Source organism: Streptomyces sp. NPDC051909 (assembly GCF_040681095.1).
Taxonomy (GTDB): Bacteria; Actinomycetota; Actinomycetes; order Streptomycetales; family Streptomycetaceae; genus Streptomyces.
The window spans coordinates 56,234-103,818 of sequence record NZ_JBFAYA010000022.1; the positions used below are offsets into that span (position 1 = coordinate 56,234).

Annotated in this window: 37 protein-coding genes and 1 pseudogene; 18 read left to right on the top strand and 20 right to left on the bottom strand. The window is 72.3% G+C overall.

From position 1 onward, the window contains the following. The first annotated feature begins 101 nt into the window (after positions 1-101). Positions 102-638, top strand: a complete 537-nt coding sequence (locus AB0M18_RS28815; protein ID WP_365763036.1) for a winged helix-turn-helix domain-containing protein — start codon at positions 102-104, stop codon at positions 636-638. Here the strand turns inward: AB0M18_RS28815 and AB0M18_RS28820 are convergent, their stop codons facing one another. Both AB0M18_RS28820 and AB0M18_RS28825 read right to left on the bottom strand, forming a co-directional pair. Further along, positions 639-2,138 (bottom strand): PepSY-associated TM helix domain-containing protein, encoded by a 1,500-nt coding sequence (locus tag AB0M18_RS28820; protein WP_365763038.1) that lies wholly within the window; start codon positions 2,136-2,138, stop codon positions 639-641. It lies immediately after the preceding gene. Positions 2,139-2,487: 349 nt separating this feature from the next. Continuing rightward, positions 2,488-3,189, bottom strand: a complete 702-nt coding sequence (locus tag AB0M18_RS28825; RefSeq protein WP_365763040.1) for a hypothetical protein — start codon at positions 3,187-3,189, stop codon at positions 2,488-2,490. 132 nt (positions 3,190-3,321) lie between these two features. Between AB0M18_RS28825 and AB0M18_RS28830 the strand changes: the two genes are divergently transcribed. The 4 genes from AB0M18_RS28830 to AB0M18_RS28845 all read left to right on the top strand — a co-directional run bounded on the left by AB0M18_RS28830 (position 3,322) and on the right by AB0M18_RS28845 (position 8,263). Beyond that, the gene (locus AB0M18_RS28830) at positions 3,322-4,122 is read left to right on the top strand and encodes a tyrosine-protein phosphatase (RefSeq protein WP_365763042.1); all 801 of its coding nucleotides are present in this window, start codon (positions 3,322-3,324) and stop codon (positions 4,120-4,122) included. A gap of 85 nt (positions 4,123-4,207) precedes the next feature. Next, a complete protein-coding gene (locus AB0M18_RS28835; protein WP_365763044.1) occupies positions 4,208-6,160 on the top strand; it encodes a hypothetical protein in 1,953 nt (650 codons plus the stop codon). 157 nt (positions 6,161-6,317) lie between these two features. After that, positions 6,318-7,205, top strand: coding sequence for a metal-dependent hydrolase (locus AB0M18_RS28840; RefSeq protein ID WP_365763046.1), 888 nt, complete (start codon positions 6,318-6,320; stop codon positions 7,203-7,205). After that, on the top strand, positions 7,205-8,263 hold the full coding sequence (locus AB0M18_RS28845; RefSeq protein WP_365763048.1) for a PDR/VanB family oxidoreductase: 1,059 nt from the start codon (positions 7,205-7,207) through the stop codon (positions 8,261-8,263). The genes AB0M18_RS28840 and AB0M18_RS28845 overlap by 1 nt, the downstream gene beginning before the upstream one ends. 4 nt (positions 8,264-8,267) lie before the next feature. Here AB0M18_RS28845 and AB0M18_RS28850 read toward each other — a convergent pair whose 3' ends face one another. Continuing rightward, positions 8,268-8,606, bottom strand: a complete 339-nt coding sequence (locus AB0M18_RS28850; RefSeq protein WP_365763050.1) for a hypothetical protein — start codon at positions 8,604-8,606, stop codon at positions 8,268-8,270. A gap of 38 nt (positions 8,607-8,644) precedes the next feature. On the opposite strand from AB0M18_RS28850, the gene AB0M18_RS28855 reads away from it, so the two are divergent. Then, a complete protein-coding gene (locus AB0M18_RS28855) occupies positions 8,645-9,355 on the top strand; it encodes a TetR/AcrR family transcriptional regulator (protein ID WP_365763052.1) in 711 nt (236 codons plus the stop codon). A 17-nt stretch (positions 9,356-9,372) separates the two neighbouring features. Here AB0M18_RS28855 and AB0M18_RS28860 read toward each other — a convergent pair whose 3' ends face one another. The 8 genes from AB0M18_RS28860 to AB0M18_RS28895 form a co-directional block, all read right to left on the bottom strand. Continuing rightward, positions 9,373-9,705, bottom strand: coding sequence for an isomerase (locus AB0M18_RS28860; protein ID WP_365763054.1), 333 nt, complete (start codon positions 9,703-9,705; stop codon positions 9,373-9,375). A gap of 127 nt (positions 9,706-9,832) precedes the next feature. Beyond that, on the bottom strand, positions 9,833-15,139 hold the full coding sequence (gene pulA / locus AB0M18_RS28865; protein ID WP_365763056.1) for a pullulanase-type alpha-1,6-glucosidase: 5,307 nt from the start codon (positions 15,137-15,139) through the stop codon (positions 9,833-9,835). A 91-nt stretch (positions 15,140-15,230) separates the two neighbouring features. Further along, positions 15,231-16,934 carry a carbohydrate-binding module family 20 domain-containing protein gene (locus AB0M18_RS28870; RefSeq protein ID WP_365763058.1) on the bottom strand — a complete coding sequence of 568 codons (1,704 nt, stop codon included), beginning with the start codon at positions 16,932-16,934 and terminating at the stop codon, positions 15,231-15,233. A 160-nt stretch (positions 16,935-17,094) separates the two neighbouring features. Then, the gene (locus tag AB0M18_RS28875; RefSeq protein ID WP_365763104.1) at positions 17,095-18,162 is read right to left on the bottom strand and encodes a LacI family DNA-binding transcriptional regulator; all 1,068 of its coding nucleotides are present in this window, start codon (positions 18,160-18,162) and stop codon (positions 17,095-17,097) included. Beyond that, a complete protein-coding gene (locus AB0M18_RS28880) occupies positions 18,147-19,829 on the bottom strand; it encodes an alpha-amylase family glycosyl hydrolase (RefSeq protein WP_365763060.1) in 1,683 nt (560 codons plus the stop codon). The genes AB0M18_RS28875 and AB0M18_RS28880 overlap by 16 nt, the downstream gene beginning before the upstream one ends. A 68-nt stretch (positions 19,830-19,897) precedes the next feature. Continuing rightward, positions 19,898-20,788 carry a carbohydrate ABC transporter permease gene (locus AB0M18_RS28885; protein ID WP_365763106.1) on the bottom strand — a complete coding sequence of 297 codons (891 nt, stop codon included), beginning with the start codon at positions 20,786-20,788 and terminating at the stop codon, positions 19,898-19,900. A 14-nt stretch (positions 20,789-20,802) separates the two neighbouring features. After that, the gene (locus tag AB0M18_RS28890; protein ID WP_365763062.1) at positions 20,803-21,828 is read right to left on the bottom strand and encodes a sugar ABC transporter permease; all 1,026 of its coding nucleotides are present in this window, start codon (positions 21,826-21,828) and stop codon (positions 20,803-20,805) included. 46 nt (positions 21,829-21,874) lie between these two features. After that, positions 21,875-23,152: an extracellular solute-binding protein gene (locus tag AB0M18_RS28895; RefSeq protein ID WP_365763064.1), complete on the bottom strand. Its 1,278-nt coding sequence runs from the start codon at positions 23,150-23,152 to the stop codon at positions 21,875-21,877. Positions 23,153-23,505: 353 nt separating this feature from the next. Here AB0M18_RS28895 and AB0M18_RS28900 point away from each other — a divergent pair, with 353 nt between their 5' ends. Further along, positions 23,506-24,549 carry a LacI family DNA-binding transcriptional regulator gene (locus tag AB0M18_RS28900; RefSeq protein WP_365763066.1) on the top strand — a complete coding sequence of 348 codons (1,044 nt, stop codon included), beginning with the start codon at positions 23,506-23,508 and terminating at the stop codon, positions 24,547-24,549. 75 nt (positions 24,550-24,624) lie between these two features. Further along, positions 24,625-25,587, top strand: coding sequence for a phosphatase PAP2 family protein (locus tag AB0M18_RS28905; RefSeq protein ID WP_365763068.1), 963 nt, complete (start codon positions 24,625-24,627; stop codon positions 25,585-25,587). A gap of 12 nt (positions 25,588-25,599) precedes the next feature. Here the strand turns inward: AB0M18_RS28905 and AB0M18_RS28910 are convergent, their stop codons facing one another. Continuing rightward, positions 25,600-28,587: a bifunctional [glutamine synthetase] adenylyltransferase/[glutamine synthetase]-adenylyl-L-tyrosine phosphorylase gene (locus AB0M18_RS28910; RefSeq protein WP_365763070.1), complete on the bottom strand. Its 2,988-nt coding sequence runs from the start codon at positions 28,585-28,587 to the stop codon at positions 25,600-25,602. 109 nt (positions 28,588-28,696) lie between these two features. On the opposite strand from AB0M18_RS28910, the gene AB0M18_RS28915 reads away from it, so the two are divergent. Continuing rightward, positions 28,697-29,128, top strand: coding sequence for a VOC family protein (locus AB0M18_RS28915; protein WP_365763072.1), 432 nt, complete (start codon positions 28,697-28,699; stop codon positions 29,126-29,128). Here the strand turns inward: AB0M18_RS28915 and AB0M18_RS28920 are convergent. From AB0M18_RS28920 to AB0M18_RS28935, 4 genes are all read right to left on the bottom strand, one after another. Next, complete coding sequence (locus AB0M18_RS28920; RefSeq protein WP_365763074.1) at positions 29,125-29,622, bottom strand: GNAT family N-acetyltransferase; 498 nt, start codon at positions 29,620-29,622, stop codon at positions 29,125-29,127. The two genes, AB0M18_RS28915 and AB0M18_RS28920, sit on opposite strands and share 4 nt — an antisense overlap. Positions 29,623-29,727: 105 nt before the next feature. Continuing rightward, on the bottom strand, positions 29,728-30,543 hold the full coding sequence (locus tag AB0M18_RS28925; protein WP_365763076.1) for a helix-turn-helix domain-containing protein: 816 nt from the start codon (positions 30,541-30,543) through the stop codon (positions 29,728-29,730). A gap of 60 nt (positions 30,544-30,603) precedes the next feature. Next, complete coding sequence (locus AB0M18_RS28930; protein WP_365763078.1) at positions 30,604-31,962, bottom strand: PQQ-binding-like beta-propeller repeat protein; 1,359 nt, start codon at positions 31,960-31,962, stop codon at positions 30,604-30,606. Between the two features lie 306 nt (positions 31,963-32,268). Beyond that, positions 32,269-33,630 carry a glutamine synthetase family protein gene (locus AB0M18_RS28935; RefSeq protein ID WP_362536156.1) on the bottom strand — a complete coding sequence of 454 codons (1,362 nt, stop codon included), beginning with the start codon at positions 33,628-33,630 and terminating at the stop codon, positions 32,269-32,271. 234 nt (positions 33,631-33,864) lie between these two features. Between AB0M18_RS28935 and AB0M18_RS28940 the strand changes: the two genes are divergently transcribed. From AB0M18_RS28940 to AB0M18_RS28965, 6 genes are all read left to right on the top strand, one after another. Further along, on the top strand, positions 33,865-34,272 hold the full coding sequence (locus AB0M18_RS28940) for a hypothetical protein (protein ID WP_365763080.1): 408 nt from the start codon (positions 33,865-33,867) through the stop codon (positions 34,270-34,272). Between the two features lie 105 nt (positions 34,273-34,377). Then, positions 34,378-35,058 carry a DUF3105 domain-containing protein gene (locus AB0M18_RS28945; protein ID WP_365763082.1) on the top strand — a complete coding sequence of 227 codons (681 nt, stop codon included), beginning with the start codon at positions 34,378-34,380 and terminating at the stop codon, positions 35,056-35,058. Further along, positions 35,055-35,687 (top strand): DUF305 domain-containing protein, encoded by a 633-nt coding sequence (locus tag AB0M18_RS28950; RefSeq protein WP_365763084.1) that lies wholly within the window; start codon positions 35,055-35,057, stop codon positions 35,685-35,687. The genes AB0M18_RS28945 and AB0M18_RS28950 overlap by 4 nt, the downstream gene beginning before the upstream one ends. A gap of 147 nt (positions 35,688-35,834) precedes the next feature. Next, on the top strand, positions 35,835-36,263 hold the full coding sequence (locus AB0M18_RS28955) for a CBS domain-containing protein (RefSeq protein WP_365763086.1): 429 nt from the start codon (positions 35,835-35,837) through the stop codon (positions 36,261-36,263). 302 nt (positions 36,264-36,565) lie between these two features. Next, on the top strand, positions 36,566-37,423 hold the full coding sequence (locus AB0M18_RS28960; RefSeq protein WP_365763088.1) for a DUF4190 domain-containing protein: 858 nt from the start codon (positions 36,566-36,568) through the stop codon (positions 37,421-37,423). A 98-nt stretch (positions 37,424-37,521) separates the two neighbouring features. Beyond that, entirely contained in the window at positions 37,522-39,285 is a 1,764-nt protein-coding gene (locus AB0M18_RS28965; protein ID WP_365763090.1) for an NAD+ synthase, read from the top strand. Positions 39,286-39,311: 26 nt separating this feature from the next. On the opposite strand, the gene AB0M18_RS28970 is transcribed toward AB0M18_RS28965, so the two are convergent. The 3 genes from AB0M18_RS28970 to AB0M18_RS28980 form a co-directional block, all read right to left on the bottom strand. Next, on the bottom strand, positions 39,312-40,361 hold the full coding sequence (locus AB0M18_RS28970) for an endonuclease/exonuclease/phosphatase family protein (protein WP_365763092.1): 1,050 nt from the start codon (positions 40,359-40,361) through the stop codon (positions 39,312-39,314). 193 nt (positions 40,362-40,554) lie between these two features. Next, entirely contained in the window at positions 40,555-41,193 is a 639-nt protein-coding gene (locus tag AB0M18_RS28975) for a TetR/AcrR family transcriptional regulator (protein WP_365763108.1), read from the bottom strand. 96 nt (positions 41,194-41,289) lie between these two features. Continuing rightward, a complete protein-coding gene (locus AB0M18_RS28980; protein WP_365763094.1) occupies positions 41,290-42,933 on the bottom strand; it encodes an MFS transporter in 1,644 nt (547 codons plus the stop codon). 240 nt (positions 42,934-43,173) lie between these two features. Here AB0M18_RS28980 and panB point away from each other — a divergent pair, with 240 nt between their 5' ends. The 3 genes from panB to AB0M18_RS28995 all read left to right on the top strand — a co-directional run bounded on the left by panB (position 43,174) and on the right by AB0M18_RS28995 (position 45,986). Next, the gene (gene panB / locus AB0M18_RS28985) at positions 43,174-44,037 is read left to right on the top strand and encodes a 3-methyl-2-oxobutanoate hydroxymethyltransferase (protein ID WP_365763096.1); all 864 of its coding nucleotides are present in this window, start codon (positions 43,174-43,176) and stop codon (positions 44,035-44,037) included. Between the two features lie 99 nt (positions 44,038-44,136). Beyond that, positions 44,137-45,138, top strand: a complete 1,002-nt coding sequence (locus AB0M18_RS28990) for an ATP-binding cassette domain-containing protein (protein WP_365763098.1) — start codon at positions 44,137-44,139, stop codon at positions 45,136-45,138. Continuing rightward, the gene (locus AB0M18_RS28995) at positions 45,135-45,986 is read left to right on the top strand and encodes an ABC transporter permease (RefSeq protein ID WP_365763100.1); all 852 of its coding nucleotides are present in this window, start codon (positions 45,135-45,137) and stop codon (positions 45,984-45,986) included. Before AB0M18_RS28990 ends, AB0M18_RS28995 begins: the two co-directional genes overlap by 4 nt. A gap of 34 nt (positions 45,987-46,020) precedes the next feature. Here the strand turns inward: AB0M18_RS28995 and AB0M18_RS29000 are convergent. Further along, a pseudogene (locus AB0M18_RS29000) lies at positions 46,021-47,585 on the bottom strand (AfsR family transcriptional regulator); the annotation flags it as partial.

Consider the following 47,585-nt stretch of genomic DNA (forward strand, 5'->3'; position numbering starts at 1 on the left):
CCGGTCCCCCGGCCTTCGGCCGCCGCGCATGACGTTCGACGTACGACGCCTTCCGTCCCGTCCCGTCCGTTCGTGACTCGCGCGAAAAGAGCTGAGCTCCCATGGCCCACACCCACACCGCTGCCACCGCCGCTCCCCTGGCCCCGTCGCGCCCCCGGCTGCGCGCCGTGGCGCCCGACGAGGTCGCCGGGCTCGCCCGGGTGGCCGGACTCCTGCCGCCGGGCGCCACGCTGCTGCCGGCGCCCCCGCACGCCCTGCCCACGCTGCCCGGCCGCCCGCCGATGGTCGGCTATCTGGTGCTGCTGCCCGCCGACCAGCAGACGGAGGCGGCGAATACGCCCGCGCCGACGCCGGTTCCAGGGCCGGTGACCATCGACGGCGTGCAGCGGATCGCCCGCGTCGACGGGCGGGCGCTCGACCTGACGTATCTGGAGTTCGAACTCCTCGCCCATCTCGTCGCCCACCCGCACCGGGTACACACCCGCGACCAGCTGGTCACCACGGTGTGGGGGTACGGGCACGTGGGCGACGGCCGGACCGTCGACGTGCACGTGGCCCGGCTGCGCCGCAAGCTGGGCGCCGAGCACCGCCACACGATCCAGACCGTGCGGCGGGTCGGCTACAAGTACACGCCCTGATCAGGCCGTTCGCCCGGTTCCCGGCCCCGTCTCCGGCCTCGTCTCCGACCCCGTCCTCGGCCTCGTCCGCGCGAGGAGCCCGAGGGCGAGGTCGACGGCCAGGAACGCCACCAGGCTGAGGCCGAGCAGCGGCACGAACCAGCCCACGAGCGCCGTCGCCGCGAGCAGCGGAAGCAGCGTCGTCGGAGGGACCTTGCGCCAGGTGCCGCGGGCGACCGGACGTCCCGGGCGGCGCAGCCACCACATGCGGTAGCCCCAGACGACCAGCAGGATCAGGGCGAGCGCGAGGGCGGCGAGCGCCAGCTGGTTGAACAGGCCGAGATACAGGCCCATATGGGCGTCGATTCCGATCCGGGTGAGCTTCGCGAGCAGCGGGTAGTCCGCGAAGCGGAGCTCGTCCAGGACGGCGCCGTCGGCGGGGTTCACGGCGACCGAGTCCAGCTCCGCCGGGAACTGCTTGTCGGTCTCCTTCACCACGTAGCCGGAGCCCTCCGCGGGCAGCACGACCGCGATCGAGGGGCTGTCGATCCCGGCGGCGCGGGCCGCCGCGACCGCCTTGTCGATGCCGATGTCCGCGCCCTTCTCGGCGGCGGGCATCGGCATCCCCGTGTGGTGGCCCGCGTGCTCCCCGGCACCGGCCGAACCGCCGGCCGTGATGCCCGCGGAGAGCTTCGGGGTCGCGCCGCCGATCCGGTCCTGCACGCCGCCGATGTTCTCGCCCGCGTACCGCGACCAGGTCAGTCCCGTCGCCGACAGCGCCACCAGGCCGGCCGCCGCCCACAGGCCGACCGCGCCGTGCCAGGAGAGGGTACGGCGGCGGGACCTGGCCCCGCCCTCGGGCAGGAACAGCGCGCGCCGGTTCCTGCGCCGCCGCCCCACCCAGAGCAGCACACCGCCGAGCGTGACCACCCACAGCCAACTGGCGGCCAGCTCACTGTAGTTGCGGCCGAGCTCACCGAGGTGCAGGTCCACGTGGAGGCCCGAGATCCAGGTGCGCAGCGGCAGCGCGCCGGAGCTTCCGTAGCTGGGCAGCTCCCCTCGTATCGCGGCGGTGTACGGGTCCACGAAGACGGCCATCGAGGTGCCCTCGGGCGCCTCCGGGTCGGCCATCAACACCCGTGTGGTGGCGCCGGGTTCGGCCCCGGGCCACACGGCGGTCACGGTGCCCTCGGGGCGGGCGGCGCGGGCCGCCGCGACCTGCCGTTCGAGTGGGAGCGCGGCGGCGCCGTCGGGCACCGGGACTTCGAGCTCGTGCGCGTACAGCACCTTCTCGGCCGGGACGGCGAGCGCGTACAGCAGTCCGCTGACGGCGGCCACGAGAAGGAACGGCGCGACGAGCACGCCCGCGAAGAAGTGCAGCCGCAGCACGAACGGCCGCAGCGCGGCCCATCCGCTCGGGCGGGTGGGGATCGGGGTCGGGGTCGGGGTCGGAGACGCACCCGGGGCCGGGTCGGTCGGTTCGGCCGGTTCCGGACGGCGTGCGAGGTCGTCGAGTGTCATGACGGTCCTAGAGGTCGTCGACCCGGCGTACGCGGGGTGCGGATGCCTGGATGCGCGGATGGCCGTGGGCCGTGGCGGCCCGACGGGCGCCGTGGCGGGCGGCCTGAGCGGCAGACCGTGAGCTTGACCGCTCACGCTCGGGCGGAAGCCGAAAGGCGTCGGCCTCGGGCATCCGCCGTCAGGCGTTCACCGCCGGGCTCTCGCCGCCGGGCTTCGCCGTCATCCGGCCGCCGCCAGGCGTCCGCCGTCGTACGGCATCGGCCGTACGTGCCGTCACGTGGCATCCAGCACCCTGCGTACGACACAGGTCGTGTGTCGACAAGGGAGAAGCGACCCCCGGGCGGTCGCGTCAGACGAGTGCGACGAGTGTGCCGAGGGTCGTGGCACGGGGTGCGGACGGTCGTGGGGGGCCGCGGCGCGAGACGGCGTGGGCGAGGACGACGCCCTGGAGGCGGTGGGTCCGGTGGGTGGGGCGCGCGGGGCGGTGGGGCGGTGGGGCCGGGATCCGGACCCGGATGCGTACGGCGGCGAGCAGCAGCCGCAGCGGAGTGCGGGCGCGGGAGCCGACCGTGCGGGCGAGGGTGAAGAGCGCCGCCTCGCCCCGGGCGAGCCACAGGCCGCAGGCCAGCGCGGCGAGCAGGTGCACGGCGAGCATCCCGGCGCCCGCGCCCGTATCCGGGGTCATGACGTGGCCGGACTGCACCATGTGGGCCATGTGCTCCGCGTGCCCGAGGGGCGCCTCGGCGGATGCTCCGTGCTCCCCGGACCCGAGCCCATAAGCCAGGCGCGGCCCACCCCGCTCCCCCGCGGCGAACATCAGGTGCAGCGCGCCCTGCACACCGGTCGACCCCGCCGCCACGGCGACCTGGCCGCGTCGGCGGCCCGCGGCCGCCCAGGCGAGGGCGCCCGTCACCGCGAAGGCGGTGAGGAGCGAGGCCGGCGGCACGGAGTGGGCAGACATGGACGAATGCCCCATCGCCGCCAATGTCACGCACACCACCGCGAAGAGCGCGGCGCGGAGGGCGCGCAGGGGCGACCGGGGGTGCGTCATGGTGACCCCATGCTGTCATCCCGCGCCCGCGCGCGGGAGACCGCCTCCCGGGGACGCCCCGGACCCCATCGGTTACGGTTCGTAGGAAACGTGCGAAATTCAGGCAAACCGCTTCGTACGAGGAGTCGACGCATGCCCGCCATCCCCGCCGCCACCGTCGCCAACCTCCGTGACCTCGGGACGCTTCCGCTCGGCGCGGGGCGCAGCGTGCGGGAGGGGCTGGTGTTCCGGTCCGGGCAGCTGGACCGGCTCGATCCGGCGGACTCGGTGGTGGGCGGGCTCGGGATCCGTACGGTGGTCGACTTCCGGACCGCCGCCGAGCGGGCCGACCGGCCGGACCGGTTGCCGCCGGGCGGGCGGGTGGTGGTGGCCGATGTGCTCGCCGACTTCCTGGCGACCAGCGGGCTGCCGCCGGCCGCCCGTCTGAAGACGCTGCTCGCCGATCCGGCGCTGGCCGAGGAGCACCTCGGCGGGGGCAGGGCGCAGGCCGCGTTCACGCGCACCTACCGGGCCTTCGTGAACACGGAGTCGGCCCGGGCCTCGTACGGCGCCTTCCTCACCGAGCTGGGCGATCCGGCCGCCGGTCCGCTGCTCTTCCACTGCACGGCGGGCAAGGACCGCACGGGGTGGGCGGCGACGATCGTGCTGTCGCTGCTCGGCGCGGACGAGCGGACGGTGATGGCGGAGTATCTGGCGGTCAACCCGGGGGTGCGGGAGGCGTTCGCGCCGCTCATCGAGGGGTTCACGGCGCAGGGCGGCGACCCGGAGCTGGCGCTCGCGCTCATCGGGGTGGTGCCGGCGTACCTGGAGGCGGCCCTGGACGAGGTGGCGGTACGGCACGGCTCGATGGAGAAGTACGTACGCGAGGGGCTGGGCGTCCCGGACGAGGTCGTCGGCCTCGTGCGCGAGCGTCTGACCGTCCACGCCGCCTGAACCCCGGAGCACACACGCGCAGGCTCGACCCGTTCGGGGACGCCGACCGGGGTGACCATCGCACCATTCGCTCGTTCTGCTGAACGTGAGCAGCCAGGAAACCGAGGAACTCGCCCCCACCCCCGACTCCCCCGGTCCCGCCGCCCCCGGTCCGGTCGAGGTCGAGCAGGCCGAGGCCGCGCTCGTCGAGCACTATCCGCGGCTCGTCCGGATCGCCTATCTGGTGCTTCCGCCCTCCCTCGGCCGCAACCGCCGGGTGCTGACCGCGCACGCGCTGGTGCAGCGTGCGCTGCCGCGCCGCCGGACCTCGGGGGCGGGCGGCGGGGCGGTGCCGGGGGCACGGCGGGCGGACGAGGACGCGGTCGACCCGGGGTACGCGTACGTACGGGGCGAGGTGCTGCGGCAGGCGCTGATCGCGGGGCTGCCGCTGCTCCGCCGGGCGCTGCCGCGGCGCGCGCAGTTCCCGCCGCTGCTGCCGCAGGTGTGGGGGCTGCGGGTGTTCCCGCGGGCCGGTGGCGCCGATGAACTCGCCTTGGACCAGCGGCTCTCCGCGCTGTCCGGGCCGGCCAGGGCGGCGTACGTGCTGCGCGGACTTGAGCGGCAGGGCGATCCGGAGGTGCTGCGGGTGCTCGGCGCGGCCGGGGTGGCGGACCCGAAGGGGGCGCTCGCGGAGGCGGACGGGGTCGAGGCGCAGTATGTGCTCCTGGAGTCGCCGGAGTTCGACCCGTGCTCGCTGCAGGCCCGGCCGACGGACCTGATGCGGCGGCGCCAGCACGGCCGGGCGGCGCTCGCGGCGGCCGCGGCGGTGGTGGTGTGCGGGGCGCTGCTCGGGCTGCCGGGCGACGGGTGGGGCAGAAACGGTGCTGCGGCCCCGTCGTACGCCCGTAATCCGGCGGCGGAGGCGGCGCTCGACCCGTCGGGTCTGAAGCGGGTGGGGGCGACCGACTGGCGGTTCTCGCCGCGCACCGACTTCTCGGTGTGGCCGGCCCGCGGCGGGCTGACCGGGGACAGGGCGCTGCTGCGCCGGGCGCTCGCGGTGTGGGCGCGGCCGGGGCCGACCGTGCGCGCCTCGGCGACGCCGGGCACGCCGCCGGGGCCGCCGATGGGCTCGCCGCAGCTGCTGTTCGCGGGCGAGGTGGACGCGAACCGGGTGGTGATCTTCCACGACGGTCTGCGGGCGGTGCGGTACGCGGAGCCGGTCGGCGAGCGCGAAGGCGCGGCGCTCGACTTCGCCCGTACGGACGGGGCGGACGCGGTGGGTTCGGCGGCGCTCGTGGTGTCCCGGGCCGGGGGCAACGTGCGTTATCTGACGGCACCGTGGGTGCGGGAGGCGGCGGTCCGGGACCTGCTGCTGCCGGACAAGGCGCCGCGGGTGCTGACCCGGGACGCGTCCGGGGTGACCGAGCCCATCCCGAGCCCGGTGACGGCCGCGAGCTGCACCCGCTGGACCGCGCTCCAGCTGCGCGACGAGTCGGGGCCGCGGCTGCTCACGGACCTGGGCGAACTGGCCCCCGCCCGGCTGACCTCGGGCCCGCCCGCCCGGCCGGCCGATGTGACGGGCGCGGCGGCGCTCGGGCAGTGGGCGCGGATCGCGTGCCGGCTGCCGGCGCTGAGCTCGCACGGGGTGCGGACGGTCAACTCCTGGGCGTACGCGAGCCAGCGGCTCCCGGAGGGCGCCGGGCGCGCCGAGTGGTGGTGCGCGCGGGCGGAGACCTGGCGGGGCACCGGGAGCCGGAGCCTGGCACTGTTCCGGGCGCCGGGCGCGACCGGGCCGGCGGCGCCGGCCGCCCGCTCGGAGGGGACCCCGGCGTGCGGGCCGAAGGATCCGCGGGTGCTCGCGGGCGTGGTGTGGCAGGCGCGGAGCGGGCAGTGGTACGTGCTCGCGGCGGGCTCGCCGGACTTCGCGTCGCTGACGCTGTCGGGCGGGGTGAAGGCGCGTTCGGAGGGGCCGCTGCTCGCGGTGAAGGCGGCGGCGGGCAGCCGCGCGGACCTCGTCGGCACCCTCGGCGACGGGCGGCGGGTGGGCGCCCTGCGCTGAGCCGCACGGCACCCGCTCGCCCCGCGCCTGCCCCGCGCCCGCACCACGCCCCGTACACATGCCCGTACGCATGCCGCACCCGGACCCGTAGCCGCACCCGGAAAAAGCTCATGCGCGACCCCTGTTCCTCGGGCCTACCCCTCAGTACATTGACGCCATGTCTAATACGCAGCCCGCCCCGGTCGCGTCGGAGCACATCGAGCTCAAGGCCCGCAAGGTCTCCTTCGACTGGGAACAGACACCGCTCCACTGGGTTCCCGGCGACCCGTTCACCACCCACACGATCAATGTGCTGCACCTGCTGCTCCCGGCCGGCGAACGCTGGTTCGTGCACGTCTACAAGCAGGTACTGCCGTACATCACCGACGAGCGGCTGCGTGCGGACGTCATCGGCTTCATCGGGCAGGAGGCCGTGCACTCGCAGGCGCACGACGACGTCCTGCCGCACCTGAAGAAGCAGGGCCTCGACCCCACGCCGTACACCGCGCAGGTCGACTGGTTCTTCGAGAAGCTGCTCGGCGACCGGACGCTGCCGCCGGGGCGGCCGCGGCGCTGGTGGCTGATGGAGCGGGTGGCGCTGATCGCCGCGATCGAGCACTACACGGCCTTCCTCGGCGACTGGGTGCTCAACGCCGAGGAGCTGGACCGGGTCGGCGCCGACCCGGTGATGCTGGACCTGCTGCGCTGGCACGGCGCCGAGGAGGTCGAGCACCGCGCGGTCGCCTTCGAGCTGTTCATGCACCTCGACGGCGGCTACCGGCGGCGCGCCCGCACCTGGGCGGCCGCGTTCGGTGCGCTGGTCTTCCTCTGGCAGCGCGGGGTGCGCTTCTTCATGGAGCACGACCCGACGGTCCTCGACGCGAAGCCGAGCGTCGGGCAGTTCGTACGGAAGGGCCGCCAGGGCGTGCTGCCGACCACCCCCGACCTGCTGCGCGCGATCCCGCGCTATCTCAGCCGGGCCTACCACCCCTCCCAGGAGGGCTCCACCGCCCAGGCCGCCGCCTACCTGGCCACCTCCCCCGGCGCCAACGGAGGCCGTGTCTGATGCGTCTGCGCACCGTCGTCCTCGTCGCCGGGGCCGCACTGCTCGCCAAGCGGGCGCTGCGGCGCCGGATCGACGCCTCGCCGCTCTGGCCGATGCCCGCCCTGGAGGTGCCTGTCTCGGGCCGGGGCCGGCAGGCCACCGTGACCCGGCACGTCCTGGTGGCCGCCCGCACCGAGCCCGCCGAGGGGGTCGTCCAGCTGCGCCTGGAGGGCTCCGGGCTGCCCGACTGGCAGCCGGGCGCGCACATCGACCTGGTGCTGCCGTCCGGCACCGTCCGCCAGTACTCGTTGTGCGGCGACCCCGGCGAGCGTGACGTCTACACGATCGCCACCCGTCTCATCGAGCCTGAGCAGGGCGGCCGCGGCGGCTCGGCCGAGGTCCACGAACAGCTGCACGTGGGCACCGAGATCGAGATCCGCGGGCCGCGCAACCGCTTCCCACTGGCGTCCGCGCCCTCGTACGTCTTCGTGGCCGGCGGCATCGGGATCACGCCGATCCTGCCGATGCTGCGCGCGGCGGAGACTGCCGGGGCCGAGTGGCGGCTGCTGTACTGCGGGCGCAGCCGGGCCACCATGCCGTACCTGGACGAGGTCGGGAAGCTGGGCGGCGGGCGCACGACGGTCGTGGCCGAGGACGTCGAGGGGCGGCCCGACCTCGGCTTCCTCTCCGACCTCCCCGCCGGGACCGAGGTGCACTGCTGCGGGCCCGAGGGCCTGATGGACGCGGTGACGGCCGCCCTGCCCGAGGGCCGGGTGCCGCATCTGGAGCGCTTCTCCGCGAGCCGTACGGAGGGCGGCGCGCCCTTCGAGGTCGAACTGCGTCGCACCGGACGGACGTTGGCCGTGGCGGCCGACCAGTCGGTGCTCTCGGCGGTGCGCGAGGCCGTCCCCGGTGTCCTCTACTCCTGTCAGCAGGGCTTCTGCGGAACCTGTCAACAGCGGGTCGTGGAGGGCGAGGTGGACCACCGCGACGAGCTGCTCACCGACGCCGAGCGGACCGACTCGATGCTGATCTGCGTGTCGCGGTGCGCCGGTGAGCGGCTGGTCCTGGACCTCTGACGGGTCAGGGCAGGACCAGCCAGTCCAGGGCGAACGCGGTGGCGAGCCCGCCCACCAGAAGCCAGGTGGCAAGCCGCGTACGCCCGTTGCGGGACAGCTCGATGACGACGCCGCACAGGATCATGGCGAGCCCGTACACGCCGACGACGAGGACGGACGTATGGGCCGCCAGGCGGGTCACCAGGACCGCGGCGGTCACGACGAGCAGCACCGAACCGGCGACGACACGTGCGAGGCGGGCCTGCCTGGGCGTGAGTCCGGTCGGCTCCGCCCCGGCCTCGCCCTCCGTCTCGGCCTCGGTCTCCGTCTCGGTCTCCGGGATGTCCTGCTCAGAAGCACTCATGTGGCGGGAGCGTAACGGACTCCCGTTAGGCTGTTCGCATGACGACCGGGGTACGCCGAAGGATGGGCGTCGAGGAGCGCAAACAGCAGCTGATCGGGGTGGCGCTTGAGCTGTTCAGCCGCCGCTCCCCCGACGAGGTCTCCATCGACGAGATCGCCGCGGCCGCGGGCATCTCGCGGCCGCTCGTCTACCACTACTTCCCCGGGAAGCAGTCCCTGTACGAGGCGGCGCTGCGCCGCGCGGCCGACGACCTGGCCGCGCGCTTCCTGGAGCCGCCGCAGGGCCCGTTGGGGGCGCGGCTGCTGCGTGTGATGGGCCGCTTCTTCGACTTCGTGGACGACCACGGGCCGGGCTTCGCCGCGCTGATGCGGGGCGGTCCGGCGGTCGGTTCGTCGACGACGAACGCGATGATCGACGAGGTGCGGCAGGCGGCCTACGAGCAGATCCTGGCGCACCTGGACGTCGCCAAGCCCTCGCCGCGGCTCGAACTGGTCGTCCGTTCCTGGGTGTCGCTCGCCGAGTCGACGGCGCTGCTGTGGCTGGACGGGCGCCGGGTGCCGCGTGCGGAGCTGGAAGTGCAGCTCGTGCACGACTTCGCGGCGCTCACCGCGGTCAGCGCCGCGTACGACGACGAGATGGCGGGGCTCGTGGTGCGGATGCTCGCCGACGAGCCGGCCGACGGGCCGTTCGGAGACCTGGTGGGCCGGCTCATCGCGCTGGTGCCGCAGGTGGGACAGGCGTCCGAGTAGGACGGACAGGTGCCCGGTCAGGCCTTGGCGTAGGACGCGTCGAGGTCGCGGACCTCGGCGGAGATCCGTACGCCGTCCGTCTCCTTGAGGAAGCCGGGCACGAGCGCGAGCACGGCCTCGCTCAGCCGGGCCTTGGCCTCGTCGGTGCGGCCCGCGAGCAGGGCGATCTCGACGTGGACGACGGTGTCGTCGGTGGCGCCGTCGCCGACGACCAGTTCCTCGACCTCGCGGAAGCGGGTCTTGCAGGCTTCGATGCGCGCGTCGACGGTCTCCACGACGAGCGGGTGCAGCGCGAGCGCGAAGCCGCGCCGGTCGAGGGGCGCGGAGTAGTCGACGGTGATCTGCGGCATGGGGGTCACTCCTGGTGATGCGGATGTCGGGCCCAGCTTGACCGCGCCCCCGCCCCACGCACAAGGGACCGTCCGCTGAGCGGACGGCCCCTGTGCCCCGTGGGGGGTGTGCTGGGTGCGGATCGGATCAGCGGGCCGTGAAGACCGCCACCGTCCGCGCCGGGACCGTGAAGGTGCCCGAGGACGTGTCGTACGCGGCGGTCTTCACGACCGCGTCGGAGCCGGCCGCCTGGACCGGGTGCAGGCGGTAGGCCTGCCCCGCCAGGTCGGCGACCTTCTGGGACGCGCTGCCCGGGGTCGCGTTGAGGACGACGACCAGGTCGCCCAGGCGCATGGTGATCACGCCGGGGGTCTCGTCGCGGCCGGACAGCGGGAAGGAGAGCCGTTCCTGCACCTCTGCGGCCGAAGCCAGGGAGAAGGCGGGTTCGGTGGTGCGGATCCTCTGGAGGTCGCGGTAGGCGGCGGAGGCGCCGGTGATCTCCGGGCAGCCGACGCTGAGCGCGGGGTTCACCAGGAGCGGCTTGCCGTAGGACCACTTGGCCTTGTTGTCGGCGGCCGGCGGGAGGCCCCGCCCGAAGCCGTTGCCGTCGCGGCAGTCCCAGTGGATCGCGTTGAACCAGTCGCCGCTGTCGTACGAGTTGCGGTCGAGGGACTTGGAGCGGAGCAGGTCGCTGCCCGCCTGGGAGAGCGCCGGGCCCTGGGAGAGGGTGCCGGTGGCCATGGCGAGGACCTGCATACGGGCCCGGTCGGCCGCCGGGGTCCCGGCCGGGAGCTTGAAGGCGAGCGCGTCGTACAGGCTCTCGTTGTCGTGGGCGTCGGCGTAGGCGAGGGCGTCGCCGGGTGCGGCGGCGTAGCCGGCCGGGGCGCCGTTGTAGTCGACCTCGGAGCCCTTGACCGTACGGCCGGAGCTGTCGGTGAAGGTGTACGCGGCGAGGTTGCCGGTCAGGCCGACCTTGATGAGGTCCTGGTAGTGCAGGAGGCGGGCCTTCTGCTCGGCCGGGGTGCCGTTGGCGGCAGACGCGTTCGGGTCGGTGTAGAGGCCGGAGGCGAAGCCCTGGATGCGGGGGTCCTCGTCGAAGGGGCCGCCGCCGCGGACGGCGTCGCGGGCCCGGTCGGAGAAGGTGGCGACGCCGGTGCCCGCCATGTTCTTCTGGGTGGCCTGCACGAAGCGGGCGTCGTCGGCGATCTCGCCGAAGTTCCAGCCCTCGCCGTAGAGGATGATCGACTTTCCGTCGACGCCGTCGCGCGCGACCGTCAGCTCGTCCAGGGCCTTGCGCACCGCCAGGATGTTGGCCTTGGGGTGGTGGCCCATGAGGTCGAAGCGGAAGCCGTCGACCTTGTACTGCCTGGCCCAGGTGACGACCGAGTCCACGACGAGCTTGCCCATCATGGCGTTCTCGGGCGCGGTGTTGGCGCAGCAGGTGGAGGTGGCCACGGAGCCGTCGGCCTGGAGGCGCTGGTAGTAGCCGGGCACGATGCGGTCGAGGACGGACTTGTCGGACTGTCCGGCGGCCACGGTGTGGTTGTAGACCACGTCCATGACGGTGCGCAGGCCCTCGCCGTTGAGCGCCTGGACCATCTGCCGGAACTCGACGGTGCGGCGGGTGCCGTTCGGGTCGGTGGCGTACGAGCCTTCCGGCACCGTGTAGTGCAGCGGGTCGTAGCCCCAGTTGTAGGCGTCCTTGACCGCCGCGGCGGCGACGCAGGCCTGCTGCTCCTCCGAGTCCGGGGCGTACACCTTGAGGTCGCAGGCGGGTTCGGTGCGGTCGGACTTCTTCTCGGGGATGGTGCCGATGTCGAAGGCCGGGAGGAGGTGGACGTAGGAGGTGCCGGAGTCGGCGAGTTCCCGCAGGTGCCGCGAGCCCTCGCTGCCGGCGTCCGTGAAGGCGAGGTAGGTGCCGCGGTGGCCGGCCTCGGCCGTGGGGTCGGCGATGGAGAAGTCGCGGATGTGGAGTTCCTGGATCTGCGCGTCGCGCAGCGGCACGGCGGCCGGCTTCTTCAGGCCCTGCCAGCCCTTGGGCGCGAGCCGGGGGTCGGCTAGGTCGACGACGAGGCTGCGGGCGGAGTCGGTGGTGAGCGCGGTGGAGTACGGGTCGGTGACCCGGTTCTCGACGAGCTTCTGGACGCTCGGCGCCCAGACCTTCACGACGTAGCGGTACGGCTTGCCCGCCCAGTCCCTGGTGCCGGTGACGGACCAGACGCCGGAGGCGGCGTCGCGCCGCATGGGCACGCTGCGCCCGTCGAGTTCGAGGGCGACGGACTGCGCGGTCGGCGCCCAGAGCGACAGGGTGGGGCGGCCGTTGCGGAACACCGGGCCGAGGGCCTTCTGCGTGGCCTTCGCCGCGTACAGGTCGTCGAGCACGCCCGCCGTCTGCACTCCGGTCGCGGCGAGCAGGGCGCCGTTGGCGGCCCGCTGGGTGGCGAGGAGCTGGCCGCGCAGGGAGTCCCGTACGCGGTCGGCGTCACGCGGGTCGACGGTGAAGGCCGGGTAGTCCTTGAGGTGCGGGTACTTCGCCTTCTGGGCGTCGGTGAGGCTTCCCGCGGTGAGCCGCAGCCAGCGGCCCTCGTCGCTCAGGGCGCCGTCGGTGACGGTGATGCCGCCGCCCGCCGTGCCCGGCGCGTACACCAGCTGCTGGCTGGTGGCGTCGGTGGCCTTGATCTTCCAGACGACGGTGTTCCGGTCGATCCACTGCGCCTCGGCCTTGCCGAGGTCGAGGTTCGGGGCGCCGCCGGTGGTCGGCAGCAGGTACTTCGGCTGTCCGGCGAGCAGCCAGACCTCGTTGCCGTACGTGGCGAGGTCGAGGGACTGGTCGGTGGGCAGGTCCTTCTCGTCGCCCTTGTGGACGATGTACGACAGCGAGCTCGCACCCTCGGTGAGCGGCACCTCGTACACGGCGCCGTAGGCGTCCACGCGCGTCGGCATGAGCGGCCGCGACCAGTCGGTGGGCTGGGCGGCGCCGGTCCACAGGTGCAGGCCCCAGCCGTCGTAGTTCCCGTCGGGGCGCTGGTAGTGGATGACGGCCTTGGTCTTGTCCTGCGGGGCGGGGGCCGGGTTCGTGTCGGACTGGCCGTCGGCGCCCTGCGTGATCCAGACCTCGCCGGTGCGGCCCAGGCTGATGCTTCGCTGCGGGCCGTCGGCGGCCCCGTCCTTCTCCACGGTGTACGGGAGGGTGGACGCGCCCTCGGGGACGCGGACCCAGGCGAAGGCGCCGTGGGCGTCGCGGCCGGTGAACGCGGCTTCCTGGTCGGCGGCCTTCAGCTTCCAGCCGTCGTAGTTCCCGTCCTGGCGCTGGTAGTGGACGACGGCGTAGGTGCGCTCGACGGCCACGGGCTTCTCGGGCGCGGGGACCTGGCCCGCGGTGCTGGCGGCGAGGGCGCTCGCGGTGCGGCCGGCGGCGTCGACGGCGACGGCCTTGTAGCGCAGGGCGGTGCCGGCGGGGGCGGTGACGTGCTGGGTGATCCTGTACGGGGCGTGGTCGGCGGTGCCGAGGGTCTGCCAGCGCCCGTTGCCGACCTGCGCGGCGAAGACGACCCGGTTGAGGCCGCCGCCGGTGACGTCGGCGGACAGCTCTACGGTGCCGGTGGCGCCGGGGGCCGGGGCCTTCAACGTCACGGCGGGCGCGCTCGCGGGGGCGGGCAGCGGCGCGTCGGCCTTCAGGACGAGGGAGGACAGCGCCGGGACGGTGACGGTGACCTTGCCGTCCTCGGCCGCGACGGCGCCCTGACCTCCGTACAGGGTGCGGAAGTTCGCCGAGTCGACGGGGACGGTGACCGTCCTGGGCTCGGTGGCGCTGTTGGTGGCGACCAGGTACTCGGTCCGCGCCTTGGCGTCCGTACGGGAGAAGGCGTAGACGGAGCCCTCGGCGTAGCGCTCCTGCTGGACTCCGTCGCGCAGGGCGGGGTTCGCCTTCGTGAGCTTCGACAGCTCGGCGATGGAGCGGTAGATCGGGTGGCCGGTGTCGTACGCGTCGGAGGCGTGGGTGCGGTCGGTGCCGAGCTGGTCGTCGTCCAGGTAGTCGGCGGTCTGCGAGGCGAAGAGGGTCTGGCGGGCGTCCTTGTCTCCGCCGGGGCCGGTGAAGCCCTGCTCGTCGCCGTAGTAGACGACGGGGTTGCCGCGGCTGAGGAACATCAGCTCGTTGGAGAGCCGGGCCCGCTGGACGAGTTCGGCGTCGCTCGCGGCCGGGTGGTCCTGCCTGAGGAAGGTGCCGACGCGGCCCATGTCGTGGTTGCCGAGGAAGGTGACCTGCTCGTAGGCGTTGGCCTTGTCGGAGCCGTACTTGTAGTCGTCGGCGAAGACCTTGGCGAGCCGGTCGGCGCCGGCGCCCTGGGAGGCGAAGGCGCGGGCGGCGTCCTGGAAGGGGAAGTCGAGGGTGGCGTCGAGCCGGCCGCGGGTGACGTACGGGCTGGTGACGGCGGTGTCGGCGGAGTACACCTCGCCGAACATGAAGAAGTCCTCACGGCCCTGCTCGGCCGCGTACTTGTCCAGGGCGGTGGCCCACTGGGTCCAGAAGTCCAGGTTCACGTGCTTGACGGTGTCGATGCGGAACCCGTCGATGTCGAAGTCGCGGACCCACTTCTCGTAGATCCGCTTCATGCCCTCGACGACCTCGGGGCGCTCGGTCCACAGGTCGTCCAGGCCGACGAAGTCGCCGTACTCGGCGGACTCCCCGGCCCAGGTGGAGTCGCCGCGGTTGTGGTACATCGTGGGGTCGTTGAGCCAGGCGGGGACCTTGGCGCCGGCCTCGGTCCTCTGGACCGGCGTGTACGGGAACGAGTCCGCGTCCACCTTCGCCGTCTTCGTCCGGTCGTCGAAGGGACGGCCCGAGGCGTCCAGGTACGGGTAGGCGCCCTTGGGGCGGTAGCCGTACTTCTTCTCGGCGTAGTCGACGGTGTCGGCCGTGTGGTTGGTGATGACGTCGAAGAAGACCTTCATGCCCTTGGCGTGGGCGGCGGCGATCAGCCTCTTCAGGTCGTCGTTGGTGCCGAAGTGCGGGTCAACCTGGGTGAAGTCGGTGATCCAGTAGCCGTGGTAGCCGGCCGAGGCGTCCTTGCCCTCGCCCTGCGCGGGCCGGTTCTTGAAGATCGGCGCCATCCAGATGGCGGTGGTGCCGAGGCCCTTGATGTAGTCGAGGCGCTCGGTCAGCCCCTTGAGGTCGCCGCCCTGGTAGAAGCCCTTGTCCGTCGGGTCGAAGCCGGTGGCGGTGCGGCTGCCGGTGAGACCGCCGCGGTCGTTGGCCGGGTCGCCGTTGGCGAAGCGGTCGGGCAGCACGAAGTAGAACTGCTCGCGGGTGAGGTCGTGCCGGGCGGGGGTTGCGGCGAGGGCACGGTCGGAGGGCGGGGCGGGCGGCGCGGCGGCGGCCGCCACGGGCAGGGCGGGCACGAGGGCGGCGCACAGGGCGGCGGCCGTGACGACCGCCGTTCTCTTGCGTATCACGAGGGTGCTCCCAGGAGGTACGGGAAAGAGCGGGCCGCCCCGGCGGGGCGGCCCTGGGACGCGGGGAGGCGTCGACCGGTCGAGGTGCCGGCTAGTTGCGGAAGGTGTCGTTCAGGACGATCTGGCCCGTGGCCGGGACGGTCGCGGTGCGGTTGGCACCGGACTCCCAGGTGACGTTCCCGGCCCCGTCCTTGCGGATGTACTTGTACTCGAAGGCCGTTCCGGCGGGGAGGCTCACGTCGAGCTTCCAGACCGGGTAGGCGGCCGGGTCGAGTTTGAGGGCGGCGGCCGGGGACCAGTTGCCGAGCTCGGGGCGGTTACCGGTGACGTAGATGTTCTGGCCCACCACGGTGGTGGCGGTGACGTTGAACGAGGCGCCGGTGGTGGTGACCGGCGGGGTGGTGCAGGTCATGGCGCCGGTGTGGAGGGCGAGCGCGGTGTTGGCGCCGAGGGTGGCCGTGAACTGCCCCGAGGAGTTCACCGTCACCGGGTTGCCGCTCTGCACGTCGCAGTAGGAGCCGGCGGGCAGGGAGGTCTGGAAGGTGCGGGTGAGGGCCGAGGACTCGTGGTTGATGGCCACGTACGCCTTGCCGCCCCGGCCGAACGCGATCTGGTTGTTGCCGTTGTCCCACCAGTCGGTGACGGCCTGCCCGCGCGCGGTGTTGCGGAAGGCCACCATGGAGGAGATCTCGCGCCAGGTGTGCTGGCACTTCCAGCCGTCGCTGTAACAGGCGTTCACCTGGTGCCCGTTGGGTGCGCCGGCGTCCTTGTCGGTCCAGTCGTAGCCGGAGTGGACGTCCGGGGAGCCGTAGGGCCAGGCGAGCATGAAGACGGAGGCGAGGGTGTAGTTCGCGCCGTCCTTGTAGTTGAGGGTGTCGCCGCCGCGCTCGGTGTCGTGGTTGTCGACGAAGACGGCGGACTGGCCGGACGGCATGTAGCCCCAGGCCTCGCCGAAGTTCTTGAGGTAGGCGAGCTTCTCGCCCTGGAGGACCCTCTTGAGGTCGCGGGCGTAGCGGAACTCCTGGACGTCGCCGTTGCCGAGGTACTCGCTCGGGGAGACCGCCTCGCCGGCGCCGTGGATGGCCTCCTGCTTCCAGTAGACGGAAGGGTTCGTCAGGCGCGACTTGATGTTGGCGAGGTCGGCGGCCGGCATGTGCTTGGCGGCGTCGACGCGGAAGCCGTCGACGCCGAGCGACAGCAGGTCGTTCATGTAGGCGGCTATCCTGCCGCGGACGTAGTCCTCGCCGGTGTCGAGGTCGGCGAGGCCGACGAGCTCGCAGTTCTGGACGTTCGCCTTGTCCTGGTAGTTGGAGACGGTGGCGCGGCAGTCGTCCAGGTCGGCGCCGGAGTAGACGCCGGGGTAGTTGTACTTGCTGTAGGTGGACCCGCCGGTGCCGGTGTAGGTGGCGTTGGGGTCCGCCGGGCCGGCCATGTGGTTGATGACGGAGTCGGCGACGACCTTCACCCCGGCGGCGTGGCAGGTGTCGACCATGCTCTTGAAGGCGGTGCGGTCGCCGAGCGGTCCGGCGATCTTGTAGCTGACCGGCTGGTAGGCCGTCCACCACTGCGCGCCCTGGATACGTTCCTGGGGCGGGGAGACCTGCACGTATCCGTAGCCGGCGGGGCCGAGCTGTTCGGTGCAGGCCTTCGCCACCGAGGCGAAGTTCCACTCGAACAGCACGGCCGTGACGTCCTTCGTGCCGGGCGGGGCGGCCTGAGCGGTGGGGGCTCCCGTGACGGCCACAGCGGCTCCCGCCACGAGGGCGAGTGCAGCGGCCACGGTCTTTCGGGCCATGTTTCCTCCTGTACGACGTCCCTGTCGCAAGTGCGGTACGCGAAGGCGTCCGCAAGAAGTTGCCGAAAATTGAGGCAACTGTTTTCAGCCGCGACCGTAGGGGCGTACAGGCGTGCGGTCAATACTTCAAACAACCGAACGCAACATCTTGCGCAAGGAGTTACAAGATCACCGCGGCCGCCGCCGTGGAGCCCCGCACCACCAGCTCCGGCTGGAACACGAACTCCGTGCGCTGGACCGGGTTTCCCTCGATCTCCTCCAGGAGCGCGCCGACGGCCGCCGTCGCCATGGCCTGCACCGGCTGGCGCACGGTGGTCAGCGGCGGGTCGGTGAACGCGATCAGCGGGGAGTCGTCGAAGCCGACCACCGAGACGTCACGGGGCACGTCGAGGCCCCGGGCGCGGGCCGCCCGGACCACCCCGAGGGCCATCAGGTCGGAGCCGCACACGATGCCGGTGCAGCCCTCGGCGAGCAGCAGGTCGGCGGCGGCGTGACCGCCCTCCACGCCGAACAGGGTGGGCTGTACGAAGCGTTCGGCCTCCTCCCGCTCGATGCCGAGCAGGGCGTACAGCTCGGCGGCGAAGCCCTCCGCCTTGCGGCGCGAGGGGACGTAGCGGGTCGGCCCGATGGCCAGCCCGATCCGCTCGTGGCCGAGTTCCACCAGGTGCCGTACGGCCATCCGGGCCGCGGCCCGGTCGTCGGGCGACACGAAGTTGGCGTCGATGTGCTCGTTGAAGCCGTTGATGAGGACGAACGGCACACCGCGGTCGGCGAGTCGGGTGTAGCGGGCCGGGTCGGCGGAGGCGTCCGCGTGCAGCCCGGACAGGAACACGATGCCGGCCACCCCGCGTTCCACCAGCTGCTCGACCAGCTCGTCCTCGGTGGCGCCGCCGGGCATCTGGGTGCAGAGCACCGGGGTGTAGCCGTGCCCGGCCAGGACCTGTTCGACGACCTGGGCGAACGCCGGGAAGATCGGGTTGGTCAGCTCGGGCACCACCAGGCCGATCAGGCCGGCGCTGCGCCGTTTGAGGCGTACGGGACGCTCGTAGCCGAGCACGTCGAGCGCGGCCAGCACCTTGTGCCGGGTGGCGCCGGCCACGCCCGCCTTGCCGTTGAGGACCCGGCTGACGGTGGCCTCACTGACCCCCGACTGGGCCGCGATGTCCGCGAGCCGCGGGGCGCCCCCTCCGGCGCCCCGCGGCAGGGGGATCGTCACACCGCCCACCAGGCGGTGGTGTCGGCGGGCAGCACCGCGGTGCCGTCGACGATCCCGGTCTCCTCGCCGGCGGACTCACCGGAGGAGAGGAGCAACCGGCCGGGCAGCGGGACGGAGATGGCCCGACCGGTGGTGTTGGCGGTGCAGACGAATCCGTCGCGGCGGAAGGAGAGCACACCCTCAGGTGCCTCCAGCCACTCGACGGACTCGCCCGCACCGAGTTCGGGGCGCTCACGGCGCACGGCGAGCGCACTGCGGTACAGCTCCAGGGTGGAGCCGGGGTCACCGGTCTGCGCCTCGACGCTGAGCGCGGCCCAGGTGGTGGGCTGCGGCAGCCAGGAGCCGCCGGTGCCGAAGCCGTACGAGGAGCCCTCGGCGGTCCACGGGATGGGCACCCGGCAGCCGTCGCGGAAGCCGTCCTGGCCGGTGGCCCGGAAGAAGGACGGGTCCTGGCGGACCTCGTCGGGCAGGTCGGTGACGTCCGGCAGGCCGAGCTCCTCGCCCTGGTAGACGTACGCGGAGCCGGGCAGCGCCAGCATCAGCAGGGTCGCGGCGCGGGCCCGGCGCAGGCCGAGTTCGCGGTCGCCGGGGGTGCGCAGCTGGGTGCCGAGGCCCGCCGGGTTGGCGAAGCGGGTGGCGTGCCGGGTGACGTCGTGGTTGGAGAGCACCCAGGTGGTGGGGGCGCCGACCGGGCGCATCGCGGCGAGCGAGGCGTCGATGACGGACCGCAGCTCGGCCGCGTCCCAGTGCGTGCCCAGGTACTGGAAGTTGAAGGCCTGGTGCATCTCGTCGGGGCGCACGTAGTTGGCGGTGCGCTCGACGGTGGGGGTCCAGGCCTCGGCGACGAGGACGCGCTCGCCGTCGTACTCGGAGAGCACGTTGCGCCAGGAGCGGTAGATCTCGTGGACGCCGTCCTGGTCGAAGAAGGGCATGACGTCGTTGCCGAGCAGCTTGAGCTGGTCGTGGCTGCCGATGTCGGGCAGGCCCGCGGCCTTGACCAGGCCGTGGGCGACGTCGACGCGGAAGCCGTCGACGCCCATGTCGAGCCAGAAGCGCAGGATGGAGCGGAACTCGTCGCGGACCGCCGGGTGCTCCCAGTTGAAGTCGGGCTGCTCCGGGGCGAAGAGGTGCAGATACCACTCGCCGGGAGTGCCGTCCGGGTTCTCCGTACGGGTCCAGGCGGGGCCGCCGAAGATGGACTCCCAGTCGTTGGGCGGGAGTTCGCCGTTCGCGCCCTTGCCGGCGCGGAAGTGGTAGCGCTCGCGCAGCGGGGAGCCGGGGCCCTCGCGCAGGGCGCGCTGGAACCACTCGTGCTGGTCGGAGGAGTGGTTGGGCACCAGGTCGACGATGATCTTCAGGCCAAGCGCGTGGGCCTCGCGGATCACGGCGTCGGCGTCGTGCAGGGTGCCGAACATGGGGTCGATGGCCCGGTAGTCGGCGACGTCGTAGCCGGCGTCGGCCTGCGGGGAGGCGTAGAAGGGGGAGAGCCAGACGGCGTCGACGCCGAGCGCCTTGAGGTAGGGCAGCCGGCTGCGGATGCCGGGCAGGTCGCCCATGCCGTCACCGTTGCCGTCGGCGAAGCTGCGCGGATAGACCTGGTAGATCACCGCGTCTCTCCACCAGCCCGACTGCGTGCCGGTGGCGGGTGCGGCGGCGGGGGCGACGAGGTCCTGGGTCATGTCTTCCTTGCTTCGTAAGAAGGGTGTGGGTGCGGGCACGGGGTGCGCGGCCACGGGCGCTCTTCGGCTCAGCCCTTGACGGCGCCGGCGGACATGCCGGTCACCAGGTGGCGCTGGGCGAAGAGGAACACCAGGGCGGCGGGGATGGCGATGAGCACGGAGGCCGCGGTCATCGGGCCCCACTGGGCGCCGTACTGGTTGACGAACTTCTGCAGTCCGCCGGCGAGGGTCATGTTCTCGTCACCGACCATGAAGGCGGAGGCGTAGGCGACCTCGCCCCAGGCGGTGATGAAGGAGTAGAAGGCGGTGACGGCGATGCCCGGCTTGGCGAGCGGCAGGATGAGCCGCCAGAAGGTGCCGAAGGGGGTGAGGCCGTCGACGTAACCCGACTCGTCGATCTCCTTCGGGATGGTGTCGAAGAAGCCCTTCATCATCCAGGCGCAGAACGGCACGGCGATGGTCAGGTACGTGACGACGAGGCCGGTCGAGGTGTTGAGCAGGCCCATCGACGCCATGATGTTGTAGATCGGCACGATGAGGACGGCGACCGGGAACATCTGGGTGATCAGCAGGGTCCACATCAGCCCGCGCTTGCCGGGGAAGCGGAAGCGGCTGACGGCGTAGCCGGTGGTGGAGGAGACGAAGACGCCGAGCAGGGTCGTGAGGGCGGCGACGAGCAGCGAGTTGCCGAACCAGGTGAGGAACGGGGTGTCGTTCAGCAGGTTCGTGTAGTTCTCGAGCGTCGGCTCCTTCACGAAGTCCGTCGTGGTCGCGTACTTCGCCGGCTTGAGCGAGGTGAGCAGCACCCACAGCACCGGGAAGACGGCGATCACGGACGCCACGATCAGGCCGAGGTGCAGCCCGGCGGAGGCGAGCGGCGAGCGGTGGCCGCGGCGGCGGACCTTCGTCCGGGCCGGGGCCTGGGCGCGGGTCTGCGCGTGGCGCGGGGCGTTGGTCACGGGGGTCGTGGTGGTCACCAGACTTCTCCCTGCTTGCGGAGGACCCGCCGGTAGACCGCGGCGAAGACCATCAGGAGGACCAGGATCAGCACGCCCCAGGTGGAGGACTGCGCGTAGTCGCGCGGGCTGATCTCGAAGGAGAACTTGTAGGCCTGGGTCACCAGGATCTGGGTGGCCTCGCCGGGACCGCCCCGGGTGAGCAGGAAGATCACCGGGAACATGTTGAAGGTCCAGATGGTGCTCAGCAGGATCACCGTGGTGGACACCGACCGGAGGCCGGGCAGGGTGATGTGCCGGAAGCGCTGCCAGGCGTTGGCGCCGTCCATCTCGGCGGCCTCGTACATCTCGCCGGGGATGGACTGCAGACCGCCGAGCAGGGCGACCATCATGAAGGGGACGCCGAGCCAGACGTTGACGGCGATGACCGAGAACTTGGCCCAGGTGGGGTCGTTGAGCCACGGGACGGCGTCGATGCCGCCGCCCGCGAGCACGCTGTTGAGGATGCCGCGGCGCTCGTCGTAGAGGAAGCGCCAGGCGAAGACGGAGACGAAACCGGGAACGGCCCAGGGCAGGATGAGCAGCATGCGGTAGACACCGCGGCCGGCGATCTTGCGGTGGAGCATGTTCGCGAGGACGAGGCCGAGTGAGAAGGTCACCGACACGCACGCCACCGTCCACACCAGGGTCCAGCCGAGGGTGGCCAGGAACTGGTTTCCGGTGAGCGCGTCGACGTAGTTGTCGACGCCGACGAACTCGTAGCTCGCCGGGATGTGGTTGACGCCGATGGCGCGCTCCACATTGCGTTCGTTGGCGTCGGTGAGCGACAGCCAGATGCCGCGGACCAGCGGGTATCCGATGATCACGCCGATCACGAGCACCACCGGGGCGACCATCGCCCAGGCGTACCAGTGGGTGGAGAGGGATCGCCGCGCGGCGCCCCTGGATCCACCGTTCCGCTTGCCAGTTCCGCGGCTCCGGCCGCGGGCGACGTTCTCGCCCGCGGCCTTCGCCACCGACTGGCTGCTGGTGTGCACAGCCATCAGCCGGTCTGCCTTCCTTCCCGGTCCGTCTCCGACACGGGGTTGGTTACTTCCAGTCCTTCAGGAGCTTGCGGTAGGAGTCGCCCGCCGTCTTCGCGCCCTGCTCCGGGGTGGCCTGGTTGGTGAGGACCTTGGTGTACTCGGTGACCAGCGGGGCGAAGAGGCTGCCGCCCTCCGGGATCCACGGGCGCTCGACGGCCTTCTCGACGACCGGCTTGAAGAAGGTGATCATCTCGTTGGTGGCCACCTCCGTCTTGCCGTAGGCGGAGGTACGGGTCGGGAGCAGGCTGAGCTCCTTGGCGACCTGGGCCTGGACCTCGGTCGAGCTCATGTACTCGACGAAGGCGTAGGAGGCGGCCAGGTTCTTGGAACCGGCGTAGACGGCGAGGTTGTGGCCGCCCTGCGGGGCGCCCTGGCCGGCCGAGCCGGCCGGGACCGGGGCGATGCCCAGGTTCGCCTTGTCGGCGAACTCCTTGCCCGTGTAGGTGTCGGCGACGGCCCACGGGCCGTTGATCATCATCGCGACCTTGCCGTCCTTGAAGGCGGCCTGCATGTTGTCCCAGCCGTTGGTCGCGTCGGTGATCGCGGCCTTGGAGTCGACCAGGTCCTTGACGGTCTTGAAGGCCTTGACGCCGGCGGGGTTGTCGATGGTGACGGTCTTGGTGTCGGCGTTGACCATGTCGCCGCCCTCGCCGTACAGGAAGGAGAGGAACCAGTAGGCGTCGTCGCCGCGCAGGTACAGGCCGGTCTTGCCGGTCTTCTGCTTGATCTTGGTGGCGACGGACTTCAGCTCGTCGATGTTCTTCGGGACCTCGACGCCGGCCTCCTTGAAGATCTTCTTGTTGTAGAAGACGCCCATGGAGTCGATGACCTGCGGCACGGCGTAGGTCTTGCCGTTGTACTTGGTGGACGCGGCGGCCTGCTTGAGGAAGTCGTCCTGGTCCTTCAGGGCGGCGGTGCCGTCGAGCGGGGCGAGGTAGCCGAGGTTCGCGAAGTCCGGGGTCCAGGCGACCTCGGAGCGGATCACGTCGGGGGCGCCGGAGCCGGACTGGGCGGCGTTCTTGAACTTGTTCTGCGCGTCGCCGAAGGGCACGTTGACGTACTTGACCGTGACCTTGGGGTGCTTCTTGGTGAAGTCCGCGGCGATCTTCTTGAAGACCTTGTCCTCGGAACCGACCGTGGAGGTGTCCCACCAGGTGACGGTGCCGGAGAGCTCGCCCGAGCCCTTCGTGTCGCCGCCGGTGGAACCGTTGTCGCCTCCGCACGCCGCCAGGGTCACGCCCAGGGCCGCGACCAGCGCGGTGGCCGCTATGCCACGCCGCATGTGAACTCCTTCAGATGGTCCCGGATCGGACGAGGGGCTGGAAGACCTTCCTCATGCGACCGCTCCCTCGCGGCGCGCCGGGTTGCCAGGAACGTAACAGGGATGAAAACGAGCCGAAAGAGCTTGCGTGAAATTTCTGCAAGACACGGCGATCGTTACATCCGCGTGTCCCTAAGGTTGCCGACAGGCCGCTTGACAGGCCTGGAGACAGGGCTTCCGGGGCTCCTCCCCCGGGTGGGACAAGGTGCCGCCTTCTTGCAAGGCCTTGCGCAAGGGCGCCACGAACTCCTTGCCGACGGCCGGAACCCGCGTTCGGTGGGCAATCCGACGCCCGACCGGTACAGTCCACTCCCATGACCGCGCGGCTCGCCGACATCGCAGCCCAGGCGGGGGTCAGTGAAGCCACAGTCAGCCGCGTGCTCAACGGCAAGCCCGGTGTGGCCGCGGCCACCCGTGAATCCGTGCTCGCCGCACTCGACGTGCTCGGCTACGAGCGCCCGGTCCGGCTGCGCCAGCGCAGCGCGGGCCTGGTCGGACTCATCACCCCCGAACTGGACAACCCGATCTTCCCCGCGCTCGCGCAGGTCATCGGGCAGGCCCTGACCCGGCAGGGGTACACGCCGGTGCTCGCCACCCAGACCCCCGGCGGGTCCACCGAGGACGAGCTCACCGACATGCTGGTCGAGCGCGGTGTCGCCGGCATCATCTTCGTGTCCGGCCTGCACGCCGACACGACGGCCGACACCACCCGCTACGACCAGCTGCGCGGCAAGGGCGTCCCGTACGTCCTCATCAACGGCTTCTCGCCCAAGATCCAGGCCCCCTTCGTCTCCCCCGACGACCGGGCCGCGATGGTGCTCGCCGTGACGCACCTGGCCGCGCTCGGGCACACCCGGATCGGTCTCGCCGTCGGCCCCAAGCGCTTCGTGCCGGTGCTCCGCAAGATCGAGGGCTTCCGCCGGGGCATGCGCGAGCGCTTCGGCCTCTCCCCCGAGGAGACCGAGGAGCTGGTCCAGCACTCCCTCTACACCCTGGAGGGCGGCCAGGCCGCCACCGCGGCGCTCATCGCCCGGGGCTGCACCGCGATCGTCTGCGCCAGCGACATGATGGCGCTCGGCGCGATCCGGGCCGCCCGGGAGCGGGGCCTGCAGGTGCCGAGGGACGTCTCGGTGGTCGGCTTCGACGACTCCCCGCTCATAGCGTTCACCGACCCGCCGCTGACCACGATCCGCCAGCCCGTGCAGGCGATGGGCCAGGCCGCGGTCCGGGCCCTGCTGGAGGAGGTCGGCGGCACGCCGGCCCCGCACAGCGAGTTCGTGTTCATGCCGGAGCTGGTGGTCCGCGGCTCGACCGCCTCGGCACCGCCGGCCGCCGCCCCCGCTCCCCCTACGTCCTGAGACGGAGAGGGTGCGCCCGATACCCGTCCGAGGGATGATCGGTCGAGGGGACGGCATCTGGCAGACTTCTCTCCTATGGGTGAAACGACCGTGAAGAGTTTGGAAAGCCGGACGAACCCGTCGGCACCCATCGTGGCCGGCGGCTGGGCGCGCCTGCGCGCGCGGACGCCGCGGCGCCCGCGGATCTGGTTCGAGGTCCTGCTCATCGCGGTCAGTTACTGGCTGTACTCGCTCATCCGCAACGCGGTCCCGGAGCAGAAGAGCCAGGCGCTCAAGAACGCCGACTGGATCTGGCAGGCCGAGCACACCCTCGGCCTGGCCTTCGAGCACACCGTCAACCACGCCGTGAACTCGGTGACATGGCTGATCGTGTCGATGAACTACTACTACGCCACCCTGCACTTCGTGGTCACCATCGGTGTGCTGGTGTGGCTGTACCGCGGGCACCCGGGCCGTTACGCGGCGTTCCGCACGGTCCTGTTCGCGACCACCGGTGTGGCCCTGGTCGGCTACTACCTGTATCCGCTGGCACCGCCGCGCCTGATGAACGGCCAGAACTTCGTCGACACCGTCCTGGTCCACCACACCTGGGGCTCGATGGCCTCGGGCAACCTCAAGCACATGTCCAACCAGTACGCGGCGATGCCGTCGATGCACATCGGCTGGTCGCTGTGGTGCGGACTGACGATCTTCCTCCTCGCGAAGGCCCCCTGGGCCCGCATCCTGGGCCTGCTCTACCCGATGGCGACCCTGGTCGTCATCGTGGCCACCGCCAACCACTTCTGGATGGACGCGGTCGGCGGCATCATCTGCCTGGCCTTCGGCTTCGCCGTCTCGTACGTCTGGTACGGCTCGCGCCCCCACAAGCTGCCGAGGCAGGTGGCGGCGCCCGCCGCGTCGACGCCGCAGGGGGTCGGGGCGGGCGGGACGCGCCGGGGCGAGGCGGCCGACCAGGACGACGCGGACCGGGACGCCGACGAGGACGCCGACGAGGACGAGAAGGTCGGGTCCGGGTCCGGCTCCCGCTCCGGGCGCTGAGCGGCGGCGCCGCTACGCCCCGTAGAACAGCTCCTCCATGACCGCCCGCGCACGCCGGGTGATGCGGCGGTAGTCGTCGACCAGTTCGCCGACGTGGCCCGGGGTGTAGCCCAGGTAGCGGCCGACGGCGGCGAGCTCGCGCGGTTCGGAGGGGAAGGTGTCGCCGGGGCGGCCGCGGACCAGCATCACGGCGTTGCGGACGCGGGTGGCGAGGACCCAGGCCTCGTCGAGGGTCTGGGCCTCCTCCGTGGGGATCAGGCCGGCGGCGTGGGCAGCGGCCAGGGCCGCGCGGGTACGGGTGGTGCGCAGGCCCGGTTCGGCCCAGCCGTGGCGCATCTGGAGCAGCTGGACCGTCCACTCGACGTCGCTGAGGCCGCCGCGGCCCAGCTTGGCGTGCAGGGTCGGGTCGGCGCCGCGCGGCAGGCGTTCGGTCTCCATGCGGGCCTTGAGGCGGCGGATCTCGCGGACCGCCTCCTCACCGAGGCCCTCCATGGGATAGCGCAGGGGGTCGATCAGCTCGATGAACCGGGCGCCGAGCTCCGGGTCGCCGGCCATCGGCTCGGCCCGCAGCAGGGCCTGGCTCTCCCAGACCAGTGACCAGCGCCGGTAGTAGGCCTCGTAGGACTTCAGGGTGCGCACCAGGGGGCCGCTCTTGCCCTCGGGGCGCAGATCGGCGTCGATGAGCAGCGGCGGGTCGGTGGTGGGCAGCTGGAGCAGCCGGCGCATCTCGGTGACGACCCGGATGGCGGCCTGCGCGGCCTCCTGCTCGTCCACGCCCTCACGCGGCTCGTGCACGAAGAGCACGTCGGCGTCGGAGCCGTAACTCAGCTCGTGCCCGCCGAAGCGTCCCATGCCGATGACCGCGAAGCGGGTCGGGAGGGTGTCGCCCCACTCGGCGCGCACGGCGGCGCGCAGGGCGCCGGCGATCGTGGCCGCGTTGAGGTCGGTGACGGCCTGGCCGACCCGGTCGACCAGGGCGCCGGGGTCGGACTCGCGGGGGCTGTCCTCGGTGCCGTACGAGCCGATGAGGTCGGCCGCGGCGGTACGGAACAGCTCCCGGCGCCGTACGCCGCGGGCCGCGGCCACCGCCTGCTCGGGGCCGTCGGCGCGGCCCACCGCGGCGAGGACCTCCTGCTCCAGGTGCTCGCGGCCGCGCGGTCTCAGGCCCTCGGGGTCGCCGAGGATCGCGACCGCCTCGGGGGCGCGGAGCAGCAGGTCGGGGGCGAGCCGGCCGGCGGACAGGACGCGGGCGAGGTTCTCGGCGGCGGCGCCCTCGTCGCGGAGCAGCCGCAGGTACCAGGGGGTCTTGCCGAGCGCGTCGGAGACCTTGCGGAAGCCGAGCAGACCGGCGTCCGGGTCGGCCGAGTCGGCGAACCAGCCGAGCAGCACCGGAAGCAGCGTGCGCTGGATCGCGGCCTTGCGGCTGACCCCGGAGGACAGCGCCTCCAGGTGGCGCAGGGCGGCGGCGGGGTCGGCGTAGCCGAGGGCTTCGAGGCGCTGTCCGGCGGCCTCCGGGCTGAGCCGGATCTCGCCGGGCGCGAGCTGGGCGACCGCGTCGAGCAGTGGTCGGTAGAACAGCTTCTCGTGCAGCCGGCGCACCACCGCCGCGTGCCGCCGCCACTCGCGGCTCAGCTCGGTCACCGGGTCGGTGCGCAGGCCGAGGGAGCGGCCGAGCCGCCGCAGGTCCTCCTCGCCCTCGGGCACCAGGTGGGTGCGGCGCAGCCGGTAGAGCTGGATGCGGTGCTCCATGGCGCGCAGGAAGCGGTAGGCGTCGTCGAGCTGGGCGGCGTCGGCGCGGCCGACGTAGCCGCCGGCGGCGAGCGCGGCGAGGGCGGCGAGGGTGGTGCCGCTGTGCAGGGTGGCGTCGCTGCGCCCGTGCACCAGCTGCAGGAGCTGTACGGCGAACTCGACGTCGCGCAGCCCGCCGGGGCCGAGCTTCAGCTCGCGCTCGACCTGGGCGGCGGGGATGTTGTCGACCACCCGGCGGCGCATCTTCTGCACGTCGGGGACGAAGTTCTCGCGCTCGGCGGCCTGCCAGACGAGCGGGGAGAGCGCGTCGACGTACGCGGCGCCGAGCTCGGCGTCGCCGGCCACCGGGCGGGCCTTGAGCAGGGCCTGGAACTCCCAGGTCTTGGCCCAGCGCTGGTAGTAGGCGAGGTGGGAGGAGAGGGTGCGGACGAGGGGGCCGTTGCGGCCCTCGGGGCGCAGATTGGCGTCGACCGGCCAGATGCTGCCCTCGATCGTGGTCTCCGAGCAGATCCGCATGAGGTGGGAGGCGAGCCGGGTGGCGGCCTGCAGGGCCTTGCCTTCGTCAGCGCCGTCCGCGGCCTCGCCGACGAAGATCACGTCGACGTCGGAGACGTAGTTGAGCTCGTTGCCGCCGCACTTGCCCATGGCGATCACGGCGAGCCGGCAGAGCGCCGCGTCCTCGGGGGCGGCGGCGCGGGCGATGCGCAGGGCGGCGCGGAGGGTGGCGGTGGCGAGGTCGGCCAGTTCGGCGGCGGTCTGGGCCACGTCGGTGGTGCCGCACACGTCGCGGGCGGCGATCGAGAGCAGGCAGCGGCGATAGGCGACGCGCAGCGCGACCGGCTCGTCGGCCCCGGCGAGCCCCTGCTCGAACTCGGCGATCCCGGGGTGCAGGTCCACCGCCTCGTACGTGACGAGGGCCTGCCAGTCGCGGGGGTGCCGGGCCAGGTGGTCGGCGAGGGCCTCGGAGGTGCCGAGCACGCCGAGCAGCCGGTCCCGGAACGGCTTCGCGGACAGCAGGGTGGTGGTGAGGGTGGTGCGCTCGGCCTCCGGCTGGGCCTCGACGAGCCGGACCAGGCCGCGCAGGGCGAGGTCGGGGTCGGCCGTGGCGCCGAGGGCGTCGAGGAGGACGGAGTCGCCGCGCAGCGCGGCCAGCTCGTCCAGGCCGAGCAGCCGCTCGGCGGCGGACGGATCGGTGAATCCGTGTCGCAGCAGCCGGGTGAACGTGCTGCTCCTGCGTCCCGGCACCGTCATCCGCCGCTCCTCCACCGGTCGATCGAGCCCCTGGGCGAGCCTATCCGGCGAAGCGTCGATCAGGCGCTTCGGGGAGCGCGGGGCGGGACGGGGCGGCAGAATCCGCACCATGAACTGGACCCTCGAAGTGGTGGCCGTCCCCGTCGCGGACCTGGACCGGGCCAAGGAGTTCTACGGCGAGAAGCTCGGCTTCACGGTCGACCTGGACCAGGAGGTCTCGCCGGGCGTCCGCATCATCCAGATCACCCCGCCCGGCTCGCGCTGCTCGCTCTCCCTCCTCCAGGGCATGCCCGCCTTCCCCGGCACCCGGGAGATGGCCCCCGGCACCCTGCACGGCCTCCAGCTCTGCGTCACCGACATCGAGGCGGCGCGCGACGAACTGGTCGAGGCCGGGCTCGACGTCTCCCCGGTGATGCACGTGGGCACGACGGGCTGGGAGGAGGGCAAGGGCGACACCTGGAACTCGTTCGTGACCTTCGCGGACCCGGACGGCAACGGGTGGGTCGTCCAGGAGGCGCCGTCGGAGCTGGCGGAGCGCTAGAGCAGGAGCCGATAGTTGCGGACCTGCTCGTCCGCGCCCTCGAACGCCATGCCCGCGGCCTCCATCACGTGGTGGGAGGCGGTGTTGTCGAGGTCCGCGTCGCCGCGCACCGCGGTGGCGCCGGCCTCTCGGGCGCGGGTGATCAGGGCGCGCAGCGCCTCCGAGGCGTAGCCGTGGCCCCGGGCGGCGGGGATCAGTCCGTAGCCGACCGTGACCACACCGGCCGCGTCGGGCGGTCCGTGGAAGCCGCCGCCGCCGACGACGCTCCCGTCCTCCAGGAGCCGTATCTGATACGGGCGGTAGGCGCCGGGGTCGCCGCGCTCGGCGAGCCCGTTCAGGAAGCCGCGGGCGCTGCGGGCGTCGCCGTCCTCCGGATAGCCCGCCGCCCAGCGGTCGCCGGGCGCGGGGGCGGCGTCCACGACGCGCTGCGCCTCGTCGGCGGAGAGCGGGTGGAGCAGGAGCCGGTCGGTCTCGATGGCGCGTATGTCATTCACGTCATTCACGTGATTCACGTCGGTCACAGCGGGAAGTCTCGACCGGCCCGGCCTCCGCCGCAACGGATTTGACCGCGGGTCAGGGTCGCGGGTCAGGGTCGCGGGTCAGGGCTCGTCCGGCGCGAAGAAGCTGAGGTTGATCCGGGCGCCCGGCGCCGTGACGGGTTCGGCGAGGCAGGTCACCAGCCGGCCGGGGCCGCGCAGGGCGTGGCGGACGGGGAGTTCGGAGCCGTCGGTGTACGGGATGGGCGCGGCGGCGCACACGCGGTACAGCGGTCCGGCCACGGGATCGTCCAGGATGTCGCGCTCCAGCCTGAGCAGCTCGGCGCTCTCCGGGCGCAGCGCCACGCTGTGCTTGACGTGCGGCATCATGGCCGGCGCCCATTCGGTGGGCCAGTGGAGAAGCACCTCGGTACGCGCCTCGGGGTCGAGGAGCATCCAGCGCATGAGGTTCGCCGGGCACTCCCCGCGCGGCATGAGCCGGCGGAACTCGTCGTTGTGCACGACGACGTTCCACTCCGCGTCGGTGATGAAGGCCGCCGCGTCCCGGATCTGGTCGACGACCCGCTGCCACAGCCCGGCGATGAACATGCCCGAGCTGCCGTGCAGCGCGTGCGGGGGCTGCTCACCGCGGGTGATCAGCCACAGGAACTCCCATTCCCGCTCGTCGAGCCGCAGCGCCCGGGCCACCGCCGTGAGGAGATCGGCGCCGGGGCGGGCGAGCTGGCCGTTCTCGAAGCGGTTGTACGTGCCGGGGGTGCGGGTGAGCAGGGTGTCCATCTGCTCCTGGCTCAGCCCGGCGGCCCGGCGTCCGGGCCCCGGCCCCCGTACGGGAAAACCCATGGCCTCGGGATCGAGCGCCGCCCGGCGCGCCCGCAGTATCTCCTTGAGACGGCCCCGATCACCGGCCGACGGTCTCATCCGACCCCTCCCCCTCCGCTTCCCCTCCGCTTCCCCTCCACCGCTCGGACGCCCGCCGTTTCACCAGCGCTCGAACGCGGTGAAGGCATGATCACCGGCCGCCCCGACGACGATGATCCGCCCGTCGTGCTCGAAGAAGTAGCCGCTGGGCGCTTCCCCACGGAAATGGCGCTCGTCGAGTTCCTCGCCGTCGCCGGCGTCGTACACGAGCAGCTCGGTGATGGCGCTGGCCTGGGTCGACCACTCGCACAGCACGGTGACCCGGTCGCCCCGCACGGCCAGTCCGGCCGCAGGCTCGTCCAACTCGTCGTTCCACACCTCTTCGCCGGTCTTCAGGTCGAAGGCGATCAGCCGGTAGTGCTGTCCCTTGTGATAGGTCCACGCCAGCGCGTACATCCGCTCGCCGACGACCTCCGCCGCGTCGATCTGACCGTAGTCGCCGCTGAGCTCGATGCCGGGCCGAGGACGCCCGTCCTGGCCGAAGGTGACGAACGCGCCCGTCGCCTCGCCGGAGTTGTCGTTCGAGGACCGCACGACCTTCAGCACCAAGGGGTCGGCCGACTTGATGACCACGCCGGAGTCCATCGGGACGGGGCGACGGGCATCGATGGGAACGTTCCACTTCAGGGCGCCGGTGCCGCGGTCGAAGGCCGCCGCCGTCAGCTCGACGTCACCGCCGCTGTCGGAGCCCGGGTCGTCCGCGTCCTCCCCGCCGCAGGCCAGGACGGCGTGGACCTGGTCCTCGCCCACGAACGTGTCCCACACCCCGCACGTGCCGGGAAGGGCCGCCGTCCAACGGGCCTTGCCCGTGCGGAGGTCGAGGGCGCGCAGGGCATGGTTGCCACCCGGCGTCCGCACGTCCTGCTCGGTCCGTTCGTCGCGGATCAACGCCAGGCCGCCCCCCGCGTCCAGGAATCCGTCCCCGGCGAACCGGCCGTCCGAGACGGTCCGCGGGACCCTCCACAGCTCCCGCCCGTCCTTCATGTCGAAGGCAAGGACGGTCGAGCAGCCCTTGCCCTTGCCCGGCGAGGCGGGCTTGCCGCTCCCGCCGCCGGTGGCACTGCTCTCCGTGCCGTACGCGACCAGGAGGACCCCCTCGCCCGCACGACGCGCGCTCCCGCAGATCTGGGCGCGGCCGGGCGGTACGAACTCCCAGAGCTTCCTCCCGTCCTGCCCGTCGGCGATGCCGAAGCCGGTCACCGCGTCGAACCGGCTGCGGACGGCGACGTCCCCGACGACCCAGCTGTCGTTGGCCTTGCCGTCGCCGGGCCGGTCCTTCGCGGTGGCCCAGGTCCGCACCATGGAGTCGCCCGGCAGATAGCCCTCGAACGACAGCAGCCAGGCGGTGATGGAACCGATCACCCCCAGCACGATCCCGGTCACCGCCAGCGTCTTCACGAGCCCGGCTCTGCCTGACATCACGCGCTCCCCCTACCGTGCACGGCACACCCCCCTGCGAGCGGCGTTCCGGAGACCCGCCCGACACGTCGATCTTCGAACGACGGTCAGGCTAAGGGCAGGGCCTCCCAGCGGTCCATGCCGATCCGGCGCGGGTGGAGGACGTGCGGGCCGAGGGCGAACCGCGAACGACGGAGTGCACAGGGCCTCCCTCGACGTCGGACGGCTCACAGGCGGCCCGGGGCGACCTGAACGGGGCTCGGGCCGCCGGCGGTCCGCCGCCGGCCCGAGCCTTCGCGTCAGAGTCGTATCGCTTCTGACCTGCGCTTACAGCACCGGCAGGTTCTTGCGCAGCTCGAAGGCCGTGACCTCGCTGCGGTACTCCTCCCACTCCTGCTTCTTGTTGCGGAGGAAGAAGTCGAAGACGTGCTCGCCCAGGGTCTCGGCGACCAGCTCGCTGCGCTCCATCAGGGTGATCGCCTCGCCGAGGTTCTGCGGGAGGGGCTCGATGCCCATCGCGCGGCGCTCGGCGTCGCTGAGGGCCCAGACGTCGTCGTCGGCGCCGGCCGGGAGCTCGTAGCCCTCCTCGATGCCCTTGAGACCGGCGGCGAGGAGGACCGCGTAGGTCAGATAGGGGTTGGCGCCCGAGTCGATGGAGCGGACCTCGACGCGGGAGGAGCCCATCTTGCCCGGCTTGTACATGGGGACGCGGATCAGCGCGGAGCGGTTGTTGTGGCCCCAGCAGATGTACGCGGGGGCCTCGCCGCCGGAGCCGGCGGTGCGGCCCGAGCCGCCCCAGATGCGCTTGTAGGAGTTGACCCACTGGTTGGTGACGGCGGAGATCTCGCCCGCGTGCTTCAGCAGGCCGGCGATGAAGGAACGGCCCACCTTGGAGAGCTGGTACTCGGCGCCCGACTCGTAGAACGCGTTCCGGTCGCCCTCGAAGAGCGACAGGTGGGTGTGCATGCCCGAGCCCGGGTAGTCCGAGAACGGCTTCGGCATGAACGTCGCCTGCACGCCCTGCTCCAGGGCCACCTGCTTCATGACCAGGCGGAAGGTCATGATGTTGTCGGCGGTGGACAGCGCGTCCGCGTAGCGCAGGTCGATCTCCTGCTGGCCCGGCGCGCCCTCGTGGTGGGAGAACTCCACCGAGATGCCCATCGACTCCAGCATCGTGATCGCCTGCCGGCGGAAGTCCATGCCGACGTTCTGCGGGGTGTGGTCGAAGTAGCCGGAGTTGTCGGCCGGGGTGGGGCGGGTGCCGTCGAGCGGCTTGTCCTTGAGCAGGAAGAACTCGATCTCGGGGTGGGTGTAGAAGGTGAAGCCCAGGTCCGAGGTCTTGGCGAGGGCCCGCTTCAGGACATAGCGCGGGTCCGCGAAGGACGGCGAGCCGTCCGGCATGAGGATGTCGCAGAACATCCGGGCCGTGCCCGGGGCCTCGGCGCGCCACGGCAGGATCTGGAAGGTGCCCGGGTCGGGCTTGGCGATCATGTCCGACTCGTAGACCCGGGCGAAGCCCTCGATCGCCGAGCCGTCGAAGCCGATGCCCTCGTCGAAGGCCTGCTCCAGCTCGGCGGGGGCCACCGCCACCGACTTCAGGAAGCCCAGCACGTCGGTGAACCACAGACGCACGAAGCGGATGTCGCGCTCCTCTAGCGTACGGAGCACAAATTCCTGCTGCTTGTCCATTTTCACACCCATCCTCGCTGGTCAGGCCGCCTGTTCCCACCGCCTCGAGCACTTCGGGTGGCGCCTGAGCATCCCACCACTTGGTTTCGTGCACGTTGCACACCCATAGTGCCTGGTCCGTTGTGACACAGGTAACGGGGGAACGGCCGAAAAGCGCGGGCCCCGGCACGGACCGGTACCGAGTGGTACCCCGTTCGGCCCACGGGTCGCGTTCTGGCACTACGATCGGCGCCCATGGGGGGCCCGCGGCTCGTACGCCTGTCCAGGCACCTGCGTCCCACAGCACTGGTGAGTGCCGTGGCGACGCTCCTCGGCGCGCTCTTCCTCTGCCTGGGCGTCTCCGACCCCGCCGGCCACCGGGAGCCCCGGCCGGCCGCGCAGACGGTCACCCGGACGCACGCCCCGGCCGGTGCGCAGGCCCTGGACGACGAGCAGTACGCCTGCCCCTACGAGCGGGGCGGCTGCTCCCTCTTCCCGGCCCTCTCCCCCGCCGTGCTCAGCGCGCCGCCGCTCGACCCGCCGCTGCACGCGGACGGACGGGCGGCCCGCCCCGCCGAGGCGCTCGGCGACGGCCGGCCGCCGCACCCCGGCGCCCGGCCCCGGGCTCCTGACCTGCATGTCCTTCAGGTCCTGCGGACGTAGGCGCAGGCACCGGGACCGACCCGTCCCGATCCCGCACCAGGCGTTCGCGTCCCCTCGCACGCCCCGAACCACTTCCCCCCAGACTTCCAGAAGGACGACATCATCATGGCGAACCGCTCCACCACTGCCGACCGCCGCGCCCGGATAGAGGAGATGCGCCGCGCCGAGCAGGCCCGCGAGCGCCGCAACCGCATCCTCACGATCGGCGTCAGCGCCATCGTGGTCCTCGGCCTCGTCGGCTTCGGCGGCTGGGTGATCAACAAGGAGAACAACAAGCAGGAGCAGCAGGAGGCGGCCGCCAAGGCGCCCATCAAGGACGAGAAGTCCTGGGACGCCAAGAAGCTGGGCCGCAACCACGTCAAGACCGCGGTCAAGTACGACATGACCCCGCCGGTCGGCGGCGACCACAACCCGGTCTGGCAGAACTGCAACGGCGACGTCTACGACAAGCCGGTCCAGGACGTCAACGCCGTGCACTCGCTGGAGCACGGCGCGGTCTGGGTGACGTACAACAAGAAGGCCGCCGCGGGCGACCTCGACAAGCTGAAGGCCAAGGTCAAGAAGACCCCGTACTCGCTGATGAGCCCGGTCGACAACCAGTCCGGCGCGATCATGCTGAGCGCCTGGGGCAAGCAGGTGACCGTGGACGGCGCGGACGACCCGCGCGTGGACGCCTTCTTCACCAAGTACGTGGCCGGTCCGCAGACCCCCGAGCCGGGCGCGGCCTGCACCGGTGGCGTCGGCGCCGACGGCCTGGGCGGCACCCCGATGGAGCAGGGCCAGTGAAGCTGAACCGGACGCAGTGGGCGTCCGTCACCGCCGTGGTCCTCGCCCTGCTGTTCGCGGGCGGCGCGGTCACCGTCGCCTCCGCCGACCGGGACGGCGACGCGCCGCGCACGCCCACCGCAGAGTCGGCCGACGCGGGCTTCGCCCGGGACATGGCGGTCCACCACCAGCAGGCCGTCGAGATGTCCTTCGTCGTCCGGGACCGGACGAAGGACGAGGCGGTGCGCCGCCTCGCGTACGACATCGCCAACACCCAGGCCAACCAACGCGGCATGCTGTTCGGCTGGCTCGACCTGTGGGGGCTGCCGAAGGTGCGGTCCGGGGTGGCGCCGATGGCCTGGATGGGCATGGGCCACGACATGGGCGGCGAGGACGGCGAGCTGATGCCGGGCATGGCGACCCGCACCGAGCTGGACCAGCTGCGCAAGGCCTCCGGCCGCGAGGCCGAGGTGCTGTACCTGAAGCTGATGACCGACCACCACAAGGGCGGCATCCACATGGCGCAGGGCTGCGTGGAGCGCTGTGTGCCGGGTGTCGAGCGGGACCTCGCGCAGGGCATGGTCGACGCACAGGAGTCCGAGATCAGGCTGATGGCGGACATGCTGAAGGAGCGCGGCGCCGGGGCGTGACGAGCCCGGTGCCCGCCCGCCGGCCCCCGTGACCCGTCTGCGGTCGCGGGGGCCGCGTCACGACCGCAGAATGGGAGCGCTCGGGGACGTACGCAGGTACGCGGCGCACGCGGCGTACGAGGACGTTCTACGAAAGGTACGCACCCCATGACCACGGCGAAGGACATCATGCACTCGGGGGCCCAGTGGATCCCGGCACACGAGACGCTCGACCGCGCCGCCCAGATGATGCGCGACCACAAGGTGGGCGCGCTGCCCATCGCCGACGAGCACGAACGGCTGTGCGGCATCATCACGGACCGCGACATCGTGATCGGCTGTGTGGCCATGGGCCACGACCCGGCGAAGGTCACCTGCGGTGAGATGGCCAAGGGCACCCCGCGCTGGATCGAGGCGAGTTCGGACGTCCGCGAGGTCCTGGAGGAGATGCAGAGCCATCAGATCCGGCGTCTTCCGGTCGTCGAGGACAAGCGTCTGGTCGGCATGATCAGCGAGGCCGATCTGGCCCAGCATCTCTCGGACGAGCAGCTGAAGGCGTTCTGCGAGCGCGTCTACGCGGCGTCCATGACCAAGTGAGCGCATGACCGAGTGGGCCCGTGACCGAGTGGGCCCATGACCGACCGGCCCGACGGCTCGGGTGCCCCGTGGCGGGCGCCGAGCCGCCGGGCCGGCGCGCGTACTCGTCGAGGCGCCGCGCAGCACGCGCGCGCCGCCGTCCCGGCGATCGGGCGTGATCACGTTTCACCCACGAATCCCTCGCACCCTCCACAATTCCCTGGCCCCTGCACCGACACCTGGCTTACGGTCATGATCTCCAGGGGTGGGGCGACGTGCCGGCACCCCATGCCGTCGCACGGCCGCTTCGCTAAGGACACCGCATGACCATGCCGCCCAGCCCCTCCCCCGCCCCGCAGCCCTGGGGCCCGCCGGGGATACCGGGCGGGCCGCAGCCTCCGTTCCCGCAGCCCCGCAACGGCCTCGGCGTCACGGCCCTGGTCCTCGGCATCGTCGGACTGCTCTCCGCGATCATCTGGTTCCTCTTCTGGCTCGGCGCGCTCCTGGGCCTGCTCGCGCTGATCTTCGGCATCATCGGCACCGCCCGGGCCGGCAAGGGCCTCGCGACGAACAAGGGCATGGCGGTCAGCGGGATCGTCCTCGGCGTCCTCGCGATGATCGTGGCGCTCGTCTGGGTGGCCCTCATCGCCACGGCGACCAAGGACGTCGCCGAGGAGATCGAGAAGGAACAGAACGGGAAGGGCGGCACGGTGACCGCCACCGCCGAGCCGGGCGGCAAGAGCACCGAAGCGCCGTCGGCGGAGCCCACCGAGCAGGCTCCCGCGGCGCTGAAGTTCGGCGACACCTTCACGTACGAGGACGGGATCAAGGTCACCGTCTCCAAGCCGCGGGCGCACACGCCGGACGGCTTCGCCGCGGGCCACGCCAAGGGCAACAAGGCCTTCCAGGTGACGATCACCATCGTCAACGGCAGTGGCAAGACGCTCGACGTCACCACCGCGCTGCCGGACGCCAAGGACGCCGAGGGCGCCACGGCCGACATGGTCTTCGACGGCAGCTACGCCTCGAAGCCCTTCGAGGGCAAGGTGCTTCCGGGCAAGCAGGCCAAGGCCGACTACACCTTCTCGCTGCCGTCCGCCGCGGCCGGCGAGCTCCAGGTCGAGCTGTCCCCGACGATCCTGGAGCACGACTCGCAGGTCTGGACCGGCCCGACGAAGTGACGTCCGGCGGGCGGTCGGCCCGGCCGGAACCCGACTGCCGGCCGGGTCGGTGCGGCCATCCGCGGGACATAGCGTCGAGTTGACGATAAACTGTGCGCGTGCCTCAACTACGCCTCGCCCTGAATCAGATCGACTCCACCGTCGGCGACCTCGCCGGGAACGCCGAGGCCGTCGTCCACTGGACCCGGCACGCCGCCGCCCAGGGGGCGCACCTCGTCGCGTTCCCCGAGATGACGCTCACCGGGTACCCCGTCGAGGACCTGGCCCTCCGCCCCTCGTTCGTCGAGGCCTCCCGGTCCGCCCTCGCGGCGCTCGGGCGGCGGCTCGCCGACGAGGGGCTCGGCGAACTGCCCGTGGTCGTGGGCTATCTCGACCGCTCCGAACGGGACGTGCCCCGGCTCGGCCGGCCCGCCGGGTCGCCCGAGAACGCGGCGGCGGTGCTGCACCGCGGCGAGGTGGTGCTGCGCTTCGCCAAGCACCACCTGCCGAACTACGGGGTCTTCGACGAGTACCGCTACTTCGTGCAGGGCGACACCCTGCCCGTGCTGCGCGTCCACGGCGTGGACGTGGCCCTCGCGATCTGCGAGGACCTGTGGCAGGACGGCGGCCGGGTGCCGGCGGCGCGCAGCGCCGGGGCCGGGCTGCTGCTCTCGGTCAACGCCTCCCCGTACGAGCGCAACAAGGACGACACCCGGCTCGAACTGGTCCGCAAGCGCGCCCAGGAGGCCGGCTGCACCACGGCCTACCTGGCCATGATGGGCGGGCAGGACGAACTGGTCTTCGACGGCGACTCGATCGTCGTCGACGCGACCGGCGACGTCCTGGCACGCGCCCCCCAGTTCAGCGAGGGCTGCCTGGTCCTCGATCTCGACCTGCCCGCCGCCGCCCCGCTCGCCGAGGCCCCGGCCGGGGTGGTCGACGACGGGCTGCGGATCGACCGGGCGGTGATCTCCGAGGAGCCGCTGCCGGCGTACGAGCCGGAGGTGACGGGCGGCTTCGCGGACCGGCTCGACGACGACGAGGAGGTCTACTCGGCGCTTGTCGTGGGCCTGCGCGCGTACGTCGCCAAGAACGGCTTCCGTTCGGTCCTGATCGGCCTGTCCGGCGGCATCGACTCGGCGCTCGTCGCCGCGATCGCCTGCGACGCGCTCGGCGCGGCGAACGTGTACGGGGTGTCGATGCCCTCGAAGTACTCCTCCGACCACTCGCGCGGCGACGCCGCCGAACTGGCCCGGCGCACCGGCCTGAACTTCCGCACGGTGTCCATCGAGCCGATGTTCGACGCGTACATGGGCGCCCTGGCGCTCACCGGCCTCGCCGAGGAGAACCTCCAGTCGCGGCTGCGCGGCACGATGCTGATGGCGCTCTCCAACGAGGAGGGCCACATCGTGCTCGCACCGGGCAACAAGTCCGAGCTGGCGGTGGGCTATTCGACGCTGTACGGCGACTCGGTCGGCGCGTACGGCCCCATCAAGGACGTCTACAAGACGGACGTCTTCCGGCTCGCGCGCTGGCGCAACCGGGCCGCCGAGGAGCGCGGCCAGACCCCGCCGATCCCAGAGAGCTCCATCTCCAAGCCGCCGAGCGCGGAGCTGCGCCCGGGGCAGGTCGACACGGACTCGCTGCCGGACTACGGGGTCCTGGACCGGATCCTGGAGCTGTACGTGGACCGGGACCGGGGCCGGGACGAGATCGTGGCGGCCGGGTTCGACGCCGAACTGGTGGCGCGGACCCTGCGGATGGTCGACATCGCCGAGTACAAGCGGCGCCAGTACCCGCCGGGTACGAAGATCTCCGCGAAGGGCTTCGGCAAGGACCGCCGGCTGCCCATCACCAACCGGTGGCGGGAGAAGACCTCCTGAGCCGGGGCCGGACCGCGGCGTGACGGCTACAGCTTGACGCGGGCGGCCACCGGAAGGTGGTCGCTCCGCGTCCCCGGCAGCGTCCAGGACGCCATCGGTTCGAGGTCGCGCACCAGGATCTGGTCGATGCGGGCCATCGGGAAGGACGCCGGCCAGCTGAAGCCGAAGCCGTCGCCGGCCGCGCCCTGGGTGGAACGGAGCTGGGAGGTCACGCCGTTGAGGGCGCGGTCGTTCATGGTGCCGTTGAGGTCGCCGAGCAGCACGACCCGCTTGTTCCGCTCGTGGGAGATGGCCTCGCCGAGGGCGTCGGCACTGTCGTCGCGCTGGGTCGCGGTGAAGCCGGCGTTCATCTTGACGCGTACGGAGGGCAGATGGGCGACGTACACGGCGACCTCGCCGGCCGGGGCGGCGACGGTGGCGCGCATGGCGCGGGTCCAGCCGAGCCGGATGTCGACCGGACGGGCGTCGCGCAGCGGGTACCTGCTCCACAGGCCGACCGTGCCCTGCACCGAGTGGTGCGGATAGGCGGCGGCGAGGGCCTGCTCGTACGCCGGGACCATGTCGCCCTTGAGCTCCTCCAGGGCGATGACGTCGGCGCCGGAGGCGGCCAGGTCGCGGGCGGTGCCCGCGGGGTCGGGGTTGTCGGCGTTCACGTTGTGCGAGACGACGGTGAGGTCGCCGCCGGACTCCGACTTGTCGACGACGAGCCCGCCGAAGAGGTTGAGCCAGACCACGGCCGGCAGGACCAGCGCGATCAGCGCGGTCGCGGAGCGCCTCAGCAGCGCGAGCACCAGCAGCAGCGGCACGGACAGACCGAACCACGGCAGGAAGGTCTCGATCAGACTGCCCAGGTTGCCCACCCGGTTGGGGATGTCGGCGTGGAACACCATGACCAGGGCGACGAGTACGGCGCACAGCGCGAGGAGGACGCCCCGGCGCCAGATCCCGCGGTCGCCGCGCCAACCGCCGAGCCAACGGGCGAATCGGCCCCCGGGCCGGGCCGCGGGCCGGGAGACGGAGCCCTGGTCGCCCGGCGTTCCGCCGTCTTCGGTCTCCGTCATGTCCACCCGCGCCATCGCTGCCGTCCTCACTGCCTTGCTGCCTTGCTGCCTTGCTGCCTTGCTGTGCGACCCGGTCCCGACACTAGGCGATCGCGGGTCGGTCGTACGCATCGAGGGACGACACCCGCGCGTGGCGGGTTCCTGCAGGTGGCGCGGGGCGGCGGGCTGTGACAGAACGCGCACATTCGTCCGGGTCGCTCACTCGCCGTCAGGACCGCCCCGGCGGGCGCAGACCGGTGAGGACGGCGTCGACGATCTGCTCCGGAAGGTCGGGGTCGAGGGGCGCGCCGGGGCGGAGGACGGTACGCAGCAGCACCGGCCCGACGAAGAGGTCGTTGACGAGTTCGAGGTCGAGGTCGGTGCGCAGTTCGCCGCGCTCCATGCCGCGCCGGATGGCGTCCAGGCCCATCCGGCGGCGCGGCTCGATCACGCACTGGTGGTAGGCGTCCCACAGCTTGGGGTAGAGCTGCATCTGCGCGAAGACGCTGTGCAGCAGCGTGGAGCTGCGCTTGGCGAGCCCGCGCTGCCGCAGCGATTCGAGGAAGACCAGGAGGTCGTCCCGGACCGAGGTGCCGGGCAGCACCGGGTCCGGGGGTTCGACGGCGCGCAGCAGGTCGACGAAGAGCTCGTCCTTGCCGGACCAGCGGCGGTAGATGGTCGCCTTGCCGACCCCGGCGGTGCGGGCGATCTTCTCGATGGACAGGTCGGAGAGCGCCTGGCCGCTCTCCAGGAGCTCGATCACCGCGTCGAGGATGGCCTGGTCGACGGCCTCGCTGCGGGGCCGGCCGCGCCGTACCGCCCCGCCCTCCGGGCCCGGGCAGTCGGCGCCGGGGGCGGGATCGGGCACGGGCGCAGGGGCAGGTGCTGCCCCGCCGTCCTGCTGCGAGCGCTGCGACACGTCCGTTCCGCCTCTCCTCCTGGGCCCGCTCCGCCGGCCCGACGCCTACCTCGGAACCGATTCTCCCGCTTCCGCGCGGCTGCCGGGGACGGCGGCCGCCGGGCCCTCGCCCTCGGGGGTGCGGCCGGGCAGGAAGACGGCGACCACGACGGCGCCGAGCACGGCGACGGCGGCCGAGCCGATCGCGGTGACGTGCATCGCGTCGAGGAAGGCGTCGTACGCCGGGGTGACCAGGCCGCGGCCCGCCGGGCCGAGCTTCTCGGCGACGGCGAGGGTGGCCTCGATGGACTCCCCGGCGGTGTCGCGCAGCGCGGCCGGGACGGCGCCGAGGTGCCCCTCGATCTCGCCGCGGTAGGTGCTGGAGAGCACGGAACCGAGGACGGCCACGCCGAGCGCGCCGCCGACCTGCCGGAAGGTGTTGTTGACGGCGGAGCCGGAGCCGGCCTTCTCGCGGGGCAGCGACTGCATCACGGCGACGGTGACCGGCGGCATGATGTGGGCCATGCCCGCGCCCTGCAGGAAGAAGACGATCTCCAGGACCCACACGGGCGTGCCCGCGTCGAAGAAGGCGAAGGCGGCCAGGCCGACGGCCACGGCGAGCATGCCGACGGTGCAGACGGCCTTGGCGCCGAAGCGCTCCACGACGAGGCGGGCCCGGGGCGCGAACACCATCTGGGCGATGGCGAGCGGCAGGATCAGCAGGCCGGACTCCAGGGCGCTGTAGCCGCGGACGCTCTGCAGGTAGAAGGCGGAGAAGAAGGTCACGCCCATGAGGGCGAAGAAGACCAGCGCGATGGCGGCGACGGCGGCCGAGAAGGCGGGCTTGCGGAAGTACGAGACGTCGAGCGCCGGATGGTCGGCGCGCTTCTCGTACAGCACGAAGCCGACGAGGACCGCGAGGCCGGCGAGGGCCGGGAGCAGCACGCCGACGTCGGTGAAGCTGGCGAGCTCGCCGCCGCGGATGATGCCGTACACGAGCAGCACGAGGCCGAGCACGGAGAGCAGCACGCCGGGCAGGTCGATGCGGCCGGGCCTGGGGTCCTTGGACTCGGGGACGAGCCAGGCCATCAGGGCCAGGGCGAGGAGCACCACGGGCACGTTGACCAGGAAGATCGAGCCCCACCAGAAGTGCTCCAGGAGGATGCCGCCGGTGATGGGGCCGACGGCGATGGCGAGCCCGACGCTGCCGGCCCAGATGCCGATGGCCTTGGGCTGTTCGTCGCGCTCGAAGACGTTCATGAGGACGGCGAGGGTGGCGGGCATGACGAAGGCGGCGCCGAGGCCCATCACGGCCCGGTAGGCGATGAGCTCGCCGGGGCCGGTGGAGAACGCGGCGAGCGCGGAGCCGATGCCGAAGACGGTGATGCCGAAGAGCAGGATCCGCTTGCGGCCGAGGCGGTCGCCGAGCAGGCCGGAGGTGAAGAGGAGGCCGGCGAAGACGAGCGTGTAGGAGTTGATCGCCCACTCCAGCTCGCTCTGGGTGGCGCCGATGCCGGTGGGCGAGGGGCTGGCGATGGTCTTGACGGCGACGTTCAGGATCGAGTTGTCGAGGACGACGATCAGCAGACTGAGCATGAGCACGCCGAGTATCGCCCAGCGGCGACGGTGCACGGCCTCGGGAACGCGGTGCGGCGCTCCGGGGCCGGCCGGGCCCGCGGGGCCGGCGGAGACAGGGGACGGCTGAGACATGGCCCCCACCCTAGACCCATTTCGATACGAGACCGTCTCGTATCGGAAAAGCTGACGGAGTCTTTACGTTGCGGCGGGTCTTCGCGTTGCGGACGGCGTCTCCACGTTGCGGTGGTGTGAACAGCGCCACGCCGACACCCACCCCCGCCCCGCTTCCCCGTCCGGCCCGGAAAGTGCCACCATGGATGTGGTCCGGGGACGCCACAGGGCGCCTCGAGATGACAGAAGGAGCCGTTCACCATGACGCTTCAGGCTGCCCAGAAACCGCCCGCCGACAGCAGCAAGGCGCTGTACGGAGGGAAGGGCACCCGCCGCATCACCGTCCACGACATCGCCGCCGCCAAGACCCGCGGCGAGAAGTGGCCCATGCTCACCGCCTACGACGCCATGACCGCCTCCGTCTTCGACGAGGCCGGCATCCCGGTGATCCTCGTCGGCGACTCGATGGGCAACTGCCATCTCGGCTACGACACCACCGTGCCCGTCACGATGGACGAGATGACCCTGCTGTCCGCCGCCGTCGTCCGGGGCACCCGGCGCGCCCTCGTCGTCGGCGACCTCCCCTTCGGCTCGTACCAGGAGGGCCCCGTCCAGGCCCTGCGCAACGCCACCCGGCTGGTCAAGGACGCGGGCGTCGGCGCGGTCAAGCTGGAGGGCGGCGAGCGTTCACTGCCGCAGACCGAGCTGCTCGTCCAGGCCGGCATCCCCGTCATGTCCCACCTGGGCCTGACCCCTCAGTCCGTCAACACCATGGGCTACCGGGTGCAGGGCCGCTCCGACGAGGCCGCCCACAAGCTGCTGCGCGACGCCAAGTCCGCGCAGGACGCGGGCGCCTTCGCCGTGGTCCTGGAGCTGGTCCCGGCCGAGCTGGCCGCCGAGGTGACCCGCTCGCTGCACATCCCCACCATCGGCATCGGCGCCGGCCCGGACACCGACGCGCAGGTCCTCGTGTGGACCGACATGGCCGGTCTGACCGGCGGCAAGGTGCCGCGCTTCACCAAGCAGTACGCCAACCTGCGCGAGACCCTCGGCGACGCCGCCAAGGCCTTCGCGGAGGACGTGGCCGGCGGGGCGTTCCCCGCCGAGGAGCACACCTTCCACTGACCCGCCGACCGCTCCGGTAACACCTGACAGCCCGCCGACCGTCCCCCGTCGGCGGGCTGTCGGCCGTCTGTCGGTGCGCTGTCGGTGGGCCCGTGTTCCATGGTGGACATGACGCGATCACACACCAACGCCGTCGAGGTCCGGGGCCTCGTGAAGCATTTCGGCGAGACGAAGGCGGTCGACGGGATCGACCTGGACGTCCGCGAGGGCACCGTCCTCGGCGTCCTCGGTCCCAACGGCGCCGGCAAGACCACCCTCGTCCGCTGCCTGTCCACCCTCATCGTCCCGGACGCCGGGACCGCCGTCGTCGCCGGTTACGACGTGGTGCGCCAGCCCCGCCAGCTGCGCCGCGTCATCGGCCTCACCGGCCAGTACGCCTCGGTCGACGAGAAGCTGTCCGGCTGGGAGAACCTCTACATGATCGGGCGGCTGCTCGACCTCTCCCGCAAGGACGCCCGCCGCCGCGCCGACGAGATGCTGGAGCGCTTCTCGCTCACCGAGGCCGCCAAGCGCCCCGCGATGAACTACTCCGGCGGCATGCGGCGCCGTCTCGACCTGGCCGCCTCGATGATCGGGCAGCCCTCCGTGCTCTATCTGGACGAGCCCACCACCGGCCTCGACCCGCGCACCCGCAACGAGGTGTGGGACGAGGTGCAGCGGATGGTCGCCGAGGGCGCCACGGTGCTGCTCACCACCCAGTACATGGAGGAGGCGGAGCAGCTCGCGAGCGAGCTGACCGTCATCGACCGCGGCCGGGTCATCGCCCGGGGCGGGGTCGACGAGCTCAAGGCCCGGGTCGGCGGCCGCACCCTCACCGTCCGGCCGGCCGACCCGGGCGACCTGTCCGCCATGGCGGCGGCGCTGCGCGAGACCGGTCTGGACGGGGTCGCCGGCGCGACCGTCGTCCCCGACGAGGGCGCGCTGTACGTGCCGATCCTCAGCGACGAGCAACTGACCGCCGTCGTGGGCCTGTTCGGCGCCCGCGGTTACGGTATCGCCCACATCGGCACCCATCTGCCCAGCCTGGACGAGGTGTTCCTCGCCATCACCGGCGAGAAGACGCCCGTTTCCGACGCGCACCACGAGGAGGTCGCCGCATGAGCACGACCACGGCCACCCGTACGCCCACCCCCGCGCCGGCCCCCGCCAAGCGGACCACCGGCGCCGCCGACGGCCGGATCGGCCTGCGGGCCAACCTCCGCCACATCGGCGCCCTGGCCCGCCGCAACGCGCTGCAGATCAAGCAGGACCCGGAGTCGATGTTCGACGCCGTCCTGATGCCGGTCATCTTCATCCTGCTGTTCACGTACGTCTTCGGCGGCGCCATGGCCGGCAAGGGCAACCAGCAGGTGTACGTGAACTACCTGGTGCCCGGCCTGATGGCCATGATGGGCATGAACATCGCGATGGGCGTCGGCACCGGCATCAACGACGACTTCAAGAAGGGCGTCATGGACCGGTTCCGGACCATGCCGATCGCCCGCTCCTCGGTCCTCATCGCGAAGATCGTCGTCGAGATCGGCCGCATGCTGATCGCCACCTCGATCCTGCTCGGCATGGGCTTCCTGCTCGGCCTGCAGATCCAGACCTCGGTGCTCCACCTCCTCGCGGCGATCGGTCTGTCGCTGGCCTTCGGAGCCGCCCTGATGTGGATCTTCATCCTGCTCGGCCTCACCATGAAGACGGCCCAGGCCGTCCAGGGCATGGCCATGCTGGTCCTGATGCCGCTGCAGTTCGGCTCGTCGATCTTCGCCGCGCCGACCACGATGCCCGGCTGGCTGCAGACCTTCACCGAGTACAACCCGCTGTCCAACCTGGCCGACGCCGCCCGCGCCCTGATCAACGGCGGCGCGGTCGCCCACTCGGTGTGGATGACGCTCGCCTGGGCGGCCGGCATCACCGTGGTCATGGCGCCGCTCGCGGTGTCCAGGTTCCGTAAGAAGACCTGACCCGCCGACGCGGGGGAACGGTACTCGGCGCGCCTCAGATCGCGTCGGCGCGTTCGAGCAGGGCGGCGGCCTCCTCAAGGGAGAGGCCGCCGCCCTCGGCGTACGCGGCCTCGAACGCGGCGTCGTCGGCGAGCGCGGCCCGGGTGAGCGCGGTCGCCCGCTCGCGGTTCCGCCGCTCGATCGGCGGGGACAGATGCCCGGGCGGCAGCAGCCCCTCGTACGCGCCGAGCAGCACGGCCGCCGTACGGGCCCCCGGGCCGCCGATCCCGGCCAGCGCCCAGGCCGCGACGATCAGGTGGATCGCCAGCATCTGCGGCGCGACCATCATCGACAGACCGCCCAGCGAGCGCCGGTACGCCTGCCGGGCCAGGCCGAAGGCCGACGCGTACCGCCCGTCGAGGACGTCCACCCAGCCCAGGCTGCCGAGCGTGAAGCCCTCGAAGATCGAGAAGGTCTCGGAGCTGAACTCGTCGAGCAGGCGCCGCAGATGGACGCGGGCCTCCGCCGTGCGCCCGGTGCGTCCGAGGAGCAGCGCCAGGAAGATCCGGGCCGCGAGCATCGGCTCGTGCCCGCGCCCGTGCTGCCCGTCGACGACCGCGCGCAGGATGCGTTCCGCCTCCTCCTGGCCGCCGGTCTCCATCAGCATGTCGGCGTAGCGGGCGCGCAGCAGCGCCATCTGCGACTGGGCGCCGATCCGCTCCGCGTACCCGATGGCGGCCGCGAAGTCCTCGGCGGCGCCCTCGAATTCGAGCCGCCGCTCGCGGGCCTCGGCCCGGGACGACAGCGCCTCCGCCGCGCCCCACGCGTCGTCGAGCCGTACGAAGATCTCCAGGCTCTCCTCGGCGTCGGCGGCGGCCTGCCCGGCCAGGTCGGCGCGGTTGGCCAGCATGTTGGCGCGCAGCTGGAGGGCGTTGGCGAGCTCCCACTCGTAGCCGTACTCCCGGCAGGCCGCCACATGCGCGTCCAGGGCCCTGCCCATGCTGCCCGGTTCGGCGATGAGGAGCACGGCGAAGACCGTGAAGGAGCCGGGCAGCCGGCAGGTCTGCGGCAGTCCCGGCGGGTACACGGCGTTGATCCGCCGCAGCCGCTCGACGCCCTCGGGGGTGGTCCAGCGCCCGGTCTCGTGGTCCATGTTCATCAGCTCGACCAGCCGCACCCCGCGCCGGGCCTCCCACAGCCGGTCCTCGTCCAGCGGCGGCGGCGCGGCCGTGACCGGCTCGTACAGCGGCACGGCGGGCGCCATCCCCGGCCCGAACGGATCGGGCCCGAGCGCGGCGACCGCCTCCGCCCAGTGCAGCGCGTCGGCCCGCAGGTCGCGCATGGTCCAGAACCACACCAGCGCGTGCACGAGCACCAGCCCCTCCTGCTCGTCCCGCGCCGCGACGGCCCGCCGCAGCGCGGTCCGCAGATTCCCGTACTCGACGGAGAACCGCGCGACGGCGGCGAGCTGCCGCCCGTTCCGCAGCTCGGGGTCGGTGAGCCGGGCGAGCTCCCGGTAGTGCACGAGGTGCCGCCGCTCGGTCGCACCCCGGTCCCCGGCCTCGTCGAGCCGCTCACCGGCGTACTCGGCGACGGTCTCCAGAAGCCGGTAGCGCATCC

What these genes read in the sequence shown, in the direction of transcription:
- AB0M18_RS28815 (WP_365763036.1), top strand. Translation starts at nt 102, where the DNA reads ATGGCCCACACCCACACCGCTGCCACCGCCGCTCCCCTGGCCCCGTCG.
- AB0M18_RS28820 (WP_365763038.1), bottom strand. Translation starts at nt 2,138, where the DNA reads ATGACACTCGACGACCTCGCACGCCGTCCGGAACCGGCCGAACCGACC.
- AB0M18_RS28825 (WP_365763040.1), bottom strand. Translation starts at nt 3,189, where the DNA reads ATGACGCACCCCCGGTCGCCCCTGCGCGCCCTCCGCGCCGCGCTCTTC.
- AB0M18_RS28830 (WP_365763042.1), top strand. Translation starts at nt 3,322, where the DNA reads ATGCCCGCCATCCCCGCCGCCACCGTCGCCAACCTCCGTGACCTCGGG.
- AB0M18_RS28840 (WP_365763046.1), top strand. Translation starts at nt 6,318, where the DNA reads ATGTCTAATACGCAGCCCGCCCCGGTCGCGTCGGAGCACATCGAGCTC.
- AB0M18_RS28845 (WP_365763048.1), top strand. Translation starts at nt 7,205, where the DNA reads ATGCGTCTGCGCACCGTCGTCCTCGTCGCCGGGGCCGCACTGCTCGCC.
- AB0M18_RS28850 (WP_365763050.1), bottom strand. Translation starts at nt 8,606, where the DNA reads ATGAGTGCTTCTGAGCAGGACATCCCGGAGACCGAGACGGAGACCGAG.
- AB0M18_RS28855 (WP_365763052.1), top strand. Translation starts at nt 8,645, where the DNA reads ATGACGACCGGGGTACGCCGAAGGATGGGCGTCGAGGAGCGCAAACAG.
- AB0M18_RS28860 (WP_365763054.1), bottom strand. Translation starts at nt 9,705, where the DNA reads ATGCCGCAGATCACCGTCGACTACTCCGCGCCCCTCGACCGGCGCGGC.
- AB0M18_RS28870 (WP_365763058.1), bottom strand. Translation starts at nt 16,934, where the DNA reads ATGGCCCGAAAGACCGTGGCCGCTGCACTCGCCCTCGTGGCGGGAGCC.
- AB0M18_RS28880 (WP_365763060.1), bottom strand. Translation starts at nt 19,829, where the DNA reads ATGACCCAGGACCTCGTCGCCCCCGCCGCCGCACCCGCCACCGGCACG.
- AB0M18_RS28890 (WP_365763062.1), bottom strand. Translation starts at nt 21,828, where the DNA reads ATGGCTGTGCACACCAGCAGCCAGTCGGTGGCGAAGGCCGCGGGCGAG.
- AB0M18_RS28895 (WP_365763064.1), bottom strand. Translation starts at nt 23,152, where the DNA reads ATGCGGCGTGGCATAGCGGCCACCGCGCTGGTCGCGGCCCTGGGCGTG.
- AB0M18_RS28900 (WP_365763066.1), top strand. Translation starts at nt 23,506, where the DNA reads ATGACCGCGCGGCTCGCCGACATCGCAGCCCAGGCGGGGGTCAGTGAA.
- AB0M18_RS28905 (WP_365763068.1), top strand. Translation starts at nt 24,625, where the DNA reads ATGGGTGAAACGACCGTGAAGAGTTTGGAAAGCCGGACGAACCCGTCG.
- AB0M18_RS28910 (WP_365763070.1), bottom strand. Translation starts at nt 28,587, where the DNA reads ATGACGGTGCCGGGACGCAGGAGCAGCACGTTCACCCGGCTGCTGCGA.
- AB0M18_RS28915 (WP_365763072.1), top strand. Translation starts at nt 28,697, where the DNA reads ATGAACTGGACCCTCGAAGTGGTGGCCGTCCCCGTCGCGGACCTGGAC.
- AB0M18_RS28925 (WP_365763076.1), bottom strand. Translation starts at nt 30,543, where the DNA reads ATGAGACCGTCGGCCGGTGATCGGGGCCGTCTCAAGGAGATACTGCGG.
- AB0M18_RS28930 (WP_365763078.1), bottom strand. Translation starts at nt 31,962, where the DNA reads ATGTCAGGCAGAGCCGGGCTCGTGAAGACGCTGGCGGTGACCGGGATC.
- AB0M18_RS28935 (WP_362536156.1), bottom strand. Translation starts at nt 33,630, where the DNA reads ATGGACAAGCAGCAGGAATTTGTGCTCCGTACGCTAGAGGAGCGCGAC.
- AB0M18_RS28940 (WP_365763080.1), top strand. Translation starts at nt 33,865, where the DNA reads ATGGGGGGCCCGCGGCTCGTACGCCTGTCCAGGCACCTGCGTCCCACA.
- AB0M18_RS28945 (WP_365763082.1), top strand. Translation starts at nt 34,378, where the DNA reads ATGGCGAACCGCTCCACCACTGCCGACCGCCGCGCCCGGATAGAGGAG.
- AB0M18_RS28955 (WP_365763086.1), top strand. Translation starts at nt 35,835, where the DNA reads ATGACCACGGCGAAGGACATCATGCACTCGGGGGCCCAGTGGATCCCG.
- AB0M18_RS28960 (WP_365763088.1), top strand. Translation starts at nt 36,566, where the DNA reads ATGACCATGCCGCCCAGCCCCTCCCCCGCCCCGCAGCCCTGGGGCCCG.
- AB0M18_RS28970 (WP_365763092.1), bottom strand. Translation starts at nt 40,361, where the DNA reads ATGGCGCGGGTGGACATGACGGAGACCGAAGACGGCGGAACGCCGGGC.
- AB0M18_RS28980 (WP_365763094.1), bottom strand. Translation starts at nt 42,933, where the DNA reads ATGTCTCAGCCGTCCCCTGTCTCCGCCGGCCCCGCGGGCCCGGCCGGC.
- panB (WP_365763096.1), top strand. Translation starts at nt 43,174, where the DNA reads ATGACGCTTCAGGCTGCCCAGAAACCGCCCGCCGACAGCAGCAAGGCG.
- AB0M18_RS28990 (WP_365763098.1), top strand. Translation starts at nt 44,137, where the DNA reads ATGGTGGACATGACGCGATCACACACCAACGCCGTCGAGGTCCGGGGC.
- AB0M18_RS28995 (WP_365763100.1), top strand. Translation starts at nt 45,135, where the DNA reads ATGAGCACGACCACGGCCACCCGTACGCCCACCCCCGCGCCGGCCCCC.